Raw genomic sequence first — 56,799 nt, forward strand, 5'->3', positions numbered from 1 at the left:
ATCGCTGTGTGCCCGAGGCGTCCTCTTCGTGCGCTGTCGAGGTCAGCTCCGTACGACGGTGGGTGCGGTCAGCGGCGAGTCGGACTTCAGGACCCGGCGGCGGGCGGCGGCGACTCCGCCGTACGACTGCTCGATCGAGGTGAGGCGAGCCGCATAGTGGCTGATCGGGGTCTCGAAGGTCATTCCGATGCCGCCGTGCAGCTGCACGACCTCCTCGGCGACCACCCGTGCGGCGTGGGCGATGTAGACGAACGCGTCGTCGGCGGTCGCGTCGACGTCGGTGTCGTCGGTCTGCGCGTCCCGTTCGAGGCTCGCGGTGGCCCACAGCGCGACCGAGCGAGCGAGTTCGACCTCGGCGTAGAGATCGGCGGCGCGGTGCACCAGAGCCTGGAACGTCGACAGCGGCACCCCGAACTGCTTGCGCGACTTCAGGTAGTCGACCGTCACCTTGCTCGCGCGGTCCATCAGGCCTACGGCCTCGGCGAGCACCGCGATGCGGGCACGGGCGACCGCGGCGTCGAAGGTGCGACGCGCTTCGTCGCCGGAACTGCCCAGCAGGGTGGCGGGCGTCCCCTCGAAGGCGACCCGTGAGACCCGGGTCCAGTCGGCCGTGCGGCCGTCCGTGCGGGTGATGCCCTCGGCGTCGCCGTTCACCAGGTAGACGCCGAAGCCGGCGTCGCCGGACGCGGTGACGAGCAGCCACTTGGCCTGATCGGCGTGTGCCACAGCGGTCTTCGTGCCGGAGAGGGTGACCTTGTCGCCGTCGCCGTCGCCGGTCGCGGTGGTGGACGGCGCGGCGTCCCAGACCCGGCCGGGCTCGGAGTGCGCGACCGCGGCGATCGCCTCACCGGAGGCGAGAGCGGTAAGCACCTCGTCCGGCGCCGACCCGCTCGCGGCGAGCAGCCACGACGGCAGGTAGACCCCGTCGAGGAACGGCTCGATGGCGGCGTTCTGGCCGAGCGCGTAGAGCGCGGCGTAGACCTCGCCCGCGCCGGCGTCCAGGCCGTCGTGCTCCTCGTCGATGGTGAGCGCACTCGCGCCGATCTCTGCCAGGGTCGAGAAGAGCTTCTCGTCCCAGCCGACGTCGCTGGCGGCAGCTTTCCCGCGGAACTCCGCGGTGTACTTGCGTGCCAGGGCATCGTCGATGCTCTCGGCGAAGGCTTCCTGGTCTTCGTTCAGTGTCAGATCCATCAGATGCTCTCGTTCGTCGTGTCGAAGGGGGCTGCCGGGGTCCTGCGGGTCACAGACCCAGGACCGCCTTGGCGATGACGCCGCGCTGGATCTCGTTGGAACCACCGAAGATCGACAGCTTGCGCATGTTGAGGTACTGCAGGGCGGCCGTGCTCGCGGCGTGCTCGCTGCTCAGGCCGACCGGGGTGCCGTCGGTGCCCTCGGTGTCGCCGACGAGCACGGAGTCGGTGCCGCCGGCATCCAGCCGCAGGGCGGTGAGGCTCTGCAGCAGTCGGGTGCCCTCGAGCTTCAACAGCGAGGACGCCGGGTCGGGCTTGCCGTCCGCGGAGGCGCCCGCGACGCGCAGCTGGGTCGCCTCGAGCGCGAGCAGCCGCATCTTGGCGGTGTGCAGCTGCGCGCGGAAGTCCGGGTCCTCGGCGAGGGTGCCCTCTTCGACGTCGGTCTCCTTGGCGGCGTCGACCAGCTCGGCGAAGACCCGCTGGCTGGTGCCCACCTGGGCGATCCCGTTGCGCTCGTTGCCGAGCAGGAACTTGGCGTAGGTCCAGCCCTTGTTCTCCTCGCCGACCAGGTTCGAGACCGGCACGCGGACGTTGTCGAAGAAGAACTCGTTGACCTCGACGCTGCCGTCGATCAGCTTGATCGGGCGACGCTCGATGCCGGGGGTCTGCATGTCGACCAGGATGAACGAGATGCCCTGCTGCTTGCGCTCCGCGCCGGGGTTGGTGCGGGCGAGCAGGAACATCCAGTCGCCGTACTGGCCGAGGGTGGTCCAGGTCTTCTGTCCGTTGATGACGTACTCGTCACCGTCGCGGATCGCGGTGGTCTTGAGGCCAGCGAGGTCCGAGCCCGCCTCGGGCTCGGAGAATCCCTGCGACCACCAGATGTCGAGGTTGGCCGTGGCCGGGAGGAACTTCTCCTTCTGCTCCTGGCTGCCGAACTCGGCGATGATCGGTCCGACCATGCTCACGTTGAACGCCAGGGGAGTGGGGACGGCGGCACGCTGCAGTTCCGAGACGTAGATGTTCTGCTGGGTCGCGCTCCACTTCTTGCCGCCCCACTGCGTCGGCCAGTGCGGAACGGCCAGCCCGTGCTCGTGCAGGATCCGCTGGCTCGTCACGATGTCCTCGCGGCTGATCTGCCCTCGCACCACGCGCTCGCGGATCTCGGCGGGCACCTTCTCGTAGAAGACGGTGCGCAGTTCGTCGCGGAACTGCTGCTCCTCGGGTGTGTATTCCAGATCCATCGGGGTCCTTCCAGGGTTGATCCAGCGTGACGGTCTCTCCCCGCAGCATCTCACTTCCCGTACGCGCCGGTAGCATCACCCAGGGGCAGGACGGAGCGTCGGATGAACAGAGCACGCAGGGTTGCACCGGGACCAGGGCAGGAATCGGTGTGGGACTACCCGCGACCGCCGCGGGTCGAAGCCACCGACGAGCTGGTAGAGGTGGATCTGGGCGGGGCCACCATCGCGAGCAGTCGCGCCGCCGTACGCGTGCTCGAGACCAGTCACCCGCCCACCTACTACCTGCCCGCCACGGACTTCGCCGATGGCGCGCTGCACCCCACCGACGGCTCGTCGTTCTGTGAGTTCAAGGGTGTGGCCGCGTACTTCGACCTGGTCGGCGGGGGCTCCACGGCGCGCCGCGCCGGGTGGACCTACCCCGACCCCAGCCCGGGATTCGAAATGCTGCGCGGCTACGTCGCGGTCATGCCGGGTCTGGTGCAGGAATGCCGCGTCGACGGCGAGCGCGTCGACGCGCAGGCCGGGGGTTTCTACGGCGGCTGGATCACCGGCCGTGTCGTCGGCCCGTTCAAGGGCGAACCGGGGACGATGGGGTGGTGAACCCGGACCTGCGCATCGACCCGGAGGACGCGACCGCGCCGTACGAGCAGATCTGCCGGCAGATCGCCGCCGGGTCGAACGACGGCACCCTGCCCGTCGGCACCAAGCTGCCGACGGTGCGTGGGCTCGCCGAGCAACTCGGGGTGGCGCCGGGCACGGTCGCCAAGGCCTACACCCGGTTGGAGCAGTCCGGCCTGATCGAGACGCGCGGCCGGGCCGGCACCTTCGTCAGCTCCTCCGGCGATCGGTCGCAGGCGGAGACGGCCGCCGCCGCGGCGGAATTCGCGGAACGGACGCGCCACCTCGGCCTCGACCAGGACACGCTGCTGGCGGTCGTCCGCGCGGCCGTCAGCAACGTGCACTCCCGCTGAGCGCGACCTACTTCAGCTGGCTGGAGGACAGGCCGAGCAGCCGCCGGGCCACGATCAGCAGCTGGATCTGCTGGGTCCCCTCGAAGATGTCCAGGATCTTGGAGTCCCGCGCCCACTTCTCGAGCAACTCGGTCTCCGCGTAGCCGCTCGCGCCGGCGAGCTCGACGCACGCGAGCGCGACGTTGACGCAGGTGCGCCCGGCCTTCGCCTTGGCCATCGAGGCCTGCATCGAGTTGGGCTTGCCGTTGTCGGCCATCCACGCGGCGCGCAACGCCAGCAGGTACGCCGCCTCGTAGTCGGCCTCCATCTGGATCAGCCGGGTCGCGGCATACGGCTGGGCCGTGAGCGGCGCGTCGACGTCCGGTACGACGCCCTCCTTGGCGAGCAGCTCGGTCGTCAGGTCCAGGCAGGCCCGGGTCAGACCACAGGCCATCGCGGCGACCAGCGGACGGGTGTTGTCGAAGGTCTGCATGACCCCGCCGAAGCCGCCCTCGGTGCGGATCTCCGGGTCACCCAGCAGGTCGCGGGCCGGGACCCGGCAGTCCTGGAGCAGGAACGCCGCCGTGTCCGAGGCACGGATGCCGAGCTTGTGCTCCAGTCGCACCAGCTGCAGGCCGGGATTGCTGGTCTCGACCACGAAGGACTTGATGGCCTGCTTGCCGAGCGAGCGGTCCAGCGTTGCCCACACCACGACCAGGTCCGCACGGGATCCGGCGGTGACGTAGATCTTCTCGCCGTTGAGGACGTACTCGTCACCGTCCTTGATCGCGGTGGTGCGGATCGCGCCTGAGTCCGAACCGGCTTCCGGCTCGGTGATCGCCATCGCGGCCCAGCGGTTGCCGTACCGCTCCTTCTGCTCATCGCTGGCGACCGCTGCGATCGCCGCATTGCCGAGGCCCTGGCGGGGGATCGAGAGGGTGAGGCCGACGTCGCCGCGGCAGGTCTGCATGATCGACAGCACCGACGACAGGTTGGCGCCGTTCTTGTTGGGCTTGCCCAACCGATCGTTGCGACCGGACCCGACACCCGCGGGTGCCGTGTCGGTGTCCTTGACCTGGGCCGACCCGCGCGCGCCGGCGCCCTGAGTCGCACCGGAGTCGGACATCCCGTCCAGCAGCGCGGACAGCAGGTCGAGCTCGGTGGGGTACTCGTGCTCGGCCAGGTCGTACTTGCGGCTGATCGGGCGGAACATGTCGTCCGCCAGCGATGCCGCCTGGGTGAGCAGCGGCCGGAACTTCTTGGGGACTTCCAGATCAATCACGATCGATCTCCTGTCGTCGAGTCTCGGGCCGGGTCAGACCAGCAGGGTGCCCTCGAGCACCCCGGCACCGCGCAGGTCGCGGTACCAGCGTTCGTTGTCGTACTCCTTGACGAATCCGTGTCCGCCGAGCAGCTGCACGCCGTCTGACCCGACGCGGGTCAGGTAGGTGGAGGTGAGGGCGCGCGCGTGGGCGACGGACGCTCCGGCATCGCGGCCGGCATCCAACTGAGCGGCGGCCCGCCACACGACGAGCCGCAGCGCGTCGACCTCGATCGCGGCGTCGGCGACCGTGAACGCCACGGCCTGCCGCTGCGCGATCGGCTCGCCGAACGCGGTCCGCTCGACGGTGTACGTCGTCAGATGGTCGACCACGGCCTGCCCGGTGCCGACGGCTGCTGCCGCCCAGGCCAACCGGGCGCGGCGTACGGCGTCGACCACGTCGGCCGAGGTGCCGAGCAGGTTGCCCGCCGGGACGCGTACGCCGGCCAGGTGCAGTCGCCCGGTGGCCGCGGCGCGCAGACCCATTGCCGGATCGTCGGACGTGGTGAGGCCGTCGGTGCCGGGCTGCACCACGATCAGACGGGGTTCGTCGTCCAGCAGCGCGGACACGATGAACAGGTCCGCGCTCGCGGCGCCGACGACGAGCGACTTCTCTCCATCGATCACGAGGTCGTCGCCATCGGTGCGAGCGACCGTGCGCGGCTTCAGCGGGTCGAAGAGCGGCTGCGGCTCGGTCATCGCGAGGGCGCCGGAGGCCGGGTCGTCCTCATCGGTGAACGGCGGCAGGAAGGTGGCCTGCTGGGTGGAGCTCCCGTAGTTGACGAGGGCGTTGGCGACGGCGGCGGAGGACATGATGGCCACGGCCAGCCCCATGTCACCGCGCGCGAGCTCTTCGATGACCAGGGCGCTGGTGACCGCCGAGGCCTCCTCGGCGACGCCGCCCAGGTCGGTCGGGACGCCGACGAGCGTCAGGCCCATCGACGCGGCCTGCCGACGGACCTCGTCCGGCACCGCGCGGTCGGTGTCAGCCTGCCCGCCGGCGGGGCGGATGACCTCGTCGGCGAGTTCGCGGGCCGCCTCCTGGATCATCTCCTGGTCCTCGGACGGCGTGAGATCGAACTCGCGCCGCGGCGTGCGGTGCTCCGGACGGGTGGCCGCACCCGACCCCGGCTTGCGGGTGAATGCCTTGCCAGCGGCCGTCTGGGCCTTGAAGCCGTGCTGCGCACCCTTGTAGAGGATGCGCTCGACCTTCGAGCGCAGGGAGGGGTTCTTCATGGCCTCGAGACCGCCGGCGCGGGCGATCAGGCGCAACCCGAATGCCTGGCCCTTGTCGGCAAGGCTCGGTTTGGAGTGCGTACTCATGGCGCGACGCTCCTTCGGGACGAGTGGTCTTTAGTTTCCGGTGAGTAAAGTTAGCCTACTCGATAACTGGTACGCGCGGTACCGGAAACACGACGTACCGCGTAATTCCTCCGCCCGCACCAACGCGAGACCGCCCGACCAGGTGATGGTCGGGCGGCCTGCTCATGCGGTGAGGCGGACGGCGTCAGGGCATCCGCTCGTACGCCGGCAGGGTGAGGAAGTCGGCGTACTCATCGGCGACGGCGACCTGCAGGAAGGTCTCCTTGGCCGCCTCGTAGTCGGCCGGGTCGCCGGGCAGGCCGGCGATGACCTCGTCGACGATCTGTTGCACCCATTCCGCGGTGATGAGCGTGCCCGAGTCGGCCGTGGTGACGCCGTTCTTGATCTGCTGCCAGATCTGCGAACGGGAGATCTCCGCGGTCGCCGCATCCTCCATCAGGTTGTGGATGGCCACGGCGCCTCGACCGGTCAACCAGCTGCGCAGGTACTGCAGCGCGATGTCGATGTTGGAGCGCAACCCGGCCTCGGTGACGTCGCCGGGTGTGGAGCGCACGTCCAGCAGTGCCGCGGCGTCGACCGACACGTCCTCGCGGGTCTTGTCCAGCTGGTTGGGCTTGCCGCCCAGCACCTGCTCGAACACCTCGAAGCAGGTCTTGACCATCGCGGGGTGCGCCACCCACGACCCGTCGAAGCCGTCGTTCGCCTCGCGGGTCTTGTCGGCGGTGACCTTCTCGTACGCCGCGGTGTTGGTCTCCTCGTCCTTGCTCGGGATCTGCGCGGCCATGCCGCCCATCGCCGACGCGCCGCGCTTGTGGCAGGTACGCACCAGCAACTCGGTGTACGCGCGCATGAACGGCACGGTCATCGTCACGGTGTTGCGGTCCGGGACGATGTAGTCGGCGCCGCGGGTGCGATAGGTCTTGATGACCGAGAACAGGTAGTCCCACCGGCCGGCGTTCAGGCCGGAGGAGTGCTCGCGCAGCTCGTAGAGGATCTCCTCCATCTCGAACGCCGCGGGGAAGGTCTCGATCAGACAGGTGGCCCGGATGGTGCCCTGCGGGATGTCGAGGAAGTCCTGACCCAGCACGAAGGCCCGATTCCAAAGCCGCGCCTCCTTGTGGCTCTCCATCTTCGGCAGGTAGTAGTACGGCCCGTGCCCGCGGTCGATCTGCTTCTGGCCGCAGGCCGTCAGGTAGAGCGCGAAGTCGACCAGGGACCCGGAGGTCTGCTCTCCGTCGACCAGGATGTGCTTCTCCGGCAGGTGCCAGCCCCGCGGCCGCACGATGATGGTCGGCTGCTGCTCGAACGGCACGACCTTGTAGTCCTTGCCCTCGGCGCTGGTGAAGTCGAGGGTGCCGTCGATGGAATCCATCAGATTGAGCGGGCCCTGCACGACGTTGCCCCACATCGGGGTGTTGGCGTCCTCCTGGTCGGCCAGCCATGCGCGGGCGCCGGAGTTCAGCGCGTTGATGGTCATCTTTGCGTCGGTCGGACCGGTCATCTCGACCCGGCGGTCCTCCAGCCCCGGCGCGAGGGGCGCCACCTTCCAGCTGTCGTCCTCGCGCACGCTGCGGGTCTCGTCGAGGAAGCCCAGGTCGGTGCCGGCGGCCACCTGCGCGACCCGAGCGGTCCTCGCCTGCAACGCGGTGAGGCGGTCGGCGTTCAACTCACGGTGCAGTCGCGCGATCAGCTCCAGGGCCCGCGGGGACAGGATGACGTCGTAGCGCTCCTGCAACGGTCCCGTCACCTGCACGCCGTCGGGCAGCTGAAGAGTGGGTGCGTCGGACATCGATCCTCCTGGGAAGGCCATCGGGTCGGCGCTCGCGGCGTCGCGAACGTCGTCGGTCCGCCGAAGGTTACCAGCCAGTAACATTCGGCTGCGTCGGCTACGCCATTGTGCATGAACGCCGTGTGCCGCCACGTCCAGGACGAGGCGGCACACGATCGCAACGGCCGTGGGTCGAGAAGATCAGCCCTTCTTCGCCAGGTCGGCGATGGAGACCAGGTGGTACTTCTGGGCCGTCGCCTTGGTCACCATGACCGAGTCGTTGTCCTGCGCCTGCGCCGGAGTCAACGCCACGATGGAGGAGGGCAGCGCCTTCTTCAGCGCGGCCATCACCTCGGCAGTGCTGGAGGCGCTGGTCGAGTTGTCCAGGTAGCTCGCCAGGGCGCCGTTGTACTCCGGGAACATGTTGATCGATCCGGCCTTCAGTGCCGGGTAGTACTTCTCGCGGCTGCCGATGTTGAACTTGTCGGTCACCTTGGCTCCGGCGCTCGCCAGCGCTTGGGAGTAGAGGTTGCCGAGGACGACGCTCTCCGGGAAGTTCGAGGAACCGACGCTGAGCGAGACACCGCTGGCCTTGCCCGGCATGTTGATCGGGTTCTTCGCCAGGAAGGCCTTCGCGACCGCCGCCGGGTCCTCCTTGTCGGTGATGGCCTGGGAGACCATGTCGACCAACGCCTGCTGCGACAGCTTCGCCGACACCGCGTTGAGCACCGCCTCGACTCCCGGCGTCGCCTTGCTCTTGGTCACCAGCGGAGTGATGTTCTGCGCCGCGAAGTTGTTCTTCGGATCCTTCAGCGAGACGAACCCGTACTTCTTGATCGACGGGTCCGTGCTGAAGATGTCGGCCGCGTCGATCTGACCGTTCACCAGAGCGCCGACGGTGACGGGGCCGCCGGTGTCGGTGACGGTGTACTTGCCGAAGACAACGCCGTAGTTCTTCTTCAGCCCCGGGAGGCCGTTGGCGCGGGTCTTGAACTCGGCGGAGCCTCCCATGATGAGCTTCGAAGCGACGGTGCCGCTGCTGCCCGATGTGGCGCCGTTGCTGCTCCCGGTCTTCGAGCTGTCCTTGCCGCACGCGGCCAGGCCGAGGCCCAGCCCGACCACTACGACGATGCTGATGCTGCGTCTGATCATGGTCAGCCCTTCTTCGCAAGGTCCGCGATGGACACGAGCTTGTACTTGTCGGCGGTGGCCTTGGTCACCACGATCGCGTCGCTGTCCTGGGCCTCGGCGGGCTTGAGCGCGACGATGCTCGAGGGCAGGGCCTTGGCCAGGGCGGTGTCGACGGCGGCCGTGCTCGCCTCGGTGGCCCCCTGCTGCAGATAGCTGAGCACGGCGCCGTTGTACTCCGGGAAGACGTTGATCGACCCGGACTTGAGTGCCGGGAAGTACTTCTCGCGGCTGCCGATGTTCAGCTTCGTCGACACCTTGGCGCCCGCGCTCTTCAGCGCTTCCGCGTAGATCTCGGCGAGCACGACGTTCTCCGGGAAGTTGGCGGAGCCCACGGTGAGCGAGGCGCCGCTCGCCTTGCCCGACATATTGACCGGGTGCGCGGACAGGAAGCTCTTGGCGACGGCATCGGGGTCCTTCTTGTCCGTGACCGCCTGGGTGACCAGGTCACGCAGGGCCGCGGTGGACAGGCTGGCGGAGATCGCGTTCAGCACCGCCTGCACCCCGGGAGTCGCCTTGGACTTGCTCACGAGCGGGACGATGTTCTGCGCCGCGAAGTTGTGCTTGGGGTCGGTGAGCACCACGAAGTTGTTCGCCTTGATCGACGGGTCGGTCGTGAAGATGTCGGCCGCGTCGACCTGGCCGTTCTTCAGCGCGCCGATGGTCACCGGGCCACCGGTGTCGGTGACGGTGTACTTCCCGAAGGCGACGCCGTAGTTCTTCTTCAGCCCGGGGAGCCCGTCGGCCCGGGTCTGGAACTCGGCCGGACCGCCCATGATCAGCTTCGAGGCGATGGTGCCTGCCGCAGCACTGCCGCTGGCGCTGCCGCTACCAGTGCCGGTTTTCGAGCTGTCCTTGCCGCACGCGGCGAGGCCGAGGCCGAGGCCGGCGACCGCGACGATGCTGATGGTGCGCTTGATCATCTGTGCTCCTGTGGTGAAGTGCTTGCTGGTGAATTGATCTGTATCTCGACGGTGCCGGTCCGTGGACCCTCAGACAGTTACCCCCGCCTCGTCGACGGCGGCCACCCGGGAGTCGGCCTCGCCCGCGGCACCGCGGCGCCGGTCCGCGCGCTTGGAGAACCGTCCGCTCACCCCGGGCGAGACGAGGATGCGCTGGATGGCTGCCAGGAGCAGGTCGACCAGCAGGGCGAGCAGGGCGACGAGGACGCCACCGCCGATCATCTGCGGGAAGTCGCGCTGGGCGAGACCGTCGTAGATGAACCGGCCGAGTCCGCCGAGCGGCACGAAGGACGCGATGGTGGCCGTGGCGATGAGCTGGAGCGCGGCGGAGCGCACCCCGGAGATGACCAGGGGCAGGGAGTTGGGAAGTTCCACCTTGAGCAGCACCTGACCGCCCTTCATCCCCATCCCGTAGGCCGCGTCCCGCACGGCGGGATCGACGTTCTCCACACCCGCGTAGGTGCCGGCGAGGATGGGCGGGACTGCGAGCAGCATGAGGACGATCTCGGTCGGAATGATGAATCCCGCCTGGGTGCGGCCGTGGAAGTGCGGCGAGATGATCACCACCAGCAGGATCAGCAGTCCGATGCTCGGGATCGAGCGGATGGCGTTGGCGAGGGAGACGGCCGAACCGCCCCTGCCCGTGTGGCCGATGAGCAGGCCCAACGGGACGGCGATCAACATCGCGATGAGCAGCGCGATGCCGACGTAGGAGATGTGCCGTTCCAGCTGGGTGACGATGCCGTCGGTCGTCCCCGTTCCGCGCCAGTGCGACGGATCGTTGAGCCAGGTGATGACGTTGCCGATCATCCTCGGGCCGCCCGTCGCCATGGCGTGAGCCCTCGGCCGGCCAGGATCACCAGTGCATCCAGCGCCAGCGCGAGGATCACGCAGAGGACCAGGCCCAGCACGATGGGCGGGTAGTACGGACTCGTGCCGGAGGACAACTGGTAGCCCGTCGTGAAGAGGTTGCCGAGGTTCTGGAAGCCGATGGTGCCGGCGATCGCCACAATGCTGACGTTGGACACGACGGCCACCCGCAGGCCGGCGGTGATCACGGGCACGGCGATCGGCAGGTCGACCTTGAGGAGGCGGGCCAGCGGGGTGAAGCCGATAGCGGTGGCCGCCTGGCGGGTGTCCTCACTGACCGAGCCGAGCCCGTCGGCGACGACCCGCACCAGCAGCGCCACCGAATACACCGTGAGGGCGATCGGCACCTGCAGTTCCGAGAGCTGGTCGAGATGCAGCAGCGGCGGAATCAGCACGAAGAGTGCGATCGACGGGATGGTGTAGAGCAGCCCGGAGACGGTCATGATCGGCGGGTAGCTCCACGAGAACCGGTTCGAGAGCCACCCGAGCGGCAGCGCGATGACCAGGCCCAGGACGACCGGTACGACCGAAAGCCACGTGTGGGACCAGAGCAGCTGCAGGTCCGCGCTGCGGTGGTCCATGAAGTAGCTCCAGAAGCTGAGCGGCGAGGAGCTCACCTCATTCGCGAAGCCGCTCATGCCGGACCCTTCTGCAGGACGGCCGCGGTGGCGCCGGATGTGCCCTGGGTGCCGGTGCCGGTGCCGGTGTCGCCATCGGCACCTGCCGGGCCGGGCTCGCTCTTGATGAGCTGCACGACCTCGTCGAGCTGGGCACTGCCGAGCAGTCGGTGGTTCTCATCGACCACCACGCCCCGACCGGACGGCGAGGACAGACAGGCGTCCAGCGCCGCGCGCAGCGATCCACCCTGTGTCGCCAGCGTCCCGCCTCGGTAGAGCAACTCCTCGGTGACCTCGCGTCCGGCGGTCTGCTCGACGTTGATCCAGCCCTGCGGGTGCGCCTCCCCGTCGACCGCGAGCAGCCACTCGGCCGCCTCGGACGCTGCCGGGGCCGTCTCGCCCATCCGCACGGTGGGTTCCTCGTGGTGCGGCAGCTCGTGCCCCTCGCTGAATCCCAGGGCGCGGTAGCCGCGGTCGCGCCCGACGAACCCGGCGACGAACGCGTCGGCGGGTCGGGCGAGCAGGTCGGCCGGCGTCGCGAGTTGCGCCAGATGCCCACCGACCCGCAGGACGGCGATCCGGTCGCCGAGCTTGATGGCCTCGTCGATGTCGTGCGTGACGAAGACGATGGTCTTGCCCAGGTCGTCCTGCAGGCGCAGGAACTCGTCCTGCAACTGCTCGCGCACCACCGGGTCGACGGCCGAGAACGGCTCGTCCATCAGCATCACCGGCGGATCGGCCGCGAGTGCGCGGGCGACTCCGACGCGCTGCTGCTGTCCGCCGGACAGCTGTGCGGGGTAGCGCTTGGCGAAGCCGCGGTCCAGGCCGACCCGCTCCAGCAGGTCCATGGCGTCGCTACGCGCCTTCTTCCTGTCGGTGCCGAGCAGCAGCGGCACGGTCGCGACGTTGTCGACGATCGTGCGATGGGGGAAGAGACCGGCATGCTGGATGACGTACCCGATCCGGCGCCGCAACTCGTGGGTGGCGATCGTGGAGGTGTCGCGGTCGTCCAACCAGATGGAGCCCTGGGTGGGCTCGATCATCCGGTTGATCATCCGCAGGCTGGTGGTCTTGCCGCAGCCCGACGGGCCGACGAAGACGGTGATCTTGCCGGTCTCGGCGGTCAGGTCGAGAGAGTCCACGGCGACGGTCCCGTCGGGATATCGCTTGGTGACGTTGTCGAAGCGGATCATGCGCAATCTCTCCTAGGTGCCGAGCTGGACTTCGAGACGGTGCGCTGCTTCTGCAATCACAGCACCGCAGTGTGACAACGCGCTGTCGGTCAACCGGTAGGACGGACCGAGGATGGTGACGGCCGCGACGATCCTGTCCTGCGACCGGACCGGGGAGGACACCGCCGTGATGTCGGGCTCCAGCTGTCCGCGGGTGGCGAGGTAGCCCTCCGGCGTCGATTCGCCGGCGAGCGCGGCGCGGACGGCGTACGCGTCCAGCCCCACCTCCCGGCCGATCCACGAGCTGTGCCGAATGGGCCAGGTGCCCTCGTGCGCCGCGGCGTAGACCGCTGTCCTTCCGGGGCCGGGCAGCGCGAGGTAGGCGGATTCGCCGGTCGCGTCGACGACGCCCGCGAGCGCCGGACGGCTCAGCGCGACGAGGCGGTGGCTGCTGAGGGCACGCGTCCCGATCTGCACCATCCGGGGTCCCGCGCCGAAGCTTCCATCGGGGTCGCGAGTGACGAAGCCGGAGTTCTCGAGGGTGCGCAGGAGCCGCAGGGCGGTGCTGGCGGGCAGTGCCGTGCGTCGGGCGCACTCGGTGAGGGTCAGGGACGGCTCGCCGCACACCTCCGACAACAGCGCCATCGCTCGATCGACGGCGCGCGTCGATGACGCGGGCGCCACGGAGGCGGTCCGGCCGGCAGGGGACAACAGTTTCCATTCCATAGCAGCGCGTTTTCGTTAGGCGGTAGCCTGACACCTTTTCTTCCCGTGTGGGAGACCCTGCCGGACGCGCCGCCCGGCGGGGGACGGTGCGAGAGGCTGTGGGCGTGGAACTGACCTCTGCAGGGTTGCGCATCGGTGACATCGTGCGCATCGCGATGGATCACGAATCGTTTACTGTCACAAGAGAAGTCGGCGACCGAGTGGCCGCCGGTGCGGCCCTCGCAGAGCGGCTGGCCGCCCAGCGCCCGGTCTACGGCCGCTCGACCGGGGTCGGTGCCAACAGGTCCGTCCCTGTCCAGGATCCGGACGGCCAGCTGGCCCGGGTGCTGCGCTCGCACGCCACCTCGCTCGGCCCGCCCCGCGCCGCGGTGCGTGTGCGGGCGATGGTCGCCGTGCGGATCGGGCAGCTGGCGGCCGGTGGCAGCGGCCTCAGCCGGGTCGCGTTCGACGCCCTGCTGGACATGCTGAACGCGGACACCCTTCCTGCCGTGCTCGAGCGCGGCAGCATCGGTACCGGTGATCTGAGCGCCCTGGCCACGGTGGGTTTGTCGTTGCTGGACCACCCCGCGGGCCCCCGGGTCCGACCGGGCGACGCGCTCGCTCTGATCTCCAGCAACGCCGCGGCGATCGGGGACGCTGCGCTCGCGATCCACCGGCTCGAGATGCTCGCTCGAGCGGCGGTGCCGATCGCCTCACTCACCCTGCGGGCGGTGCACGGCAACGTCGAGCCGTTCGGGCCGGCCGTCGAACGGGCCACCCCGTTCCCGGGCGCCCGGCGGGTCTGCATCGCCATGCGGCAGGTGCTGGACGACGACGGGTACGCGGATCCGCCGGCCCGGATCCAGGACCCGTTCGGACTGCGGGCGATGCCACAGGGCCACGGCGCGTTGCTGGACGCGCTCGACCGTGCCGCCCACGTCGTCCAGGCGATGGCGAACGCGCCGAGCGAGAACCCGGTCTTCGACGAGCACACCGGGGTCACCCATCACGGAGCGTTCCACGCCGCGTACCTCGCGCAGGCGCTCGAGGGCCTGCTCGGTGCGCTGGTGCAGGCGGCCCAGCTGGGGCTCGGTCGGACGACGATCCTGGCGAGCCCCGGGCTCACCGGGGCCACGGCGTTCCTCGCCGACGGCACGCCCGGCGCGTCGGGCACGATGCTGGTGGAGTTGGTCGCGGCGTCGGCGCTCGCGCGGTTGCGCTCGTTCGCCGCTGCGGCAGCCGGCACTGGCACGGTCACCCTGTCGCGCGGGCTGGAGGACGACGCGAGCTTCGCCTCCGTCGTGGCGGTCGACGCGCTCGCCGCCGGGGACGCCTACCAGGACCTGCTCGCCGCCGAGCTGCTCACCGCCGCTCGCGCGCTCACCCTCACCGATCGGCTGCCGCCCTGGTCGCAGCTCCTGTCGATGCGGCCCGGTCTCGCTCAGCCGGAGGACCGTGACCTGACGGCGGATCTGCAGGCGGCGAGCCGTGTGGTGCCCGACCTGGTGCACCGCCTACGGAGCCGCTGAGTCAGGGGGCCGCGACGCCGAGGAGCCGCGCGGGATTGTCGTGACAGAACGCGCGCCGCTCGGCGTCGGTCAGCCGCGGGTCGGCGATCCGATCGAACGGCTCGGCGTACGGGCGGTCACTGCCCAGGACGATGGCACGTGGGCCGAGGGCCGCCCGGAGCGCATCCACGCCGAGTCGCCCGTAGGACGAGGTGTCCACGAAGAGATCGTCGTCGGCGCGGGCGGTGGCCCGGGCGCGCACCGCGAACCGCTCGATGGACAGCGGCGCGAGGCCCGCTCCGGCGACGAAGCAGATGCGCAGATCCGGCAGGAGCACGCGGCCGACCGCCTGCCATGCCCACCAGGCGGCCTGCTGCGCGGCCGGATACTGCACCACCGCGGGCCACCAACGCGGGCAGTCGGTTTCGGGCAGCGCCTGCACCGGGCCGGGATGCACGAGCACGGGGCGCCCGGCGAGCTCGGCGCGGCGCAGCAGTGGCGCCAGAGCCTCCAGGGCGGCGGGAGTGTCCATCGAGTGGGCGCCTACCTGCAGCCCCGCGATCCGCCTCATGCCGAGCAACCGGTCCACCTCGGCCAGGTCCGGCGCGTGGGTCGGGGCGGCGGCCCACCCGAGGAACGGGGCGCCGAGCTCCACGACCCCGGTGTGCCAGGCGCTGAGCAGGGGAGCGGCCTCGTCCGGGGGCAGCGCCTCCACACCGAGCGGGGTGGACATCGACAGCGCCACGACGGCGCGGTCGGAATCGGCCGCGCGCCGCACCTCGACGTCGTGTGCCGCGGGGTCGACCTCGTACGGCGCTTCGTACGACGTGTGCAACGTCCAGCCGCGCAGCATCGGCGCAGTGGAACGACGGCGCAGCTGCTCGATAAACTCCGGCGGCCACAGGTGCTGGTGGACGTCGATGCCCCCGGTGGGCCGTTGCGTCATGAGGACATCCTGCAGGTGGTGGCGAGCGATTTCGGCTGCGCCCTCGGGAGGAGCACCATGGTGACAGTGACCGACACCCTCCCCGCCTCCACCGCGAACGACGCGGTGTCGCCCTCGGACGGCGCTGCGTCGACGCCTGCCACCGGGACGCTGCACGGTTTCGCGCTGCACGCCGCCCTCGCGTCCATGGCGCTGGGCGGTTTCGCGATCGGCACCACCGAGTTCGTCACGATGGGGCTGCTCCCGCAGATCGCGCAGGGGGTCCACGTCGGCATCCCGCAGGCCGGACACGTGGTCTCGGCGTACGCGCTCGGCGTCGTGGTGGGGGCACCGACCATCGCGACCCTCGCGGCGAAGCTGCCGCGCAAGGGTCTGCTCATCGCTCTGATGATCGCGTTCGCCGTCTTCAACACGGCGTCCGCGCTCGCGCCGAACTTCGGCACGCTGCTCGTCGCGCGTTTCCTGTCCGGGGTGCCGCACGGAGCCTTCTTCGGCATCGCCTCCGTGCTGGCCGCCGGGCTGGTTGACAAGGAACGCCGCACCTGGGCCGTGGCGATGATCCTGTCCGGATTGACCGTCGCGAACATCATCGGGGTGCCCGCGTCCACCCTCATCGGCCAGGACCTCGGCTGGCAGTGGCCCTACGCCGGGGTCGGGGTGATCGCCGCTCTCACTGCGTTCGCCGTGTGGCGGTGGGTGCCACGCCAGCGCGCCGACGCGGGCGCGACCGCCGGGTCGGAGCTGGCAGCGCTCCGGCTGCCGCAGGTGTGGCTCGCGCTCGGGATCGGGACGGTGGGATTCGGTGGGATGTTCGCCACGTTCTCCTACATCGCGCCGACCCTGACCCACCTGACGGGGGTCCACGACAACGTCGTACCGCTCTTCCTGGTCTGTTACGGCGTGGGGATGACGACCGGCGCGTTCGCCAGCGGCCGGCTCGCCCGCATCGGACTGTTGCGCGGGATCCTGCTCTCGCTCGTCCTCATCACCGTGCTGCTCCTGGCCTTCGGACCGATGGTGCACACGGTGGCGGGCGCGGTGGCTGCGGTCTTCCTGCTCGGGTTCGTCGGGACGCTGCTGGTGCCGATGCTGCAGACCCGGCTGATGGACGTCGCGCATGACGGTCAGGCGCTCGCCGCGGCGCTCAACCACTCCACGCTCAACCTGGCCAACGCCCTCGGCGCCTGGGTCGGGGGACTGGTGCTGTCGCAGGGCCTCGGCTACGAGTGGCCGAGCCGGGTCGGGGCGTTCCTCGCGGTCGGCGGCATCGCCATCGCCGCGGTGTCGGCGGTCGCCGGGCGGCGTACGGCGCGCAACGCCGCAGCCGCAGCCGCCTGAATCCATCCTTCGGGGGTCGGATCGGTGCCGACGGACGTGTCCGCGGACCGTGGGAGAATGGACGTTCCGCCGCACTTCTCCGCTATCCCCTGAGGACCCCACACGTGTCACCCATGGCCCGCACCGCGCTGCAGCCTGCCGCGACGCCGCCGGACCTGATCCGCAACTTCTGCATCATCGCCCACATCGATCACGGCAAGTCAACCCTGGCCGACCGGATGCTCCAGATCACCGGTGTCGTCGACGACCGGGCGATGCGCGCGCAGTACCTGGACCGGATGGACATCGAGCGCGAGCGCGGGATCACCATCAAGAGCCAGGCCGTGCGGATGCCCTGGGAGGTGGACGGGACGGCGTACTGCCTGAACATGATCGACACCCCCGGCCACGTCGACTTTACGTACGAGGTGTCGCGGTCGCTGGCGGCGTGCGAGGGCGCGGTGCTGCTGGTGGACGCGGCGCAGGGCATCGAGGCGCAGACCCTGGCCAACCTCTACCTGGCCATGGAGAACGACCTCACGATCATCCCGGTGCTCAACAAGATCGACCTGCCGGCCGCACAGCCGGAGAAGTACGCAGAAGAGCTGGCCGGGCTGATCGGCTGCGAGCCCTCGGACTGCCTGCAGGTCTCCGGCAAGACCGGTGTCGGGGTCGAGCCGCTGCTGAACCAGATCGTCGGCCAGCTGCCGGCGCCGACCGGCAACGCCGACGGGCCGGCCCGGGCGATGATCTTCGACTCGGTCTACGACACCTACCGCGGCGTCGTCACCTACGTGCGGGTGGTCGACGGCAACCTGCGACCGCGCGAGCGCATCACGATGATGTCGACCAAGGCGACCCACGAGTTGCTCGAGATCGGTGTCATCTCACCGGAGCCGAAGCCCGCCCAGGGTCTCGGAGTGGGCGAGGTCGGCTACCTCATCACCGGGGTGAAGGACGTGCGCCAGTCGCGCGTCGGTGACACCGTGACCAGCTCGCGCAACGGCTCCGTGCAGGCGCTCGGTGGATACCGCGACCCCAAGCCGATGGTGTTCTCCGGGCTCTACCCCATCGACGGGTCGGACTACCCGATCCTGCGTGACGCGCTCGACCGGCTGAAGCTGAACGACGCCGCGCTCGTCTACGAGCCGGAGACGTCGGTGGCGCTCGGCTTCGGTTTCCGGATCGGCTTCCTCGGCATGCTGCACCTGGAGATAGTGCGGGAGCGCCTCGAGCGGGAGTTCGACCTCGACCTCATCTCGACCCTGCCGAGCGTGGTCTACGACGTGACCCTGGACGACGGGCGCGTCGAGGTCGTCACCAACCCGAGCGAGTTCCCGGAGGGCAAGGTCGCCTCGATCACCGAGCCCGTCGTGCGCGCCACGATCCTCGCGCCGAGCGAGTTCATCGGCGCGATCATGGAGCTGTGTCAGACCCGTCGCGGCACGCTGCGCGGGATGGACTACCTCTCACCCGAGCGGGTCGAGATGCGCTACACGCTGCCGCTGGCCGAGATCGTCTTCGACTTCTTCGACGCCCTGAAGTCCAAGACGCGCGGATACGCCTCGCTGGACTACGAACCCGACGGCGAGCAGGTGGCGGACCTCGTGAAGGTCGACGTGTTGCTGCAGGGCGACATGGTCGACGCGTTCAGCACGATCGTGCACCGCGACAAGGCGTACGCGTACGGCGTGATGATGGCCGGCAAGCTGAAGGACCTCATCCCACGCCAGCAGTTCGAGGTGCCGATCCAGGCCGCCATCGGCGCCCGGGTCATCGCGCGCGAGACCATCCGCGCCATCCGCAAGGACGTGCTCGCCAAGTGCTACGGCGGCGACATCAGCCGCAAGCGCAAGCTGCTGGAGAAGCAGAAGGAGGGCAAGAAGCGGATGAAGATGGTGGGCTCGGTGGAGGTGCCGCAGGAGGCCTTCATCGCCGCGCTCTCCCAGGATTCCTCTGCCACGGAGAAGGCGAAGAAGTAGGTGTCGCAAGGTAGTTCGCCGGAGACGGTCACCGACGACGATCGCAGGGTGGCGGCCACCAATCGGTCGTTCACCCGGCGCGGCGGTCGGATGCCGCCGCGGCACCATCGGGCGCTCGAGACGCACGGGCCGGCGTACCTGCTGTCCCCGCCGATCGAGGGCACCAGCGTGGCGGCCGGCTTCGTGCTCGATCTGCCGGCCGCGTTCGGGCGCACGGCGCCGCTGGTCGTCGAGATCGGATCGGGCTCCGGCGACTGCGTGGTGGCGGCCGCCGCCCAGCACCCGGAATGGGACTTCCTGGCGGTCGAGGTCTGGCGTCCTGGGATCGCCCAGACCCTCGCCAAGGCCGCCCAGGCCGACGTGACGAACCTGCGGGTGCTGCGCGCCGATGCCGCCGGCGTGGTCGCGACGGCGCTGCCGCCGGGGAGCGTGGACCAACTCTGGACGTTCTTCCCCGACCCGTGGCCGAAGGCCAAGCACCACAAGCGCCGGCTGGTCGACCCGATGTTCGCGGTCGACGCCGCGCGTGTGCTGCGGCCCGGTGGCCTGTGGCGACTCGCGACCGACTGGGAGGACTACGCCGAGCAGATGCGGGACGTGCTGGGTAAGGCTCCCGGGTTCGCGTCGGGTGCGGAGTACGGCGACCGGTTCGACGGGCGGGTGATGACCCGGTTCGAGCGCAAGGGACTCGAGGCCGGGCGCGCGGTGCGCGACATCGTCGTACGACGCGACTGAGGCGGCCCGCTGTGCCCAGTGCCCTGCCGGACGGCGAGCCCGTCCCCACCGACGGATCCCTGCCGGCGTCGGCCCTCGCCGACGTCGCGCGCCGGCAACTCGGCATCTACCTGCACGTGCCGTTCTGCCGGGTGCGCTGCGGCTACTGCGATTTCAACACCTACACCCTGACCGAGCTGGGAGCACCGGGGCAGGGAGCGGGGGTGAGTTCCTATGCCGACACGGCGTTGGCCGAGCTCGACCTCGCCGAGCGCGTTCTGCGCGCCGGTGGTGAGATCCCTGCGGTGACAACAGTGTTCGTCGGTGGGGGAACCCCCACGATGCTTGCCGCGGGCGATCTGGTGCGGATGGTCGACGGAGTGCGCGAACGCTTCGGACTCGCGCCGGACGCCGAGGTGACGACGGAGGCCAACCCCGACACCATCACCCCCGAGGTGGCGCGCACGCTCGCCGCGGGCGGTTTCACCAGGATCAGCCTGGGCATGCAGTCCGCGGTGCCGCACGTGCTGGCGACCCTGGACCGCACCCACGATCCGGCCAACGTCGAGCGGGCGGTGGCGTACGCGCGCGAGGCGGGGCTGCAGGTCAGCCTGGATCTGATCTACGGGACACCGGGGGAGTCGCTGCAGGACTGGCGACGCAGCCTCGACGCCGTGGTCGCGCTGACGCCGGACCACGTGAGCGCGTACGCCCTCGTGGTCGAACAGGGCACCAAGTTGGCGGCGCAGGTGCGGCGCGGCGTCGTGCAGATGCCGGCGGACGACGACGAGGCGCTCAAGTACGAGGTAGCTGACGAGGTCCTCGGCGCTGCCGGGTACGGGTGGTACGAGATCAGCAACTGGGCGGCTCGCCCGGACGCGCGCTGCCGGCACAACGAGAGCTACTGGCGCGGCGACGACTGGTGGGGCGTCGGTCCCGGCGCGCACAGCCACGTCGGCGGAGTGCGCTGGTGGAACGTCAAGCACCCCACGGCGTACGCCGGTCGGCTGGGCGACGGGGTCTCGCCGGGGGCGGGCCGCGAACTGCTCACCGACGAGCAGCGCTACGACGAGACGGTGTTGCTGGGTGTCCGCCTCGTCGACGGGCTTCCGTTGGATGCTCTTGCACCGCAGGGTCGCACGGCGGTGGCGGGGTTGATCTCCGACGGGCTGGTCGAGCCCGCGGCGGCGGTCCGACGGGCTGATCGGCGCGTCGTGCTCACCCTGCGGGGTCGCCTGCTCGCCGACACCGTCGTACGCCGCCTGCTCGGTTTCTGACCCGGTTGTCAGCGTCCTCGTGGTGGTGGCGCCACGAAAGCGCGGACAACCGCTCTACGCGGTGCGCAGGTCGAGCCCGAAGTCCAGCTCGGTGACGCTGTGCGTGAGGGCGCCGACCGAGATGACGTCGGGACCGGCCTCGGCCAACGCACGGACCGACTCCTCGGTCACCCCGCCGGAGACCTCGACCGTCACCGGGGCGGGATGGTCCCGGACCAGCGCGACTCCTTCGGCGATCCGGTCGGGGCCCATGTTGTCCAGCAGCACGGCGTGCACCACGGGTGCGTGACCCGATCGCAGGCGGTCGGCGTCGAAGGCCAGGACCTGACGCAGCTGGTCGAGATCGTCGACCTCGATCTCGACGCGCGTGAGATGGCCGGTGTGCTCGGCGAGCCGTGTCAGCACCTGTGAGAGGCCGCCGCCGAGCCCGATGTGGTTGTCCTTGACCAGGATCGCGTCGAAGAGCCCGAACCGGTGATTGACGCCGCCACCATCTCGCACCGCCTGCTTCTGAAGTGCCCTCAGACCGGGTGTCGTCTTGCGGGTGTCGGCGATCCGCGCTCCGGTGCCGTCGAGCAACCGCACCAGGCCTGCCGTGCGCGTGGCGATGCCACTGAGGTGGGACAGCAGATTCAGACCGACGCGCTCACCGGTCAGGATCGACCGCGCACTGCCGTGCACCGTGGCCACGACCTGCCCGGAATGCACGTCCGTGCCGTCCGGGGCGCTCCATTCGACCTCCAGTCGAGGGTCGACGAGGTCGAATGCCGTGTCGACGCAACCTGATCCGGACAGCACCCCGACCTGGCGCGCCACGACGTACGCCGTGCCGACGGCGTCCGGCGGGACCGTAGCCTGCGTAGTGATGTCGCCGACCCCTCCGAGATCCTCTTCAAGTGCGCGCCGGATCAGCTCGACGAGGGCGAGGTCGGTGCTCACGCAGCGCTCCCCGCGGCCCTCGTGTCGACCCGTCGGTGGGCGCCGATGCTGCGCGGATCGGCGAGTGCCGCACGGGCGATCAGCCACCCGACGTACGCCGCGTCATCGTGGGTCCATTCGTCCAGCACGTCGACGGCCGCGCGCAGGTCATGCGCGGTGCGCAGCACCCCGCAGCCGCGCTGCAGGATGTCCCGTACCTCCCGCAATGGAGGGGTGGGCCGGCCGGCGGCGGCGCGAAGCCCCGATCGATCGGCCTGGGGCACGTCGCCACCTGCTCGCCAGCTGTCTCCGGTCAGGTCGGCGGCCGCGGCCTCACCGCTCACGACCGCTTCGAGCAGCGAGTTGGAGGCCAGCCGGTTGCCACCGTGCAGGCCGGTGCGCGCCACCTCGCCGACGGCCCACAGGCCGGGCACGCTGGTGCGCGACCGGGCGTCCACGGTGACCCCACCCATCGCGTAGTGCACGGCGGGCGCGACCGGCAACCGATCGAGCGCGAGGTCCAGGCCCGCGGATTGCACCAGCGCGGCCACGGCCGGGAAGCGGGCGGCCACCTGGGGCACGTCGCGGGCGTCCAGCATCACGCGCCGGCCCGCCTGGGCCTGCTCCCAGACCGCGGCTGCGACGACGTCGCGGGGCTGCAGCTCGTCGACGAACCGGACACCGTCCGCGAGCAGCACGGCCCCGGCGCCGCGCAACGCCTCGGTCAGCAGCGGCATCGGGTCGAGGCCGACGTCGAGGGCGGTCGGGTGGAACTGCACGAAATGCAGGTCGTCGGTGCGGGCGCCGACCCGTGCCGCCATCGCGATGCCCTCGCCGAGCGCCGTCCGCGGGTTGGTGGTGTGCGCGAAGAGCCCGCCTAGTCCGCCGGTCGCGAGCACCACCCGGTCCGTGTCGATCCCCTCCTCGGTGCCGGAGGCGTCCCGCAGCACGAGGCCCGCGATCCGGCCGTCGGCGTCGAGGACGAGGCGGCGGGCGTTCAGGCCCGTGCGGACCTCGACGCTGTCCAGCGTGGCGACGTGCTCGGCGACCGTGCGGGTGATCGCGGCGCCGCTGCGGTCGCCGGCGTGCGCGATCCGCCGCCGCGAGTGGCCACCTTCGAGCGCAAGGTCGAGTGCCTGTCCGGCAGAGACGTCGAACGGCACCCCCAGCGCGTGCAGCCGGCGTACGACGTCGGGGGCGGCCGCCGTCATGCGCGCGATCGTGTCGGTGTCGCCGAGGTCGGCACCTGCCCGCCGGGTGTCGACGGCGTGCAGTTCGGGGGAGTCGTCGTCGCCGATCGCCGCGGCAATCCCGCCCTGTGCCCACATGCTGGCCGCGCCGCCGGTGAGGTCGTCGGGCGTGACCAGGATGCAGCGCTGCGGTGCGAGCGCCCGGGCCACGGTGAGACCGGCGAGCCCGGAGCCGACGACGACCGGGGTGCTCTTCGTCGGGTTGATCATCAGGAGACCGCCAGCATGCGCTCGATCGAGGTCGTGGCCGCCTCCGCCAGCGACGGGTCGACCGTGATCTCATGCCGGCCGTGCTCCAGGGACGCGCGGATGGCCGCGAGGGTGTTGCGCTTCATGTGCGGGCACAGGTTGCACGGGCGCACGAAGTCGATGTCCGGGTGCCCCGCCGCGACGTTGTCCGACATCGAACACTCAGTGATGAGAGCGACCTTCGGCGGCCGGTGCTGTTCGACGTACGCCTGCATGTCGGCGGTCGAACCGGCGTAGTCCGCGGCCTGCACGACCTCGGGAGGGCACTCGGGGTGGGCGAGGACGACGACGCCCTCGTTGCCCTGGCGGATCTCGGCGATGTCCAGCGGCGTGAACCGCTCGTGCACCTCGCAGGCTCCGGGGTGGGTGATGACCTCGACGCCGGTGCGAGCGGCGATGTTCCGCGCGAGGTACTGGTCCGGGATCATGATGACCTTCTTGACGCCGAGCGACTCGATGACCCGGACGGCGTTGCCCGAGGTGCAGCAGATGTCGCTCTCCGCCTTGATCGCGGCTGAGGTGTTGACGTAGGTGACCACCGGGACGCCGGGGTGCTCCGCGCGCAGCGCGCGAACCTGCTCGGGGGTGATGCTCTCGGCCAACGAGCAACCCGAGCGCAGGTCCGGCAGCAGCACCCGCTTGGCGGGGTTGAGCAGCTTGGCAGTCTCGGCCATGAAGTGCACACCCGCCAGCACGATGGTGCCCGCGCGCACGTGCTGCGCTTCGCGTGCCAGGGCGAGGGAGTCGCCGACGATGTCCGCGACGCCGTGGAAGATCTCGGGCGTCATGTAGTTGTGCGCCAGGATCACCGCGTCGTGCTCGACCTTGAGCCGCTCGATCGCCTCGATGTCGTCCTCGAACGTCGCCCACTCGACCTCGGGGATGACGTGCCGCACCTTCTCGTACGTCGCTGTGGTCATCTCGGTGCCTTTCGCAGTCACGATGCAGGGGTAATGCTCCCAGTGAGTAAATGCTGAGAGTGAGCATAACACTCGAGCTCGACAACCTGCGCTACGTGTCGGTCTAACGCCCGCGGGGGATGGGCAGCTTCGTGCCCACCTGCGCCCGCTCCGCGAAGACCTCGCGGCGGAAGCGGTAGCGCCGCGCCGGCCGGCCCCCGGTTCCGTGACTGAGATCGCCGGTGGGCTCCACCAGCTGGTGCTGCTGCTCGACCAGCCGACGGAAGTTCTGTTTGTGCACGTCCTGGCCGGCGATGGCCTCCACGACGTCCTGCAACTGCCCGAGGGTGAACGTCGGCGGCATCAACTCGAAGACCACGGGCCGGTACTGCAGCGCCGATCGCAGCCGGGACAACCCGGTCGCCACGATCCGTCGATGATCGTGCAGCATCACCGCACCGGACTCGGGGCGGACCGCCGACGCTCGGGGCGACTCGGCGACGATGCCCGCCTCCCACAGCAGTTCGTAGCGCTGCAGGGCGAGCTCGGGACGCCACGGCATCGAACCGATGCCGAAGAGGTGCTCGCGGCGTTCCTGGCGCGCCTCCCTCGCGGCGCCCCGGACTCCGCGCACCCACCGCGACAGATCGTCGATGAGCACCTGCTCGGTGCCGACCGACCTGCGGTCCTCCCACGGAAGGAGGGTGTACGCGCCCGCCCATTCCGGCGCGGTGGTGTCGGCGCGGGTCAGCCCGAGATAGGAGATCGAGATGACCCGCCCCGTGCCGTCGCCGCGCCCGAGGTCGGCGAAGGTGTAGAGCTGTTCGACATACCCCAACGTGTGCCCGGTCTGCTCGGCGGCGAACGCCCGCACACCCTCCTGGAGTGAGTCGTGATCAGCCCGCAGTTCACCGGCCGGCAGTTGCAGCGGGTCGCCTGAGGCGAGCACCGCCGGACCGTCCTCTCCCACGGACGCGACGACGGCGACCAGCTCCGCCCGGAACGCCCCGGGCTGACGGCCCGAGGTGCTCATGGCGACGGCACGGTGACGAAATCGATGAGTTCCTCGACGCGGCCGAGCAACTCCGGTTGCAGGTCGGCGTATGTGCGCACCGTGGCGAGGATCTGCTTCCACCCGCGGGCGACGTCGGCCTGGGACTCGTGAGCCCACCCCAGCTCGGCGAGGATCCCGTGCTTCCAGGACCGGCCACGCGGGATCACCGGCCACTGCTGCCACCCCAGTCGCTCGGGCCGCACCGACTGCCATACGTCGATGTAGGGGTGTCCGACCACGAGCACGTGCTCACCGGCGTACGGCGACGCCATCGCCTCCGCGACGATGCGGGCCTCCTTCGTGCCCGGCACCAGGTGGTCGACGAGCACGCCCATCCGGCGCTGCGCGTTCGGCTTGAAATCGCGGATCACCGACGTCAGGTCGTCGACGCCCTCCAGCAGTTCGACCACGACGCCCTCGATCCGCAGGTCGTCGCCCCACACCTTCTCTACCAGCTCGGCATCGTGGCGCCCTTCGACGAAGATGCGCGACCCGGCGGCGACGCGAGCCTGGGCACCCGTCACCGCGCGCGAGCCGCTGGCGGTCCTGGTAGCGGCCTTGCGGGCGGCATCGATCGCCGCGGTGTCCTTGACCGGGACCAGCTCCACGGGCGCGCCGTCGAGCAGGAACCCGGGGCCGAGCGGGAACGCCTTGCTGCGTCCGCGCCGGTCCTCCAGGTGGACGACGTACATCCCGCCGGCCTTCTCGACGCGGGTGATCGCGCCACACCACCCGGTCTCGACGTCCTCGACCACGATGCCGCGCTCGGCCTGGAGGGGCACCGAGCGCCCGCGCCGGGGCGCACGCCAGTCGCCGGAGAGCACGTCGGTGCCGTAGCGGTCGGGGGTCACGGCACGAGGGTAGGGGCCCCTCGCCGGGGCCGGGAGGGACGACACGCACTGCGCCGTCGAGCACGTAGACTTGGCACTCTACGAAGCGGAGTGCCAGCCGACACCGTCGCGGGAGGTGACATGAGCGAGGAACGGCGCCAGCACGTGCTGCGCGCGATCGTCCAGGATTACGTCGCGACGTCCGAACCCGTCGGTTCCAAGGCGTTGCTCGACCGTCACCGCCTCGGGGTGAGTGCCGCGACGGTCCGCAACGACATGGCCGTCCTGGAGGAGGAGGGGCTCATCACGGCCCCGCACACCTCGGCGGGCCGGGTGCCGACGGACGCCGGATACCGCGCGTTCGTCGATCGCCTCAACGAGATCAAGCCGATGTCCCGGGCCGAGCGCGCCGCGGTGCAGACCTTCCTGGCCCAGGCCGTCGATCTCGACGACGTCGTGGACCGCACGGTGCGGCTGATGTCCTCGCTGACCAACCAGGTCGCCGTGATGCAGTACCCCTCGCTCAACCCGGCGACGATCCGGCACACCGAGCTCGTCTCGCTCGACGGCGACCGCCTGATGGCCGTCGTCATCCTGTCCAACGGGCGGGTCGAGCAGCGGATCGTGCAGGTGGACGTCGACCTCGTCATGGACGCCGGCCAGCAATTGCTGCGGACCCTGCGCGACCGGGTCAACGAGGCCGTGGCGGGGGCGACCTGGTCCGACGGCATCGGCCTGCTGCCGGCGGTCATCGACCGCATCGCCCCGGAGCACCAGGAGACCGCCGGTCTGGTGATCGCCGTGCTCGCTGACGCCCTGGCCCAGCAGCGCGAGGAGCGGGTGGCGCTCGCGGGCACCGCGCACCTGGCCCGATCGGTCAGCGATTTCCCCATGACGATCGGTCCGGTGCTCGAGGCGCTGGAAGAACACGTGGTGCTGCTGCGTTTACTCGGACAGATGAGCCAGACCAGCAGCGCGTCCGGCGACTCGGTGGCGGTCCGGATCGGCGCCGAGAACACCGTCGACGGACTGCGCGGCGCATCGGTGGTCAGTTCGACCTACGGACTGAACTCCACCGCCGGACTCGGCGTGCTCGGCCCGACCCGGATGGACTACCCGACCACGATGGCCGCCGTACGAGCGGTCGCGCGCTACGTGTCCGAGATTCTCGACCAACGCTGACCGCCGGCTCGCTGCCGGCCATGTACTGCTCGAAGACGACCAGCTGACAAGGATTTTCGTGAACGACTACTACGCCGTCCTCGGCGTCTCACGGGACGCGAGCCCGGAAGAGATCAAGCGTGCCTACCGCCGCCTCGCCCGCAAGCTGCACCCGGACGTCAACCCCGGCGACGAGGCGTCCGAGGAGTTCAAGGCCGTCTCCCAGGCGTACGACGTGCTGTCGGACCCGACGAAGAAGTCGTCGTACGACATGGGCCAGGACCCGTACGGCGGCCAGGGTGCTGCCGGATTCGGGCAGGGTTTCTCCTTCAGCGACATCATGGACGCCTTCTTCGGCGGTACGGCGGCCGGTGGCGGCGGCCCGCGCTCACGCGCCCAGCGCGGCCAAGACGCGCTGATCCCGGTCGACGTCGAGCTGCGGACCGCGGTGTTCGGCAGCGAGGAGGACATCACCTTCGACACGGCGGCGACGTGTCACACCTGTGAGGGCAGTGGCGCCCGCGCCGGCACCGGGAAGCGCACCTGCGACGTGTGCCACGGGGCCGGGCAGGTGCAGCAGGTCCAGCGCTCGTTCCTGGGCCAGGTCATGACGACCCGCCCGTGCGCGGCGTGCCGCGGATTCGGCGAGGTCATCACCGACCCGTGCTTCGAGTGCTCCGGCGAGGGCCGGGTGCGCGACCGCCGCACCATCACGATCAAGGTCCCGGCCGGCGTCGACACGGGCACCCGCATCCAGCTCACGGGCGAGGGCGAGGTCGGTCCCGGCGGCGGCCCCGCGGGTGACCTCTACGTCGAGATCCGCGTCGAGCGGCACCCGACGTTCCAGCGGCAGGGGGATGACCTGCACTGCTCGGTGGAGCTGCCGATGACGGCGGCCGCGCTCGGCACCGAACTGCCTCTGGAGACGTTCGACGGGGTCCGCGAGGTGGGTATCCGCGTGGGCACCCAGCCGGGCGACGTCATCACGCTGAAGGGCCTCGGGGTCACCCGGTTGCGGTCCGGCGTCCGCGGCGATCTGCTCGTGCACGCCAACGTCCGCACGCCGACCCGGCTGGACACCCAGCAGGAGGAGTTGCTGCGGCTGCTGGCCAAGGAGCGCGGCGAGGAGTCGCCTGTAGCCAACTTCCAGCCGGTCGGTCAGGGGCTGCTCGGCAAGCTGCGCGACGCGTTCAAGCAGAAGTAGGACGCTCGTGACCGCGCCGATGTTCTACGCCGAACCGGGCTCCCTGGCGCAGGTGAGCGCGGGCGCGATCATCACCCTGGCCGGGTCCGAGGGGCGCCACGCCGTGCGGGTCCGTCGGATGGCGCCGGGGGAGCCGGTGCAGCTGTCCGACGGTTCGGGCGTGATCGCCGTGGGACGGGTCGACGCGGCGGAGGACGACGTGCTGTCGGTCCTCGTCGAGACCGTGGAACGCCCGGAGTCCCGCGGTCCGCGGTTCGTGCTGGTGCAGGCACTGGCCAAGGCCGGGCGGGACGAGCAGGCCATCGAGGCGGCCACCGAGCTGGGGGTGGACGCCGTGGTGCCGTGGGCCGCCGAACGCAGCGTCGTGCAGTGGCGGGGCGACCGCGCCGTACGCGCCCACCGCAAGTGGGAGAGCGTGGTGTCGGCCGCTGCCAAGCAGGCCCGCCGCGCGACCGTGCCGGTGGTCGAGCCCCTCGCCACCAGCGCCCAGTTGGCGGCACGCCTTTCGGGGATGCGGGTGGTGCTGTTGCACGAGGAGGCGACGACCTCGGTCGGCAAGCTGGAGCTCGGCGGGCTCGACGACGACGCCCGGGTGGCACTGGTGGTGGGCCCCGAAGGCGGGGTGAGCGACCAGGAGCGCGCCGATCTCGTCGCTGCCGGCGCGGACGTCGTACGCCTCGGGCCGTCCGTGCTGCGCAGCTCGACGGCGGGTCCGGCCGCCCTCGCCGTGCTGTCCGCGCGGTTGCGCTGGTGACCGATTCGGGTCGATCCGGGCCGGATCACGCCCGTAGAATGGCCATACGATGACAGAACAGGACCGCCCCGCCGAAGCCGTGACAGCCGGCCACACCGTGCAGATCCCGCCCGACGTGGCCATGGTCACCCTCCTCGGCCCGCGGGACGAGTTGCTGCGCACCATCGAGCGGTCCTTCCCGAAGCTGCTGATCCACGTGCGCGGCAACGAGTTCCACCTCGAGGGATTGCCGGCCGACATGGCCTTGGTCGAGGAGCTGATCGACGAGCTGCTGGTCATCATCGACTCCGGGCAACCGCTCAACCGGGACTCCGTCGAGCGCTCGATCGGCATGCTGCGCTCCAACGCGAACGAGCGGCCGGCCGATGTCCTGACGATGAACATCGTGAGCAACCGCGGCCGCACGATCCGGCCCAAGACCCTCGGGCAGAAGCAGTACGTCGACGCGATCGACACCAACACCATCGTGTTCGGGATCGGCCCGGCGGGCACCGGCAAGACCTACCTGGCGATGGCCAAGGCGGTCGCGGCACTGCAGGCCAAGGAGGTCAGCCGGATCATCCTGACCCGGCCCGCAGTGGAGGCCGGCGAGCGGCTCGGCTTCCTGCCGGGCACTCTGACGGACAAGATCGACCCCTATCTGCGCCCGCTCTACGACGCGCTGCACGACATGGTCGACCCCGACTCGATGGCTCGCTTGATGGCGTCCGGCACCATCGAGGTGGCACCGCTGGCGTACATGCGCGGACGCACCCTCAACGACGCGTTCATCATCCTGGACGAGGCCCAGAACACCTCGGCCGAGCAGATGAAGATGTTCCTCACCCGCCTCGGCTTCGGCTCCAAGATGGTCGTCACCGGCGACGTGACCCAGGTCGACCTGCCCGGCGGCACGAACTCGGGCCTGCGGGTGGTGCAGGGCATCCTCGACGGCGTCGACGACGTGCACTTCTCCTACCTGAACGCGCACGACGTCGTCCGGCACCGACTGGTCAGCGCGATCGTGCAGGCGTACGACGAGCACGACGCCCACCCCGGCGGCATCCGGCGATCGCCCGGCGGGTCCAAGGGTCGTCCGTGAGCATCGACCTGCTCAACGAGACCGAGAGCAACATCGACCTCGATGAGTTGCACGCCTGCGCGACGTACGTGATGGGCGAACTGGGCGTGCACCCGCAGGCCGACCTGTGCGTGCGGGTCGTCGACGAACAGGCCATGGAAGTGCTGCACGTGCAGTGGATGGACCTGCCGGGGCCGACCGACGTGATGAGCTTCCCGATGGACGAGCTGCGGCCGAACCGCGGAGCGGACGAACCGGTGGAGGGTGTGCTCGGCGACCTGGTGCTGTGTCCCACCGTGGCGGCCAAGCAGGCGGCCGAGGCCGGTCACACCACCGAGGAGGAGCTGCTGCTCCTCACCGTGCACGGGCTGCTCCACCTGCTCGGCTACGACCACGCGGAGCCGGACGAACGCCGCGAGATGTTCGAGCTGCAGCGGGTGCTGCTGCTGACCTTCCTCGCCTCGCGGGATCGTCCCGCGGCCAGCATCTCGCCGCCCTCGGGGGAGTGACCGCGCCGTGACGCTGCTGCTGGTCTGCGCGCTGCTCTCGGTGTCGGCGGGATTCCTGCTCGCCGCGACCGAGTCGGCCGTGAGCCGGATGGGGGTGCACCACGTCGAGGCGCTCGTCGAGGAGCGCCGCCGCGGCGCCCCCGCCCTGCTGGAGCTGGTCAAGGACAGCGGCGCCGTCGCGATGGTGCTCGCCCTGCTGCGGGTCCTCGCCGAGGCGACGGCCGCAGTGCTGGTGACGATCGCGGTGAGCGATGTCGTCAGCTCGCTGTGGGCGCGGTTGGTCGTCGCGATCGGCCTGATGGCCGTGATGTCGTTCGTGCTCGTCGGTGTGTCGCCGCGCACCCTGGGGCGTCAGCACGGTGAGGCGATCTCGCTGCTCGTCGCACCCGTCGTGCTGTGGCTGCGCACGGTGATGGGACCGATCGCCCACCTGCTCGTGTCACTCGGCAACGCCGTGACGCCCGGACGCGGTTTCCGCGACGGGCCGTTCGACTCCGAGGCCGAGCTGCGCGAATACGTCGATCTGGCGACGGATTCGGAGTTGATCGAAGCCGACGAACGCAAGATGATCCACTCGGTCTTCGAGCTGGGCGACACGCTGGCGCGCGAACTCATGGTGCCGCGTACGGACATGATCACCATCGACCGGACCAAGACCATGCGGCAGGCGATGTCCCTCTTCCAGCGGTCCGGATTCTCGCGGATCCCGGTGGTCGACGGGAGCCCCGACGAGATCGAGGGCGTCCTCTACTTCAAGGACGTCGCGGGACGCCTGGTCGACGGACGGGTCGACGGGCAGGCGCCGTGCGAGTCGGTGATGCGTCAGGTGGCTTTCGTCCCGGACAGCAAGCCGGTCGACGACCTGCTGCGCGAGATGCAGGTGGCCCGACGGCACTTCGCGATCGTCATCGACGAGTACGGCGGCACCGCCGGGCTGGTCACGCTCGAGGACATCGTGGAGGAGGTCGTCGGCGAGATCGACGACGAGTACGACCGCGCGACACCGGGACTGGAGACGTTGGAGGACGGTCGGGTCCGCGTGCCGGCGCGGATGTCGGTCGACGACTTCGCCGAGCACTTCGAGGTCACCATCGAGGAGGAGGACGTCGACACGGTCGGCGGTCTGCTCACCAAACTGGTCGGGCGGGTGCCGATCCCCGGTGCTACAGCCGACCTCGGCGACCTGCGGATGACCGCCGAACGGATGGCGGGTCGCCGTCATCAGTTGGCGACCCTGGTGGTGGAGCGTCTGGCCGAGTCCCGGCGTCACGATGCCGGTGCGGCACAATCGGCCGAGGGCGGGGCGCACCGAGTGGAAGAGAGAGCATCGTGACGGCATACCGGGCAGGATTCGCTGCCCTGGTGGGGCGGCCGAACGCGGGCAAATCCACCCTCACCAACGCACTGGTCGGCAGCAAGGTGGCGATCACCTCGAGCAAGCCGCAGACCACGCGGCACCCGATCCGGGGGATCGCGAACACCGAGTCGGCACAGTTGATCCTGGTCGACACCCCCGGGCTGCACAAGCCGCGCACGTTGCTCGGCAAACGCCTGAACGACGTGGTGCGCGAGACGCTGCACGACGTCGACGTGATCGGGTTCTGCCTGCCGGCGGACGAACGGATCGGCCCCGGCGACCAGTTCATCGCCCGGGAGCTGGCAGAGATCCGGCGTGGGCGCAACCGCCCGATGGTCGCCATCGCGACCAAGATCGACACCGTGGCCCGCGACAGGGTGGCGCAGCACCTGATGGAGATCGACGCTCTGGGGGAGTGGGACGACATCGTGCCCTGCTCGGCGACGAAGGGCGAACAGGTCGACGTGGTGCGCGAGGTGCTCATGAAGCACCTGCCGGAGTCCCCGCAGCTCTACCCCGACGACGTGATCACCGACGAGCCGCAACTGGTGATGGTCGCCGAGCTGGTGCGCGAAGCCGCCCTCGAGGGCGTGCGCGACGAGATGCCGCACAGCCTGGCGGTCGTGGTCGAGGAGATGGTGCCTCGCGAGGGACGCGCGCCCGGCAAGGAACTGCTGGACATCCGCGTCAACGTGTATGTCGAGCGGGACAGCCAGAAAGCCATCATCATCGGACGGGCCGGTGCCCGGTTGCGTGAGGTCGGCACGAACGCGCGCGTCGAGATCGAGCGCGTGCTCGGTCAGCGGGTCTATCTCGACCTGCACGTGAAGATCGCCAAGGACTGGCAGCGCGACCCCAACCAACTGTCGAAGCTGGGCTTCTGACCGGATGGCCGACGACGACAACGCTGCCTGGGCGGAGTTCGGTGACACCCTGCGACTCCCGATCGACGAGGAGGCGGACTACCTCTTCGGGATCCCATGGGAGCAGGCCGCCCTCCTCGGAGACCGCCCGCTGATCGACATCGGCTGCGGCAGCGGCCTCACCACGATCGCGTTGGCCGACCGCTTCCCGGGGGCGGAGATCCTGGCCGTCGAGCCGGACCCCCTGACCCGATCGCTGTTGATGTTGCGGGTGGCCGAGCGAGACGAGATGCGTTCGCGCACCACTGTGCTCGCCGAGTCGATCCTCGACGTCTGGCTGCCCCCGAACTGTGGCGGGGCGCTCCTCTTCAACGTCATCTACTTCCTCGGCGGACGGGCGCGCGACGCGTTCTGGACCCGGATGGCCGACGTGCTGGCACCCGGCGCGCCGATCCTGATGAGCCGCTCCTACGGCGGGGTGCCGGACAAGCCGGTCGAGCGGCACCTGGTGAAGTCGGCCACGATGGGCCACCACGAGTACCAACGGTTCTTCGAGGCGCACCCCGTCGGCGACGGGCGGGTGGAGATCACCAACACCTACGTGGTGCTCCGGGACGGCACGGAGGTGCGGTCGGTACGCACCAGCGTGACGGCGTTCGGGCTGGACGAGGAGCTGATCCTGTCCGAGATCCCGATCGGCAAGTTCTCGATCGAGGAGATCGACGAGAAGTACATTGCGGTCCGCCGCCAAGAGGACCTGCGCCGCATCAGGCGCTGACGTAGTAGTGCCCCTCGTCCAGGTCGGCGATCAGGCCCTGGTGGGTGGGTTCCCAGTCGAGCAGATCGCGGGTGATCCCCGACGAGGCGGGTGAATCCATCCCGAAGAGGGCACCGATCCAGCCGAAGTGCCCGGCGGCCTCCTCGGCGGAGATGGACCTGACCGGCAGGCCCAAGCCACGACCGATGGCCTCGGCGATCGCGCGGGTGGTCACGCCCTCCTCGCTCACGCCGTGCAGCGCCGAACCCGCGGGTGCGTTCTCGAGCGCGAGTCGGAAGAGCCGTGCGGCGTCGAATCGGTGAACGGCGGGCCATCGGTTGGCGCCCTCACCGGGGTAGGCGGAGAAGCCCCGGTCACGCGCGATCTGCACGAGGGTCGCTACGAATCCGTGGTCGCCGTCACCGTGCACGGTGGGCGAGAGGCGCACTGCGGAGCTGCGCACCCCCTCCGATGCAAGGCCCAGGGTCCAGCGTTCGGTGGCCAACCGCGGCGACGTGCTCTCATCCGGTGAGAAGTCCTCCGTCGCAACGGTTCCCGGCCGGAGCCCGAGTAGGCCGGACGCAATGACAAGCGGGCGGTCCGAGCCCTTCAGCGCGTCGCCGAGTGTCTGGACGGCGCGCTGGTCGGCGTCGGCTGCGCCCTGGAAGTCGCCGGAGAAGGCGATGTCGTGCTTGAACGCGGTGTGGACGACGCCGTCGGACTCGGCGGCCGCCGCGCGCAGAACGTCCAGGTCGTCGAGGCTGCCGCGGCGTACCTGCGCGCCGGCGGCAGTGACGGCGGCAGCGGACGCCTCCGACCTGGCCAACCCGACGACGTCGTGACCCGCGTCGCGCAGGTCGGTGACGAGGGCGGAGCCGATCCATCCGGACGCACCGGTGACGAAGACGCGCATGAGAGAACCTCCTGGTCGAGCCCGTGGACGGGTGCGCCCACGATTGATGTCAGTCGCTGTCATCGAGGCTAGCAAGAGATGTCAGAGACTGTCATCACTTATGATCTGCGGATGGGCCGATGGGAGCCGGATGCACGCGGGCGGCTCGAACAGGCTGCGATGGACCTCTATCTCGAGCACGGTTTCGAGCAGACGACCGTCGCCGAGATCGCGGCGCGCGCGGGGCTGACCGAGCGCACGTTCTTCCGCCACTTCGCCGACAAGCGCGAAGTGCTCTTCGCGGGCGCGGCCGAACTCCAGCAGTTGCTGGTCAGCACGCTGTCGGCAACTGCGACGTCCGCCTCGCCACTGGACGCCGTCGCCACCGCTCTGGCCGCGGTCGCGCCGTTCTTTCAAGAGCGCAGCGATTTCGGGCGGCGGCGCCAGCGCATCATCTCCTCGACCGCGGAGTTGCGCGAGCGCGAACTGATCAAACTCGCGTCGCTCGGGTCGGCCATGGCCGCGACCCTGCGTGAACGGGGAGTCGCCGATCCTGCCGCGAGTCTCGCGGCCGAGGCCGGGGTCGCGGTCTTCAAGATCGCGTTCGAGCGCTGGCAGGATGCCCCCGTCGGCACCGACTTCGCTCAGGTGATCCAACACTGTCTGAGCGAATTGAAGGTCGTGGCCGCCGGCGCCTGATGCGAGCTAGCCGCGATTCGACCTCCGCCGTGAGTCAATAAGTGGGTGAAGCGACTCAGCGACAACGCGGTGAGATCCCGGTCCGGCGCCCTGTGTCTGGCGGTGATCGCCGCAACGGCGATTGCCGCGTGCAGTTCGCAGTCGTCGCCCGCGAACGGCACGACGGCGCCGGCGAGCGCCTCGACCACGCGGCCGACCACGGCGACGGGCTCAGCGACGGGCTCAGGGACGACGTCCGCGACGCGGACGAGTTGGTTGAGTTATCACGCGACCGGGTCACGGCAGGGCGCGGTCGCCTACGGTGTCCCGCGGCGGGCTCCGCACAAGACCTGGTCCGCGGATCTCGGCGGCGCCGTCCGAGGACAAGCCCTGGTCTACGACGGGCGCGTGCTCGCGGCCACCGAGAAGAACAGGGTCGTCGCGCTGAATCCGTCGACGGGCGCGGTGCTGTGGTCGCGGACCGTCGGGCGACCGCTCACCAACGTCACGGAGCGCTCGGGATGCGGCAACGTCGACCCGCTCGGCATCACGAGCACGCCGGTGGTCGACCCCGCGACCGGCACGCTGTACGTCGTCGCCGAGATCGACGACGGCAACACGGTTCACCACCAACTCGTCGGACTCGACGCCACCAGCGGTGCGATCCGTGTCGACGTGCGCGTCGACCCGCCGCTCACCGGTGGCCAGCAGGCGATCCACCTGCTGCAGCGCGCCGCGCTGGCGTTCAGCGGCGGTCGCGTCATCGTCTCGTACGGCGGCAACTCCGGAGACTGCGGCAACTACCACGGGTGGGTGGTGTCCGTCGATGCGCGAAAGCCGACTGACCAGAAATCTTTCGAGGTCGCGGCCGACGGGGAGGGCGGGGCGATCTGGCAGTCCGGCGGTGCCCCGGCGATCGATGCGACCGGGAACATCTTCGTGACTTCCGGAAATGCCAACCCGGATCCGCCGCAGGGCGGCCCGGACCCGAAGAAGTACACCGAGAGCGTCATCGAGTTGGACGCCGCGCTCAAGCCCCTCGCGTCGTACAAGGACCGCGTGGCGGGCGGTGACGAGGACCTGTCGACGGCTAACCCGGTGCTCCTTCCAGGGGGTTTGGTGTTCGCGGTCGGAAAGACCGACATCGGTTTCCTGCTGCGCGCGAGTGACCTCGCGCAGGTCGCTCAGATTCCACACCTGTGCGGCAGCGATCCTGACGGTGGCCCGGCGTACGACGCGCACACCCAGAAGCTGTTCGTGCCGTGTCGCGGCGGTGGTGTCCAGGTCGTCGACGTCGCCCATCGCGTGCGGGGTCGGATGCTGTCCGGGGCGGACGGCTCGCCGGTCGTGCTAGCGGGGACGGTCTGGGCACTGGACTCCGGCAACGACACCGTGACCGGCTACGACCCCGCGACGGGGACGAAGGTCGGATCGGCCGCAGTCGGCTCCGACGTCCCGGTCTTCGAATCGCCGAGCGCCCTGCCGGGGATGATGCTGGTGCCGACGGCGACTGGCGTGACGGCGTTCGACTGAGCGCGTCCTTCACGACGGTGCACCTCGGGCCTGCGCCGCCGGCGTGATGTGAACGGCTCGTGCGGCCGGGCGACCGGCCGTGCGCTCACATCGCGTCTGGCGTCGAACTCGAGGATCGGATATCCGCGATGAATGCTTCGAGGGCGTTGGCCAGTGCTTCAGGCGCTTCCAGAGCCGGGTGGTGACCGACTGATTCGAGGTGGACGACGGTGACGTCGGTCGACACGGCTCGCTGCATCGTCTCGGCGGTGGACGGGTGGCTCATGGCGCCTACTGCCAGCACCGGGACTCGGAGAGAGTGGCTCTCGGCCAGGGCCTTGATGTCCTCGCCCTCGGCGAGCGCCGAGGCGTAGAGCCCGTGGGTGCCGCGCCAGGCATTGGGCCGCTCGTACGTGCGGGCGAATTCGTCGAGGTCGGAGTCGGTGACGGCGCCGGGCACCAGCGTGAGGTGCGGATACCAGAGCCGGGCGGCATAGTCACGGAATCGGCCGGTGAAGACGAATTCGGCGATGCCGGGGGTGGCCAGAGCCCCGACGTGCCAGGCGCCGCCGTGGGCGACGTCGGCGAAGCGTTCCCACCCGAAGCCGCTGAGTCCCGTCTCGATGGCGGTCAGACTGAGGACATCGTCGGGGTAGGTGGCCGCGAGACGGAAGACGGTGTTTCCGGCGATGTCCTGGCCGGTGAGATGCACCGGGCCCCAGCCGAGTTGAGCGATCAGCTCGTGCAGAGCCTTTGCCGCCAGCGCGCTTCCGAAGTCGGAGTCGTCGGCCGCGGAGTCGCCGACCCCCGGTAGGTCGACAGCGATGACGCGGTGATCGGTCGCCAGCAAGGGCAGCAGCTTGTGGAACGCCCACCACGTTTCCGGGAAGCCGTGCACGAGCAGAATCGGCTCGCCGTTGGTGCCGGCGGTGACGTAGTGAATCTCGGTTCCGGCGACGGCAGCCGTGTGGTGCTCGGTCCCGGCCAACGCGGGCGACAGGTTGTCGGTCATGGTGAGCCCTCCGTTGTGATGAGTCGCTTCATTCGTGTCAGCGCTTGTCAGAGCCGCAGATCCAGCCGCATCAGGAGTCGCCAGGATGCTCGCCCAGCACGCCCGCGTCAGCGTCTTGTCCAAACCGCCAAGAGCCGTGGCCGCATGAGCGAGTGCCAGGACGATCTGCGCGCTCAGCGACGTCTCACTCTTGTCTCGTTCAAACCCGCGGCTGGGGAGCCCGGCGGGTGGGACCACTTCGACAGATGCGCGGGGTTCGCATCATGCGGGCGGTTCGCCGTCTTCGCCGGTCCTCGATCCTTCCGCCCTCCGGATGCGGCGGTGGAAGCGGACTTGGTCCAGGTGGAGGATCTCGTTGGTGGGCCCGGTGTAGCGCGGTGGTTCCGGTTGATCGGGGGGTGTGATGCTGGGTGGGGGAGGTGCGGCGAGGGGTTCGATGGGGTGGCCGTGGCGGGTGGCGAATCGGAATCGTCCGGGTGCGCCCGCATCGGGGTGGATGGTGAAGTCGCCGGTGTGGTGGCGGTCGTGGTGGTGGGGGCACAGGCTGATCAGGTTGGTCATATCCGTGGGTCCGCCGTCGGCCCAATGTGTCACGTGGTGGCATTCCAGGTGGTGGATGGTCAGGCAGCCGGGGTAGGCGCAGCCGCGGTCGCGGTCTTCGATCAGGCGGCGGGTGCGGTGGGGCACGATGCGTTGGGCACGTCCCACGTTCACTGGGGACCCGTCGGTTTCCCAGACGGGCTGGAGCGTGCCGTCGCAGGTCCATTTGCGCAGCAGGTGCGGTGGTAGGGCGCCGCGTTTGGTGAGCCAGCCGTGTCCGGTGGTGTCCAGGTGCAGGTAGATCCGGAATTTGTCGCCGCGTCCGGCGATGTCGGTGGTGCCGATCTGCAGGGAGCGGGTGGCGAGTTGTTCCATGGCGTCGGCCATCCGCACCCGCCGCCCCTCGTCCTTGCTGCTGGCACCGGTGGTGGTGGCGAGGAAGAGGGCGTCTGTGGCTTCGGTGAGGGCTTGGTGGACCAGGGCGCCGATGTCGGCGGGTGCGGTGTAGGTCAGGTGGAACCGGTCGCGTTCGAACCACATCGCCAGTTCCGCGGGTTGCGCGGCGACACAGAACGCGTCCGGCGGCTCCGGTGGAGTGTCGGGGGTGTCGGGCTGCTGGGTGAAGTCGTATTTGACCAAGGCGCGGCGCAACTGCGGGACGGTCGCGTGCACCGCCAACTGCACCACTGACTCGTCGTACCCGGTCGGGGTGTGCGCGGCGACGACCGCGGCCTGCCCCAACGAGAGCCGCCCGGAGTGCACCTCCCGGGACAGCGCCGGCAACTCACCAGAGCGGGTGGCAATGCGGACCAGGTCCCGGGCCGTGGCGGGGGAGACGCCGGCGAAGCAGGTCAGCCAGTGTTCGGGGGACCGGATCCCGCTGATCGCCCACGAACCCTCCCGTACCAGGCGGGTCACCAGGTCGATCAGGTCGGCGTGCGCGGCGTTCAACCGACCACAGATCACCCCGACCTGGGTCAACGGATCCGTACGCGAATCACGATCACGCACAGGGCTGTCCGCGCTGTCACTGACAGCGACGAGACCCCGTGTCGAACTAATGTACCCATACAACCACCCACCACCGACAGCCCCTCGCGACCGGGCAGCACGAGCGACGGCCGGCGCTCAGACCCTGGCGGCAGCCTGGCAGGCGGCGGCGCCCTTGCATTTCTCCAGCGCGCTCAGAGCCGTTCGCAGGCTGGCGGGGACCGCCTTCGAGCCCAGGTTGTGCAGCTCGTACGGATCCTTCGTGGTGTCGTAGAACTCCTCCTCGCCGCTCGCGTACCGCACATAGAGCGCGTCCGGTGTCCGCACCGCCTCGTACGACGGTGGGTCGGCCGCCTTCTTTCCCTGCCGGTCGGGATCGCCGGGGGTGTTGTCCGGCCCGTGATGCTCGATGAGCACCGCCTGTGGCGCGTTGGCCGGGGGCTTGCCGTGCCACGCGTCGACCATGCTGACCCCGTCCACCGTGGACGGGACGGTCGCGCCGCCCAACGACTCGAACGTCGGGGCGAGGTCGACGTTGGACATCGGCTGGGTGACGGTGCGGTCGGCCGGCACCCCCGGACCCGACACGATCATCGGCACGTGGATGTCGGTGTCGAACGCCGTCTGTTTGCCTGCGGTTAAACGGTATTCGCCCATGTGGTAGCCGTTGTCGGAGCTGAAGACGATGTACGTGTTGTTGGCGATGCCCTTGGCCTGCAGCGTCTTCCGGAGGTTGCCGATCAGGTCGTTCACGGCGAGGTCGGCCTCGACACGTTTGCGGTAGCCGTTGAGAAGCTTCTTCTCCTGCCCCGCCTTCAGGGTCGGACGGCCCTTGAGCCAGGACGGTGGATTGCTCGGCAGTGCGTCGTACGCCGGAGTCTTCGGGTACGACATGCCCTGGGCGGCGGAGGCGTACCGCGGTGCTGGGGTGTACGGCGCATGCGGGGCGAAGGTCGCGACCTGGAGCATGAACGGCTTCCCGCTGCTCGCCGAGGTGCTGACGAACGAATCAGCCTTTCCCGACAGCACATCCACCATGTAGTCGTTGGCCGAGTGCCCGTACTTCACCTGCTTGCCGTTCTCGTTCAGCGTGTAATTGAACTCGGGGTATCCGTTTCCGGCGACGTCCCACTCGTCCCATCCCGCGGGCTTCGGATCAGTGGGCTGGTAGCCGTTCAGGTACTTGCCCATGAACCCGGTCGCGTACCCCGCTTTCTGCATCGACAGCGCATAGCTCTTCTGCGCGTCACCGTTCTTGTTGTACGCGTCGTACCCGCCGTCGCTCCCGGAGTTGGTGAACACCCCGTCGTTGTGCGGGTATTCGCCGGTGAAGATCGCCGACCGCGACGGGCAGCACAACGAATCGACGACCCGGTAGTTCGACATCGTCGTGCCGGCCTTCTGCAGAGCCTGCACCTGCGGCATGTGACTGATCAGGTTCATCGACAGATCGTCGGTGAGCACGAAGACGACGTTCGGCTTGCCCGAGGTCGAGCCCGAACCCGAGCCCGATGTCGAGCCGCTGGTCGCCGCCGTCGTCGTCGGTGCGCCGCCGGTGGAGCAGCACGCGAGCACGGTGGCGAATGCCACGGCCACCGCGCACGCCATCACTTGCCGGACCAGTCGTTGCCGCGTCATGTCGTCCTCTTCCCGCTGGAATATCCGCCTGTCGCGAACGTAGGAAGACACCCTGGGTGCAGGGAGCGATTTCCTGTGCCGTGCCTGTGCGCACGCCCGCAATGACGGGTGTGAGCGGAGCTCGACGGCGACGGGTCTTCACAGCCTGCGCCGCCACGCGTCCCGGAATGTGGACTCGATTCCCACCCTGTGGACGTCGTTGCGGAGCGGCGCCTACAGTGGCGGACGTGCGTGCGGCATACGGACTCCTTCTTCGCTGCCGCGGCGGGGCCTGACTTTCGGCCTTCCTCGCCGCGGAGGTCGTGCTGCCCGGGCCGAAGCCCAACCGCAACCAAAGGCGAGTCCATGATCCACCCCCAGCAGCCCTCGGGGATGCCGACGACCAAGTACGCACCCTTCGACCAGCAGATCGCCGTCGACCTGCCCGACCGCACCTGGCCGGACAAGACGATCACCAAGGCCCCGCGCTGGTGCGCGGTCGACCTGCGCGACGGCAATCAGGCGCTGATCGATCCTATGAACGCCGAGCGCAAGATGCGGATGTTCAAGCTCCTGGTGAAGATGGGCTACAAGGAGATCGAGGTCGGCTTCCCGAGCGCGAGCCAGACCGACTTCGACTTCGTCCGTGAGTTGATCGACGGCGGGCACATCCCGGACGATGTGACCATCCAGGTGCTGACGCAGTGCCGGGATGCGTTGGTGGAGCGCACCTTCGACGCCATCCGCGGATCCAAGACGGCCATCGTGCACTTCTACAACTCCACCTCCGTGCTGCAGCGACGGGTGGTCTTCGGGATGGACCAGGACGGCATCGTCGACATCGCGCTGCAGGGCGCGCGACTGTGCCGGAAGCTGGAGGAGACGGTCGCCGACACCGACGTCTACTACGAGTACTCCCCGGAGTCCTACACGGGCACCGAGCTGGAGTTCGCCCTGCGCATCTGCAACGAGGTCATCGACGTCATCGACCCGACGCCGGACCACAAGATGATCATCAACCTGCCGGCGACGGTGGAGATGGCCACGCCCAACGTGTACGCCGACTCGATCGAGTGGATGTCGCGTCGGATCAACCGCCGCGAGAGCGTGATGCTGTCGCTGCACCCGCACAACGACCGCGGTGAGGGCGTCGCGGCCGCCGAGCTGGGCTACCTGGCCGGTGCGGACCGCATCGAGGGCTGCCTCTTCGGCAACGGCGAGCGCACCGGCAACGTCTGCCTGGTGACGCTGGGCATGAACCTCTTCAGCCAGGGCGTCGACCCGCAGATCGACTTCTCCGACATGGACGACATCCGCCGCACCGTGGAGCACTGCAACCAGTTGGACGTCGACGAACGTCACCCCTGGGGCGGCGACCTCGTCTACACCGCCTTCTCCGGATCGCACCAGGACGCGATCAAGAAGGGCTTGGAGTTCATGGAGAAGGACGCCGCCGCGGCCGGCAAGGGGGTCGACGACATCATCTGGGGAGTGCCCTACCTGCCCATCGACCCGCACGACATCGGCCGCACGTACGAGGCCGTCGTACGTGTGAATTCCCAGTCGGGCAAGGGCGGTTCGGCATACATCCTCAAGGCCGAGCACGGTCTGGACCTGCCCAAGCGCCTGCAGATCGAGTTCAGCGGGGTGGTGCAGCGCCGCACGGACACCGAGGGCGGCGAGGTCAGCTCCGCACAGCTGTGGCAGCTCTTCAGCGACGAGTACCTGCCGGGCACCGGCGAGGGCGAGAGTGCGTGGGGTCGCTTCGCGCCGATCGGATATCAGGTGGACAGCGTCGGCGGGCAGGACCACGTCGTGGTGCAGCTGACCGACCGCTCCGAGCCGGTCACCGTCGAGGGCTGGGGCAACGGGCCGATCGCGGCGTTCGTCGACGCCTTGGCGAAGGTGGGCTCCGATGTCCGAGTCCTCGACTACGCCGAGCACGCGATGACCGCCGGCGGTGACGCGCGGGCCGCGGCGTACCTCGAGTGCGCCATCGGCGACCGGGTCATCTGGGGCGTCGGGGTGCACAGCTCGATCGTGCGCGCCTCGATGACCGCGATCCTGTCGGCGGTGAACCGCGCCGAGCGGGAGTCCGCGCTGGTCTGAGTCTTTTGGACATGCACGCCGGGGCGCCCACGCCCCGACGTGCATGTCCGAAATCGGGTGCAGGCTAGGTTCGTGCTCGCGCGGACACGCCGCGCCGGGACTTGTGGGGAGGCGTCGATGGGCGCGTTGTGGCATCCGTTCAGCGACATGGGTGCGGTCGAGCGCGACGGTGAGTTCGTCATCACCCGCGGTGAGGGCGCCTACGTCTTCGACGATTACGGGCAGCGCTATCTCGACGCCACCGCGGGCCTGTGGTTCGCCAACGTCGGGCACGGACGCACTGAGCTCGCGGATGCCGCTGCTGAGCAGATGCGCGCCATCGCGGCGTACTCGACCTTCGGCGACTTCACCACGGACGTCACGGTGCGGCTGGCCGAGCGACTGGCCGGGATCGCTCCCGTGCCCGGTTCAAAGGTCTTCTTCACCTCGGGAGGATCGGACTCGGTGGAGACCGCCGCCAAGATCGCCCGCCGCTACTGGGTCGAGCGGGGCGAGCCGACCCGCCGCATCCTCATCGGCCGCGAGAAGGCTTACCACGGCATGCATTACGCCGGTACGTCGCTCGCCGGCATTCCGGGCAACCACGACGGCTACGGGGAGTTGATCGCCGACCAGGCGCACGTCTCCTGGGACGACCCGGAGGACCTGCGTGCCACGATCGAGCGCCTCGGGCCGCAGAACGTCGCGGCGTTCTTCTGCGAGCCGGTGATGGGTGCGGGTGGGGTCTATCCGCCGCCCGAGGACTACCTGCTCGCGGTGCGCAAGATCTGCGGCGAGAACGACGTGCTCTTCGTGGCCGACGAGGTGGTGACCGGATTCGGTCGGATCGGCGGATCGTGGTTCGCCTCCTCGCGTTTCGGCCTCGAACCGGACTTCGTGACCACCGCCAAGGGCCTCACCTCCGGGTACGTCCCGATGGGCGCGGTCTTCGTGGCGCCGAAGGTCGCGGCACCCTTCTTCGAGACCGACGCGGGTCGCTGGCTGCGGCACGGCTACACCTACTCCGGGCACGCCGTCGCGGCCGCCGTCGCCCTGGTCAACCTCGACATCATCGAGCACGAAGGTCTGCTCGACGAGGCCCTGCGGCTCCAGGACACCCTCGCCGAGCAGTTGAGCCCGCTGGCGAAGCACGATGCTGTGGCCGAAGTGCGTTGCGGCACAGGCGCGCTGGCGGCGGTGCAGCTCGTGGACGTCTCGAAGGCGATGTCGCTGGCGAAGGCGCTGCGGCTGCGCGGGGTGTCGACCCGGGCGGTCGGTGCAGGCGGCATCCAGATCTCACCGGCGCTGATCATGACCGATGACCAGGTGACGGAGATGGCCGAAGCCATCGAGGCGGCGCTCGACGATTGAGCGGGCACGCGTAGGCAGCACGACGAGGCGGAGTGGTGGGCATGGCCGACACGACACAGCTGAAGCAGACCGTGAGATTCGCGACGAGCCTCTACGCCGACAAGGGAGCCCGCGCGTACCAAGCCTTCGTACGCCGGGAGCCCCTGTCCCAGCTCGCCTACGGCCGTCGGCTGCGCGACCCGTACCCCAACTACGAGGTGGTGCGGTCGCAAGGACCGTTCGTCCGTAACAGGTTCGGGCATCCCACGACCGTCGACCACGCCATCTGCAACGAGATCCTGCGCAGCCGCCGCTTCGGCCCCCGACCGGAGAGCGAGCCGTCCGCACCCGATGAGGAGGGCGATCTGTCGTTCCTCGGCTACAACCCGCCGGACCACACCCGGCTGCGGCGGCTGGTGGCTCCCGCGTTCGGGCCACGGCAGATGCGCGGATATCGCGGTCTCATCGAGCAGACGGTCGGCGACCTGCTGGACGACGTGGAGCGGCGGGGGAGTGTCGACCTGGTCTCCGGGTTCGCGTCGCCGCTGCCCATCGCGGTGATCAGCCGGATGATGGGCATCCCCGACGCGGAGACCGACGGCTTCGCGACGTACGGCGCGGCGATCGGCACGGCACTCTCCGGCGTGACGTCGCTGCGGCACGCTGCCCGGCTCATGGAGGCGAGCGCGGCGTTGTCGACTGTCTTCTCGCGACTCTTCGAGCTGCGTCGTCGTGAACCGCAGGACGATGTCATCTCCTACCTGGTGGCGGCGGAAGGTGAGTCGATCACCCCCGAGGAGATGGTGCCGCTGTGCACACTGCTGCTGGTGGCGGGCTTCGAGACCACCGTCAACGCGATCGGCAACGGGGTGCTGGCCCTCATGGAGCATCGGGAGCAGTGGGAGCGACTGGTCGCCGACCCCGGGCTCGCGGCGGCGGCGGTCGAGGAGGTGCTGCGCTACGACGCGCCGGTGCAGGGCACGTCACGCGTCTCGTTCGACGACACCGTCGTCCGTGACACCCCGATCGGACGGGACGAGCTGGTGCAGCTGCGGATCGGGGGAGCCAACCGCGATCCGAACGTGTTCGAGCGCCCGGACACCTTCGACATCACCCGGGCCAATGCCGCCGAGCACCTGGCGTTCTCCGGCGGCATCCACTACTGCCTGGGCGCGCCGCTGGCCCGCCTCGAGCTGGAGGTCGTCTTCGGCGCGCTCGCCCGTCGGCTCCCGCAGCTGCGACGCGCGGACAGCCCGGTGAAGTACCGCCGGTCGCTGGTCATCCACGGCCCGGCCGTCCTGCCGATGCGGGAGCGTTGAACCGGTGAGGTCAGCGGATGCCATGCGGGCGGAACTGGATGCTGATGCGCGGTCCGACGGGTACGGCGGTCTTGGGTACGGCGTGCTCCCAGGTGCGCTGGCACGAGCCGCCCATCACCAGCAGGTCCCCGTGGCCGAGCACATGCCGCACCGTCTGCCCCGCGCCGCCACCCACCGGGCGCAGCATCAGGGCCCGCGGCGCGCCGATCGACACGATGGCGACCATGGTGTCCTGGCTCGACGCGCGCCCTTCGCGGTCGCCATGCCAGGTGACCGAATCCCGGCCGTCCCGGTAGAGGCACATGCCGGCCGTGGTGAACGGCTCCCCGAGCTCGTCGCGATAGTGCGCGGACAGCATCGAACGTGCCTGCGGCAGTATCGGATCGGGCCACGACTCGCTCTCGCCGTAGAACCGCAACAGGCGGGGAGTGGCGACCTCCCGGTCCCACATCACGCGCCGTTCGCTGCGCCAGTCCACCCCGGCCGGACCACCGAGGCTGAGGCGCGCGAACAGCTCGTCGGCGCCCGTCAGCCACCCCGGCCGCACATCGATCCAGGCACCCCGCGACAGTGGCGTCCGGCGCACGCCGGCGCCGAGCGGGCGCAGCCCCACGTCGTCGACCTGGTCCAGCAGCGATCCTTGGAGCGCGAAGGTCATGATCACCACACTAGACGTATGTTCGATACGGCGCCAGGGGTGTGCAGAGTCACCCTTCGCGGGTTCGTCCTATCGCGAGAGCATAGTTAGGCTATAGAAATGTCCGAAGCACCTGAGTTCACCGCCCCTGCGACCCCGACCGGCGCCCACCCGGGACCCCTCGCCGGGGTGCGGGTGATCGACCTGTCGACCGTCGTGATGGGCCCGTACGCCTGCCAGATCCTCGGCGACCTGGGCGCCGACGTCATCAAGGTGGAGTCGCCGCACGGCGACCTCGCCCGCATCTCGGTGCCGAGCCGGCATCCGCAGATGGGCGCGCTCGCACTGAACGTCAACCGCAACAAGCGCAGCGTCGTCCTCGACCTCAAGTCCGACGAGGGCCAGGCCGCCCTGCATGCCCTGCTGCAGGACACCGATGTCCTGGTCACCAACATGCGCCCGGGCGCGCTGGCCCGGCTCGGATTCGACTACGCCGGCCTCGCGGAGCGCTATCCGGCGCTCATCTACTGCAGCGCCCAGGGCTTCCGCTCGGATTCGCCGCTGGCCGACCGGGCGGCGTACGACGAGATCGTGCAGGCCGCGAGCGGCCTCACCGACCTGATGCTGCGCGCGACCGGCACCGCCAACTACGTGCCGACGATCCTGGCCGACAAGGTGTGCGCCCTCACCATCGTCTACTCCGTGCTGGCGGCGGTCATCAGCCAACGTGCGACCGGTCTCGGGCAGCACGTGGACATCCCGATGACCGACACGATGCTGGCCTTCAACCTGGTCGAGCATCTGGGCGGGCACACGTTCGAGCCGCCGATCGGGCCGACCGGCTTCTACCGCTCTCTCGGCACGGGTCACGCAGCAGTCGAGACCAAGGACGGCTGGGCGTGCATCCTGCCGTACAGCGAGAAGAACGTCCGCGACTTCTTCGTCGCGTCGGGGCACGGCGACCTCAACGAGGACCCGCGCTTCGTCTCCTGGGCGAAGGTGCGCGAGGACATGTCCGTGCTGTACGCCGAGCTCGGACGCATCGCGCTGGAGCGCACCACGGCCGAGTGGGAGATCCTGTGCGCCGAGCACAGCATCCCCATGGCGCCGGTGCTGGAGATCGAGGACGCCACCGAGTCGGAGTACATCCGCGAGGGGCACCTGCTCGACGTCTCCGAGCACCCCACCGAGGGCCGCTACCGCTCGATCGGCATCCCGGTCCGTTTCAGCCGCACCCCGGCGGCCGTGACCCGGCCCGCACCCACCCTGGGACAGCACAACGAGGAGATCCTCGGCGGCACGCAGGGTTGGTCACGGTCCTGAGCGCCCCCGTCCGTCAAGCTGACGCCGCCGGGCACGAGGTCCGGCGATGTTGATCTACCAGGGAGACGACGCATGAGCGAGCACGAGCACGAGCCAGTCGGGCCGCTGCGTGAGGACTTCCTGGCGGCGGATCTCTACGGCTACCAGGGGTTGCTGACCGAGCGGGAGAACGACGTCGTACGCCGGGTGCGCACCTTCCTCGAGGCTGAGGTGCGCCCGCGCGCCAACGAGTTCTGGGAGGCTGCCGAGTCGCCGCGGCACCTGCTGCCCCGGCTCGCCGAGCTCGACATCGTGGGACTCGGCTACGACTTCGAGGACCGGCCCGCACTGAGCAAGGTGCTCACCGGGTGGCTCGGGATGGAGTTCGCGCGGGTCGACCCGTCCACCGGGACGATGTTCGGCGTACACAGCGGGCTGGCGATGGGCAGCATCTCCATCCTGGGCTCCGATGAGCAGAAGGCCCGGTGGCTGCCCGCGATGCGGCGGATGGAGAAGGTCGGCGCGTTCGCGCTGTCGGAGCCGCACGGTGGATCGGACGTGTCCGGTGGCCTCGAGACCACCGCGCGCCGCGACGGCGACGACTGGATCATCAACGGCGGCAAGCGCTGGATCGGCAACGGCACCTTCGCCGACGTGATCGTCGTCTACGCCAAGGACGAGGCCGACGATCAGGTCAAGGGTTTCCTGGTCGAGAAGGAGTTCGAGGGTTTCTCGGCGAGCAAGATCGAGGGCAAGTACGCCTTGCGCGCCGTGCAGAACGCGGATCTGACGTTCGAGGAGTGCCGGGTGCCGGCGGCCAACAAGCTCGAGCACGCCGACTCCTTCGCCGACACCGCCAAGGTGCTGCGGCTGACCCGCGGGGGAGTCGCGTGGAGCGCGGTCGGGCTGATGATGGGCGCCTTTGAGCGGGCCGTGGCCTACTCCCAGGAGCGAATCCAGTTCGGCAAGCCGATCGGCTCCTTCCAGCTCATCTCCGACCTGATCGCCCGGTCGGCGGCCGACATCACCGCCAGCCTCGGGATGGCCGTGCGGGTCGCGCAGCTGCAGGACGCGGGCGTCTTCCACGACGAGCAGGCCGCGATGTGCAAGTCGTTCACGACCACTCGCGCCCGCGAGGTCGTCGCCCGGTCGCGCGAGATCCTCGGCGGCAACGGGATCCTGCTGGAGAACGACGCGGTGCGCTACTTCGCCGACGCCGAGGCGCTCTACTCCTACGAGGGCACCAGTCAGATGAACAACCTCATCGTCGGCCGCGCGTGCACCGGTCTCTCGGCATTCGTCTAGACGCGCCCCGGGGTGAGTGCCGGCCTGTCCGGGCCGGGTGTGGACAACCCCGAATACTCCCACCTAGATGCGGGGGATGTGCACAACCATTGTCCGAATCATCAACATTCGCAGCAACTTTCACGCGTTATGCTCTAGTCAATTCTATCGAACAAGCGTATGATTCAGGGTAGAGGTAAGGCACCGATCCAACAGCCCTAGGAGGGGCCATGGGGCAGTCGACGACCGACACGCTTCGCCCCGCTGCGCCGGGTACGGGGTCCCGGCTGTTGGGTCTGCTGCGGGAGTTCGCGACGTGCTTGGACGACTGGCCGGGCGCGTTGTGTCAACTAGGCGAGGCGGACCTAGGGGAGGTCGTCGGGGGCATGTTGCGGGTCTCGTCGCGTGCGGAAAACGTGGCGGCGTTGGCGACCACGGACGCTCTGGGTCGCGGGACGGTGGCGAACTCCACCGCCACGGGTGCACCGGCGTGGGTGGCCCGGCAGGCGGCCGGGTCCGACCCGACCGTCGTACGCCGGGTGGGGTCGGTGGGGGGCGAGTGTGCTGACCCTCGCAACACCGTGGTGGTCGATGCGCTTGCCGCGGGTACGACGAGCGTGCCGGTTGCCGCCGTCGCGTTGCGGGAGGTGCCGAGGATCGGCCGCCAGTTGCCCACCGTGGACCGGGACGAACTGCTGGGGCGGTACCTGTCCCTGTCGGCGTACGGACCGCGGGCCTTACGGGAGTTGTCGACCAGGATCGTGGGCCAGTACGCCCCCGAGCAACTGGTCCGGGACGAAGAGATCCAGCAGGGGTGCGAATCGGTGCGTTGGTACGACCTACCGGGTGGGCTCACCCGGTTCGAGGCTGAGCTGTCCGCCGGGCACGCCACGATCGTCAAACACGCCCTGCAAGCCCTGTCCGCGCCCGCACCCGCACGACAGTCCGGTGGCGACGTTGCTTCCGCTGACCAGCCGTTCCTGGAAACCACCGGTTCGGACCCGGAGCGCGACACCCGCACCCCCGCCAAACGGCGCGCCGACGCTCTGGTGCGGCTGGTCGAGACCTCAGCTGGCGTCCTGGACGGCACCGCGCCGCGACCGGTCGGGGATTTCGGCGGCACCGCCAAGATCCTGGTCACCCTGGACTACCAGACCCTGCACGAAGGTCTCCGCGGCAAAGGCGTGATAGGCCAATCGAGTTCAGCCGAAACTGGATTGGCACCGACATATCTGCCGGGCATCGGACGCACCACCGACGGGGACCACCTCGACGCCGGCACCCTGCGCCGACTCGCCTGCGACGCGGACCTGATCCCAGCAGTCCTGGGGGGTGACTCCGAACCCTTGGATGTCGGGCGCGCCAAACGCCTCTTCACCGGAGGGTTGCGGACAGCGGTCGTCCACCGAGATCAGGGCTGCACCTTCCCCGGCTGCGACCGACCACCCGACTGGTGCGATGCCCACCACGTCATCCCGTGGTGGGCCGGTGGAAAGACAACGCTGACCAACGCCGCACTCCTTTGCGCCCGGCATCACACGATCGTGCACCGCGACCTGCTCACCGCCACCGTCACACCTGCCGGTGTCACATGGGACCTCACCCCCGGACTCATGCCCAACCAGCCCGGCCAGCATCCAGCAGCGTGACGTGCGGGGGTTAGCTCAGTCGGCGCGAGCCTCCAGAATCGCGCGGGCCGCGTGGTAGCCGCCGAGGCCGCTGACCCCTCCACCGCGGCGCGATCCGGCGCCGGCGAGCAGCACCCCGTCGTACGCCGACGTCACACCCCACCGGGCCGCGGCGCCCGTCAACGCCTCGTCGTCCTCCGCGAACGGCCACGACAGCGGTCCGTGGAAGATGTTGCCGCCGGGCATGGCCAGGGCGTCCTGCAGATCGCGGGTGGTCTTGGTCTCGATGCACGGCCGGCCGTCGGGCATCGTCAGCACGACGTCCTCGACCGGTTCGGCGAGCACGCTGGAGAGCGAATCGAGCACGGCCCGCTCGTACGTCGTGCGCGCGGTGTCGAGGTCGGCTCCGTCGAGCAGCCGGTCGGGGGTCTGCAGCGCGAAGACGGTGAGGGTGTGCGCTCCTGATTCCTGCAGCTGGGGCGACAGGATGCTCGGATCGGTGATCGAGTGGCAGTAGATCTCGGCCGGCACCGGTTGCGGCAGAGCACCCGAGAGCGCTGCGCGGTAGGCGGTTTCGAGCTGGGTGTAGGTCTCGTTGATGTGGAAGGTGCCGCCGAAGGCGGCGTCCGAGGGCACGGTCGCGTCCCGCAGCCGCGGCAGACGGGAGAGCAGTAGGTTCACCTTCACCTGGGCGCCCTCGGCGCGCTGCTCGGGCTCGTTGCCCATCACCCGGTCCAGCACTCCCGGTGCGGCCGCCCAGAGCACCTGGCGCGCGGCAGCCGAGGACTCGTCGCCGGCGGCATTGCGCCAGGTGACCGACCCGTCGCCCAGCGAGGTCACCTCGGAGTCTGTGCACAGCTGCGCGCCACCACGATGTGCGGCCTCCTCGAGCGCGCCGCTGACCGCGCCCATGCCACCGACGGGCACATCCCAGTCCCCGGTGCCGCCGCCGATTACGTGGTAGAGGAAGCAGACGTTCTGCTGCAGGTCCACGTCGTGGGCCGAGGCGTACGTCGAGATGAGACCGTCCGTGAGCACCACGCCCCGGACCAGGTCGTCGGCCACCGATGTCTCGATGACCTCACCGAGCGGTCGCTCCAGGAAGTCGCGGGTGATCGAGGAGTCGCCGACCAGCGCGTCGACGTCCCGCCGGCGGGGGAGCGGCCCGGTCACGGTCGGCCAGAGAGCCTGTGCGAGGCGGGAGGTGCGCGCATACAACCGGTCCCAGCCCTCGATGTCCGCGCCTGCGCCGAGCCCCTCGAACGACGCGCGGGTGGCCTGCGGGTCGCCGTGGTCGATCAGCAGGCCGCGCTCGGTGCCGGGCTGCGGTGTGTAGGAGGAGTACCGCCGGCGGCGCAGCGTGATCCGCAGCCCGAGGTCGTCGATGATCTGCCGGGGCAGCAGACTCACCAGGTAGGAGTAGCGGCTGAGCCGCGCGCCCATCCCCGGGAATGCCTCCGCGGACACCGACGCACCGCCCAGGTGACCCGATCGTTCGAGCAGCAGCACCGACAGGCCCGCCCGGGAGAGATAGGCGGCGGCGGTGAGCCCGTTGTGGCCACCACCGACGATCACGACGTCATAGGTCTGTTGCGGCATCCGCTCAGGGTAGGCGCGTGTCCACCGTCGCCTGACGGGGTCATCAGGGACAATGAAGTCACCATGCCCACCTACAAGGACGTCGCGATCGTCGTGCGCACCCACAAGCTGGGGGAGACCGACCGGATCGTGACGATGTTGACCCGCGGGCGGGGCAAGGTGCGCGCGGTGGCCAAGGGCGTGCGGCGTACCAAATCACGTTTCGGCGCCCGACTGGAGCCGGGCATGGTCGTGGAGCTGCAGTGCTACGAGGGGCGTTCGCTCGACACGGTCACGCAGGCCGAGATGATTGCGCCGTACGGCGACCACATCTCGCGCGACTATCCGGCATTCACGGCGGCGACCGCGATGCTGGAGACCGCCGACCGGTTGAGCGAGGAGCACGAGCCGGTGGTCCAGCAGTTCAACCTGCTCGCGGGCGGCCTCGCGGCCCTCGCCGGCCGCACGCACCCGATCGATCTCGTCCTCGACTCCTACCTTCTGCGCGCGGTCTCGATCGCCGGGTGGGCGCCCACCTTCGTCAACTGCGCGGGCTGCGGGGCCGCCGGGCCGCACCGGGCGTTCAACCTGGCCGCCGGTGGGGCCGTGTGTTATTCGTGCCGTACGCCGGGCTCGTCCGCGCCCGACCCGCGCACCTTCGAGCTGCTCGCCGCGCTGCTGTCGGGGGACTGGGAGCAGGCCGAGCGCTCCGATGAACGCGCCCGGCGCGAGGCGGACGGGCTGGTCGCGGCCTACCTGCAGTGGCACCTGGAGCGTGGGGTGCGCTCGCTGCGCCTGGTCGACCACCCGGTGTACGTCGCGTCGCCGGTGCCGCCTGCGGTCGGGGTCGCGCTGCCGTGACGACACCCGTCCCGCCCCCGCCACACGCGAGCGGCGCCCAACCGCCCGCGATCCCCAAGGGCCTTGTCCCGCAACACATCGCGATGGTGATGGACGGCAACGGCCGGTGGGCGAACGCCCGCGGGCTGCCGCGCACCAAGGGCCACGAGGCGGGGGAGGCGCAGCTGATCGACGTCATCGCCGGCGCCATCGAGGCGGGGGTGCCGAATCTGTCGGCGTACATGTTCAGCACCGAGAACTGGCGTCGTTCGCCGGACGAGGTGCGCTTCCTGATGGGCTTCAACCGGGACGTCATCCGTCGCCGGGTCGACCTGCTGCACTCATGGGGGGTCCGGTGCCGGTGGTCCGGTCAGCGGCCGCGACTGTGGCGCTCGGTGATCAAGGAGTTGCAGCGCGCGGAGGAGATGACCGCGGGCAACACCGTGATGACCCTGCAGATGTGCGTCAACTACGGCGGCCGCGCGGAGATCGCCGCGGCCACCCGGCGGATCGCGGAGCAGGTGCAGGCGGGGAAGTTGAAGGCGTCGAGCATCGACGAGCGCACCATCGCCCGCAACCTGGACTGGCCCGACATGCCGGACGTCGACCTCTTCGTGCGCTCCTCGGGCGAGCAGCGCACGAGCAACTTCCTGCTGTGGCAGTCGGCGTACGCCGAGTTGGTCTTCCTCGACACCCTCTGGCCGGACTTCGACCGGCTCGACCTGTGGCGTGCCATCCAGATCTTCGTCGACCGCGACCGGCGCTTCGGCGGGGCGGTCGACGCCGCGCGATGACCGGGCGGAGCGGGTCGCTCGGCGTGCGGATCCGCGCGGAACTTCCCGCCGACTTCGACGCGATCCACGAGGTGGTGCGAGCCGCGTTCGAGTCCGACATGCAGCCCGACCTGGTGCGCGCCATCCGGACCGACGCCTGCTATCGCCCAGGTCTGTCGTTCGTGGCGATCGAGGGTACGCAGGTCATCGGGCATGTGATGCTCGACGGCTGTTGGGTGCGCAGCGCCTCAGGACTCCGCCCGATCGTGATGCTCTCCCCGCTGGCTGTCGCTCCCGGCCACCAGCGTCGTGGCGTCGGGACGGCGCTCGTCGAGACCGCCGTCGCCGCCGCCGAGGCGGCACGCGAGCCGCTCATCGTCCTCGAGGGCGATCCGGCGTACTACGGGCGCAGGGGTTTCACCTTTGCTGGCGACCACGGACTGACTCTGCCGCTTCCCGGCTGGGCACCGGCGGAGGCCGCCCAGGTCCGCCTGCTCACGACGTACGACGCGCACGATCGGACTCTGCGCGGCAGCGTGATCTACCCCGCGCCTTTCTCCCACCTGACGTGAGGACCGCCGGCTCAGGCGGGGCAGTCGGCGCAGACGCCGACGATCTCCACCGTGTGCTCGATCTCGCGGAACCCGTTGTCGGCGCTCACTTTCGCGGCCCATCGCTCGACGGCAGGACCCTCGACCTCGACGGTGCGTCCGCACTCGCGGCATACGAGGTGGTGGTGATGACCGGTGGAGCAGCGTCGGTAGACCGACTCGCCGTCTTTGGTGCGCAGCACGTCGACCTCGGCGTCGGTGGTCATCGCCTGGAGGGTGCGGTAGACGGTGGCGAGCCCGATCCCGGCGCCCGCGTCACGCAGCTGCGCGTGCAGGTCCTGCGCCGAGACGAAGTCGTCCAGCCGGTCCAGGGCGCCCTCGACGGCAGCGCGCTGCGGTGTCACGCGGCGACCGGAGTTGGTGGTCGTCATGCCCGGGCCTCCTGCGGGAGTCGATGAGGATCGTTCTCAGGTAGCCATCGTACGGCGAGCTCACCGCACGGCGGAGATGAGGCACACCGCGGCGAGCGCGATGACCAGCATCAGCACGGCGAGGCGCATCTGGCGCTCCAGGCCGGACAGCCGTGGCCACGCGAGGTAGATGCCCCACCCGTGCGCCAGGGCGACGACGCCGAGGAGGATCGCGCCGACCCAGCCGCGGACGACCAGCCCGGCGACCAGCACGACCAGCAGCACGATGACGACCGTGTTGGACGGCAGACGTGAGAGCCGTTGCAGCACAGGGTCGCTGGCGTGCTCGATGCGGACGCGCAGCGAGGAGCTGCGGACGCTGGGACGCGGATCGGCGGAGGTGGGGGACACGGCCCACGAGGATACGGGGCCGCCGCGTGACAGTTGTCATGGCGCTCTCGTGACGGCGCCCCCATGGCCGAGACGGTCGCGGCGGACAGGCTGAACGCATGATGACGAGAACTCAGAAGGGGACCGACCGGACGCGGCTCGCAGGGGGAGCCGCGATCCGGTTGGACGGGGTGCACAAGTCCTTCGGCGACCTGCACGCCGTCCGTGGCATCGACCTGCAGGTCGAGCAGGGCGAGATCGTCGCGTTCCTCGGTCCCAACGGCGCCGGGAAGACCACCACCATCGACATGATCCTGGGGTTGGGCCGGCCGGACGAAGGGACCGTGCAGACGCTCGGGATGGCACCTCGTGACGCCGTCTCGCGCGGTCTGGTCGCGGCCGTCATGCAGACCGGGGGGCTGCTGAGGGATGTGAGTGTCGCGGAGACGGTCGAGCTCACGGCGAGCCTGTTCGTGCACACGCGTGACGTGCAGGAGTGTCTGGAGCGGGCCGGGATCTGGGGCATCCGGGACCAGCGGGTGGGCAAGTGCTCCGGCGGTGAGCAGCAGCGGCTGCGGTTCGCCATGGCGCTCGTGAGCGACCCGGCACTCCTGGTGCTCGATGAACCGACGACAGGGATGGACGTCACCGGGCGGCGTGACTTCTGGGCGGCCATCCGCAGCGATGCGCGGCGGGGGCGGACGGTGCTCTTCGCGACGCACTACCTGGAGGAGGCCGACCAGTACGCCGACCGCATCGTCCTCGTGCGGCACGGCGAGGTCGTGGCCGACGGCACGGGAGCGCAGATCAAGGCGCGCGCGAGCGGCCGCACGATCCGCGCGACGCTGGATCGTCCCGATCGCGCGGCATTGCTCGCGATCGAGGGCGTCGAGGCGCTGGACATCCGCGGCGAGAGCGTGACCATCGGCGCCCACAACAGCGATGCGGTCGCGCGGGCGCTGCTCAACACCATGGGCGCGCGCGACCTGGAGATCACCGCACAGGGGCTGGAGGAGGCGTTCATGACGCTGACCTCCGACGCGAACGAAGGAGCACGGGCATGAGCACGACCACCCCGGGATCTGCCGCCGGGACCATCTCACTCGATCGGTCGACGCCGGCGTACGGCGGTTTCAACCGCACGTTGCTGCGGATCGAGCTGATGCGCATCCTGCGGAACAAACGCACGATGTTCTTCACGGTCGTGCTCCCCGTCATCTTCTTCTTCGTCTTCCGTGCGAACAGCTTCAACTCCGGTTCGGGCAACGCGTCGGCCTGGCTGATGGTCTCGCTGGCGCTCTACGGCGCGTTCGTCGCCAATGCGTCGACGTCCGCCGGTGTGGCCGTGGAGCGGGCGCAGGGTTGGTCGCGGCAACTGCGACTCACCCCGCTGCGGGGACCGGCGTACATCCTCACCAAGGTGCTGGTCTCCTCCGCCGTCGCGGTCATCCCGCTCGTGGTCGTCTACGGACTGGGGCTGGCGTTCGGA

At 69.8% G+C, this 56,799-nt stretch carries 53 protein-coding genes (1 of these 53 only partly in view); 28 read left to right on the forward strand and 25 right to left on the reverse strand.

Translation table 11 applies throughout. The features are described 5' to 3' along the window. Positions 1–42 precede the first annotated feature (42 nt). Positions 43–1,191 (reverse strand): acyl-CoA dehydrogenase family protein, encoded by a 1,149-nt coding sequence (locus J4030_RS06145; RefSeq protein WP_208048340.1) that lies wholly within the window; start codon positions 1,189–1,191, stop codon positions 43–45. 49 nt (positions 1,192–1,240) lie between these two features. After that, positions 1,241–2,434, reverse strand: coding sequence for an acyl-CoA dehydrogenase family protein (locus tag J4030_RS06150; protein WP_208048341.1), 1,194 nt, complete (start codon positions 2,432–2,434; stop codon positions 1,241–1,243). A 102-nt stretch (positions 2,435–2,536) separates the two neighbouring features. On the opposite strand from J4030_RS06150, the gene J4030_RS06155 reads away from it, so the two are divergent. Both J4030_RS06155 and J4030_RS06160 read left to right on the forward strand, forming a co-directional pair. Then, positions 2,537–3,034, forward strand: coding sequence for a DUF427 domain-containing protein (locus J4030_RS06155; protein WP_208048342.1), 498 nt, complete (start codon positions 2,537–2,539; stop codon positions 3,032–3,034). Beyond that, positions 3,031–3,405, forward strand: a complete 375-nt coding sequence (locus J4030_RS06160; RefSeq protein ID WP_307864589.1) for a GntR family transcriptional regulator — start codon at positions 3,031–3,033, stop codon at positions 3,403–3,405. The genes J4030_RS06155 and J4030_RS06160 overlap by 4 nt, the downstream gene beginning before the upstream one ends. 7 nt (positions 3,406–3,412) lie before the next feature. On the opposite strand, the gene J4030_RS06165 is transcribed toward J4030_RS06160, so the two are convergent. From J4030_RS06165 to J4030_RS06205, 9 genes are all read right to left on the reverse strand, one after another. Next, on the reverse strand, positions 3,413–4,666 hold the full coding sequence (locus J4030_RS06165; protein ID WP_208048344.1) for an acyl-CoA dehydrogenase family protein: 1,254 nt from the start codon (positions 4,664–4,666) through the stop codon (positions 3,413–3,415). 33 nt (positions 4,667–4,699) lie between these two features. Continuing rightward, positions 4,700–6,028: an acyl-CoA dehydrogenase family protein gene (locus J4030_RS06170; protein ID WP_208048345.1), complete on the reverse strand. Its 1,329-nt coding sequence runs from the start codon at positions 6,026–6,028 to the stop codon at positions 4,700–4,702. 184 nt (positions 6,029–6,212) lie between these two features. After that, complete coding sequence (aceB, locus tag J4030_RS06175) at positions 6,213–7,817, reverse strand: malate synthase A (protein WP_208048346.1); 1,605 nt, start codon at positions 7,815–7,817, stop codon at positions 6,213–6,215. A gap of 180 nt (positions 7,818–7,997) precedes the next feature. Further along, complete coding sequence (locus tag J4030_RS18220; protein ID WP_208048347.1) at positions 7,998–8,948, reverse strand: glycine betaine ABC transporter substrate-binding protein; 951 nt, start codon at positions 8,946–8,948, stop codon at positions 7,998–8,000. Positions 8,949–8,950: 2 nt separating this feature from the next. After that, positions 8,951–9,907 (reverse strand): glycine betaine ABC transporter substrate-binding protein, encoded by a 957-nt coding sequence (locus J4030_RS18225; RefSeq protein WP_208048348.1) that lies wholly within the window; start codon positions 9,905–9,907, stop codon positions 8,951–8,953. Between the two features lie 69 nt (positions 9,908–9,976). Next, positions 9,977–10,777 (reverse strand): ABC transporter permease, encoded by an 801-nt coding sequence (locus J4030_RS06190; RefSeq protein WP_243762967.1) that lies wholly within the window; start codon positions 10,775–10,777, stop codon positions 9,977–9,979. Further along, the gene (locus J4030_RS06195) at positions 10,753–11,454 is read right to left on the reverse strand and encodes an ABC transporter permease (RefSeq protein ID WP_243762968.1); all 702 of its coding nucleotides are present in this window, start codon (positions 11,452–11,454) and stop codon (positions 10,753–10,755) included. The genes J4030_RS06190 and J4030_RS06195 overlap by 25 nt, the downstream gene beginning before the upstream one ends. Then, on the reverse strand, positions 11,451–12,626 hold the full coding sequence (locus J4030_RS06200) for an ABC transporter ATP-binding protein (RefSeq protein ID WP_208048349.1): 1,176 nt from the start codon (positions 12,624–12,626) through the stop codon (positions 11,451–11,453). The genes J4030_RS06195 and J4030_RS06200 overlap by 4 nt, the downstream gene beginning before the upstream one ends. 12 nt (positions 12,627–12,638) lie before the next feature. Further along, on the reverse strand, positions 12,639–13,331 hold the full coding sequence (locus J4030_RS06205; RefSeq protein ID WP_279538097.1) for an IclR family transcriptional regulator: 693 nt from the start codon (positions 13,329–13,331) through the stop codon (positions 12,639–12,641). 104 nt (positions 13,332–13,435) lie between these two features. Between J4030_RS06205 and J4030_RS06210 the strand changes: the two genes are divergently transcribed. Then, positions 13,436–14,839 (forward strand): aromatic amino acid lyase, encoded by a 1,404-nt coding sequence (locus tag J4030_RS06210; protein WP_208048351.1) that lies wholly within the window; start codon positions 13,436–13,438, stop codon positions 14,837–14,839. Position 14,840: 1 nt separating this feature from the next. Here J4030_RS06210 and J4030_RS06215 read toward each other — a convergent pair whose 3' ends face one another. After that, entirely contained in the window at positions 14,841–15,764 is a 924-nt protein-coding gene (locus J4030_RS06215; protein ID WP_208048352.1) for an amidohydrolase family protein, read from the reverse strand. A gap of 57 nt (positions 15,765–15,821) precedes the next feature. On the opposite strand from J4030_RS06215, the gene J4030_RS06220 reads away from it, so the two are divergent. The 4 genes from J4030_RS06220 (at position 15,822) to hemW (ending at position 21,054) form a co-directional block, all read left to right on the forward strand. Next, entirely contained in the window at positions 15,822–17,102 is a 1,281-nt protein-coding gene (locus tag J4030_RS06220) for an MFS transporter (RefSeq protein WP_208048353.1), read from the forward strand. Between the two features lie 113 nt (positions 17,103–17,215). Further along, positions 17,216–19,063, forward strand: a complete 1,848-nt coding sequence (gene lepA / locus J4030_RS06225) for a translation elongation factor 4 (RefSeq protein ID WP_208048354.1) — start codon at positions 17,216–17,218, stop codon at positions 19,061–19,063. Between the two features lie 48 nt (positions 19,064–19,111). Next, positions 19,112–19,798, forward strand: a complete 687-nt coding sequence (gene trmB, locus J4030_RS06230; protein WP_307864590.1) for a tRNA (guanosine(46)-N7)-methyltransferase TrmB — start codon at positions 19,112–19,114, stop codon at positions 19,796–19,798. A gap of 11 nt (positions 19,799–19,809) precedes the next feature. Next, positions 19,810–21,054 (forward strand): radical SAM family heme chaperone HemW, encoded by a 1,245-nt coding sequence (hemW, locus tag J4030_RS06235; protein WP_208048356.1) that lies wholly within the window; start codon positions 19,810–19,812, stop codon positions 21,052–21,054. A gap of 54 nt (positions 21,055–21,108) precedes the next feature. On the opposite strand, the gene nadC is transcribed toward hemW, so the two are convergent. The 5 genes from nadC to J4030_RS06260 form a co-directional block, all read right to left on the reverse strand. Then, positions 21,109–21,993, reverse strand: a complete 885-nt coding sequence (gene nadC / locus J4030_RS06240; protein ID WP_208048357.1) for a carboxylating nicotinate-nucleotide diphosphorylase — start codon at positions 21,991–21,993, stop codon at positions 21,109–21,111. Further along, positions 21,990–23,432, reverse strand: coding sequence for an L-aspartate oxidase (locus J4030_RS06245; RefSeq protein WP_208048358.1), 1,443 nt, complete (start codon positions 23,430–23,432; stop codon positions 21,990–21,992). Before J4030_RS06245 ends, nadC begins: the two co-directional genes overlap by 4 nt. After that, positions 23,432–24,412 (reverse strand): quinolinate synthase NadA, encoded by a 981-nt coding sequence (gene nadA / locus J4030_RS06250; RefSeq protein WP_307864591.1) that lies wholly within the window; start codon positions 24,410–24,412, stop codon positions 23,432–23,434. Before nadA ends, J4030_RS06245 begins: the two co-directional genes overlap by 1 nt. 82 nt (positions 24,413–24,494) lie before the next feature. Then, the gene (locus J4030_RS06255; protein WP_208048359.1) at positions 24,495–25,403 is read right to left on the reverse strand and encodes a hypothetical protein; all 909 of its coding nucleotides are present in this window, start codon (positions 25,401–25,403) and stop codon (positions 24,495–24,497) included. Further along, the gene (locus tag J4030_RS06260; RefSeq protein WP_208048360.1) at positions 25,400–26,275 is read right to left on the reverse strand and encodes a DUF3097 domain-containing protein; all 876 of its coding nucleotides are present in this window, start codon (positions 26,273–26,275) and stop codon (positions 25,400–25,402) included. Before J4030_RS06260 ends, J4030_RS06255 begins: the two co-directional genes overlap by 4 nt. 120 nt (positions 26,276–26,395) lie before the next feature. Between J4030_RS06260 and hrcA the strand changes: the two genes are divergently transcribed. The 8 genes from hrcA to J4030_RS06300 are packed head-to-tail and all read left to right on the forward strand — an operon-like array spanning position 26,396 to position 33,940. After that, a complete protein-coding gene (gene hrcA / locus J4030_RS06265) occupies positions 26,396–27,436 on the forward strand; it encodes a heat-inducible transcriptional repressor HrcA (RefSeq protein WP_208048361.1) in 1,041 nt (346 codons plus the stop codon). A gap of 58 nt (positions 27,437–27,494) precedes the next feature. Then, positions 27,495–28,619, forward strand: a complete 1,125-nt coding sequence (gene dnaJ, locus J4030_RS06270) for a molecular chaperone DnaJ (protein ID WP_208048362.1) — start codon at positions 27,495–27,497, stop codon at positions 28,617–28,619. Between the two features lie 7 nt (positions 28,620–28,626). After that, positions 28,627–29,373, forward strand: coding sequence for a 16S rRNA (uracil(1498)-N(3))-methyltransferase (locus J4030_RS06275; protein ID WP_208048363.1), 747 nt, complete (start codon positions 28,627–28,629; stop codon positions 29,371–29,373). Positions 29,374–29,422: 49 nt separating this feature from the next. After that, positions 29,423–30,454, forward strand: a complete 1,032-nt coding sequence (locus J4030_RS06280) for a PhoH family protein (protein ID WP_208048364.1) — start codon at positions 29,423–29,425, stop codon at positions 30,452–30,454. Further along, positions 30,451–30,942: an rRNA maturation RNase YbeY gene (gene ybeY, locus J4030_RS06285; protein ID WP_208048365.1), complete on the forward strand. Its 492-nt coding sequence runs from the start codon at positions 30,451–30,453 to the stop codon at positions 30,940–30,942. Before J4030_RS06280 ends, ybeY begins: the two co-directional genes overlap by 4 nt. Before the next feature lie 7 nt (positions 30,943–30,949). Further along, on the forward strand, positions 30,950–32,275 hold the full coding sequence (locus tag J4030_RS06290) for a hemolysin family protein (protein ID WP_208048366.1): 1,326 nt from the start codon (positions 30,950–30,952) through the stop codon (positions 32,273–32,275). After that, a complete protein-coding gene (era, locus tag J4030_RS06295; protein ID WP_208048367.1) occupies positions 32,272–33,183 on the forward strand; it encodes a GTPase Era in 912 nt (303 codons plus the stop codon). The genes J4030_RS06290 and era overlap by 4 nt, the downstream gene beginning before the upstream one ends. Before the next feature lie 4 nt (positions 33,184–33,187). Then, complete coding sequence (locus J4030_RS06300) at positions 33,188–33,940, forward strand: trans-aconitate 2-methyltransferase (RefSeq protein WP_208048368.1); 753 nt, start codon at positions 33,188–33,190, stop codon at positions 33,938–33,940. Here the strand turns inward: J4030_RS06300 and J4030_RS06305 are convergent. Next, on the reverse strand, positions 33,930–34,832 hold the full coding sequence (locus J4030_RS06305) for an SDR family oxidoreductase (RefSeq protein ID WP_208048369.1): 903 nt from the start codon (positions 34,830–34,832) through the stop codon (positions 33,930–33,932). The genes J4030_RS06300 and J4030_RS06305 overlap by 11 nt on opposite strands. Before the next feature lie 111 nt (positions 34,833–34,943). Between J4030_RS06305 and J4030_RS06310 the strand changes: the two genes are divergently transcribed. Next, positions 34,944–35,510: a TetR/AcrR family transcriptional regulator gene (locus J4030_RS06310; RefSeq protein ID WP_208048370.1), complete on the forward strand. Its 567-nt coding sequence runs from the start codon at positions 34,944–34,946 to the stop codon at positions 35,508–35,510. Positions 35,511–35,765: 255 nt separating this feature from the next. Further along, complete coding sequence (locus tag J4030_RS06315) at positions 35,766–37,022, forward strand: PQQ-binding-like beta-propeller repeat protein (RefSeq protein WP_208048371.1); 1,257 nt, start codon at positions 35,766–35,768, stop codon at positions 37,020–37,022. A gap of 85 nt (positions 37,023–37,107) precedes the next feature. On the opposite strand, the gene J4030_RS06320 is transcribed toward J4030_RS06315, so the two are convergent. The 3 genes from J4030_RS06320 to J4030_RS06330 all read right to left on the reverse strand — a co-directional run bounded on the left by J4030_RS06320 (position 37,108) and on the right by J4030_RS06330 (position 41,181). Further along, positions 37,108–38,013 (reverse strand): alpha/beta fold hydrolase, encoded by a 906-nt coding sequence (locus tag J4030_RS06320; RefSeq protein ID WP_208048372.1) that lies wholly within the window; start codon positions 38,011–38,013, stop codon positions 37,108–37,110. A gap of 261 nt (positions 38,014–38,274) precedes the next feature. Next, positions 38,275–39,564 carry an HNH endonuclease signature motif containing protein gene (locus J4030_RS06325; RefSeq protein WP_208048373.1) on the reverse strand — a complete coding sequence of 430 codons (1,290 nt, stop codon included), beginning with the start codon at positions 39,562–39,564 and terminating at the stop codon, positions 38,275–38,277. Between the two features lie 117 nt (positions 39,565–39,681). Continuing rightward, positions 39,682–41,181: a sulfatase gene (locus J4030_RS06330; RefSeq protein WP_208048374.1), complete on the reverse strand. Its 1,500-nt coding sequence runs from the start codon at positions 41,179–41,181 to the stop codon at positions 39,682–39,684. A 345-nt stretch (positions 41,182–41,526) separates the two neighbouring features. Here J4030_RS06330 and leuA point away from each other — a divergent pair, with 345 nt between their 5' ends. The 3 genes from leuA to J4030_RS06345 all read left to right on the forward strand — a co-directional run bounded on the left by leuA (position 41,527) and on the right by J4030_RS06345 (position 45,917). Beyond that, positions 41,527–43,269, forward strand: coding sequence for a 2-isopropylmalate synthase (gene leuA / locus J4030_RS06335; RefSeq protein WP_208048375.1), 1,743 nt, complete (start codon positions 41,527–41,529; stop codon positions 43,267–43,269). Between the two features lie 117 nt (positions 43,270–43,386). After that, on the forward strand, positions 43,387–44,619 hold the full coding sequence (locus J4030_RS06340; protein WP_208048376.1) for an aspartate aminotransferase family protein: 1,233 nt from the start codon (positions 43,387–43,389) through the stop codon (positions 44,617–44,619). A 41-nt stretch (positions 44,620–44,660) separates the two neighbouring features. Continuing rightward, positions 44,661–45,917: a cytochrome P450 gene (locus J4030_RS06345; protein WP_208048377.1), complete on the forward strand. Its 1,257-nt coding sequence runs from the start codon at positions 44,661–44,663 to the stop codon at positions 45,915–45,917. Positions 45,918–45,927: 10 nt separating this feature from the next. On the opposite strand, the gene J4030_RS06350 is transcribed toward J4030_RS06345, so the two are convergent. Next, a complete protein-coding gene (locus J4030_RS06350) occupies positions 45,928–46,575 on the reverse strand; it encodes an alpha-ketoglutarate-dependent dioxygenase AlkB (RefSeq protein ID WP_208048378.1) in 648 nt (215 codons plus the stop codon). A gap of 99 nt (positions 46,576–46,674) precedes the next feature. On the opposite strand from J4030_RS06350, the gene J4030_RS06355 reads away from it, so the two are divergent. From J4030_RS06355 to J4030_RS06365, 3 genes are all read left to right on the forward strand, one after another. Then, positions 46,675–47,877 carry a CaiB/BaiF CoA-transferase family protein gene (locus J4030_RS06355; protein WP_208048379.1) on the forward strand — a complete coding sequence of 401 codons (1,203 nt, stop codon included), beginning with the start codon at positions 46,675–46,677 and terminating at the stop codon, positions 47,875–47,877. A 72-nt stretch (positions 47,878–47,949) separates the two neighbouring features. Next, positions 47,950–49,161 (forward strand): acyl-CoA dehydrogenase family protein, encoded by a 1,212-nt coding sequence (locus tag J4030_RS06360; protein ID WP_208048380.1) that lies wholly within the window; start codon positions 47,950–47,952, stop codon positions 49,159–49,161. 209 nt (positions 49,162–49,370) lie between these two features. Then, positions 49,371–50,789, forward strand: a complete 1,419-nt coding sequence (locus J4030_RS06365; RefSeq protein ID WP_208048381.1) for an HNH endonuclease signature motif containing protein — start codon at positions 49,371–49,373, stop codon at positions 50,787–50,789. A gap of 15 nt (positions 50,790–50,804) precedes the next feature. Here J4030_RS06365 and J4030_RS06370 read toward each other — a convergent pair whose 3' ends face one another. Then, entirely contained in the window at positions 50,805–52,367 is a 1,563-nt protein-coding gene (locus tag J4030_RS06370) for an NAD(P)/FAD-dependent oxidoreductase (protein ID WP_208048382.1), read from the reverse strand. A gap of 63 nt (positions 52,368–52,430) precedes the next feature. Between J4030_RS06370 and recO the strand changes: the two genes are divergently transcribed. Genes recO through J4030_RS06385 form a run of 3 tightly spaced genes read left to right on the forward strand, consistent with a single transcriptional unit; the run spans position 52,431 to position 54,531 of the window. Continuing rightward, positions 52,431–53,207 (forward strand): DNA repair protein RecO, encoded by a 777-nt coding sequence (recO, locus tag J4030_RS06375; RefSeq protein ID WP_208048383.1) that lies wholly within the window; start codon positions 52,431–52,433, stop codon positions 53,205–53,207. After that, positions 53,204–53,980 carry an isoprenyl transferase gene (locus J4030_RS06380; protein WP_208048384.1) on the forward strand — a complete coding sequence of 259 codons (777 nt, stop codon included), beginning with the start codon at positions 53,204–53,206 and terminating at the stop codon, positions 53,978–53,980. Before recO ends, J4030_RS06380 begins: the two co-directional genes overlap by 4 nt. Next, positions 53,977–54,531 carry a GNAT family N-acetyltransferase gene (locus J4030_RS06385; RefSeq protein WP_208048385.1) on the forward strand — a complete coding sequence of 185 codons (555 nt, stop codon included), beginning with the start codon at positions 53,977–53,979 and terminating at the stop codon, positions 54,529–54,531. The genes J4030_RS06380 and J4030_RS06385 overlap by 4 nt, the downstream gene beginning before the upstream one ends. Positions 54,532–54,542: 11 nt before the next feature. Here J4030_RS06385 and J4030_RS06390 read toward each other — a convergent pair whose 3' ends face one another. Further along, positions 54,543–54,941, reverse strand: a complete 399-nt coding sequence (locus J4030_RS06390) for a Fur family transcriptional regulator (protein WP_208048386.1) — start codon at positions 54,939–54,941, stop codon at positions 54,543–54,545. 60 nt (positions 54,942–55,001) lie between these two features. Further along, a complete protein-coding gene (locus J4030_RS06395; RefSeq protein ID WP_208048387.1) occupies positions 55,002–55,331 on the reverse strand; it encodes a DUF6703 family protein in 330 nt (109 codons plus the stop codon). Positions 55,332–55,432: 101 nt separating this feature from the next. Between J4030_RS06395 and J4030_RS06400 the strand changes: the two genes are divergently transcribed. Both J4030_RS06400 and J4030_RS06405 read left to right on the forward strand, forming a co-directional pair. After that, positions 55,433–56,374: an ABC transporter ATP-binding protein gene (locus J4030_RS06400; protein ID WP_208048404.1), complete on the forward strand. Its 942-nt coding sequence runs from the start codon at positions 55,433–55,435 to the stop codon at positions 56,372–56,374. Then, positions 56,371–56,799 carry the 5' portion of an ABC transporter permease gene (locus J4030_RS06405; protein WP_208048388.1) on the forward strand. The gene runs 366 nt beyond the window's last position, so the window shows 429 of its 795 coding nt (coding positions 1–429); its start codon is at positions 56,371–56,373; its stop codon lies off the right edge, out of view. The genes J4030_RS06400 and J4030_RS06405 overlap by 4 nt, the downstream gene beginning before the upstream one ends.

The organism is Allobranchiibius sp. CTAmp26 (assembly GCF_017565405.1).
In the GTDB taxonomy this organism is placed as follows: domain Bacteria; phylum Actinomycetota; class Actinomycetes; order Actinomycetales; family Dermatophilaceae; genus Allobranchiibius.

Excerpts from the sequence above, each read along its gene's own strand:
- J4030_RS18220 (WP_208048347.1), bottom strand. The coding sequence starts at position 8,948 with ATGATCAGACGCAGCATCAGCATCGTCGTAGTGGTCGGGCTGGGCCTC.
- J4030_RS06355 (WP_208048379.1), top strand. The coding sequence starts at position 46,675 with ATGTCCGAAGCACCTGAGTTCACCGCCCCTGCGACCCCGACCGGCGCC.
- aceB (WP_208048346.1), bottom strand. The coding sequence starts at position 7,817 with ATGTCCGACGCACCCACTCTTCAGCTGCCCGACGGCGTGCAGGTGACG.
- hrcA (WP_208048361.1), top strand. The coding sequence starts at position 26,396 with ATGAGCGAGGAACGGCGCCAGCACGTGCTGCGCGCGATCGTCCAGGAT.
- J4030_RS06310 (WP_208048370.1), top strand. The coding sequence starts at position 34,944 with ATGGGCCGATGGGAGCCGGATGCACGCGGGCGGCTCGAACAGGCTGCG.
- J4030_RS06245 (WP_208048358.1), bottom strand. The coding sequence starts at position 23,432 with ATGATCAACCCGACGAAGAGCACCCCGGTCGTCGTCGGCTCCGGGCTC.
- J4030_RS06350 (WP_208048378.1), bottom strand. The coding sequence starts at position 46,575 with ATGACCTTCGCGCTCCAAGGATCGCTGCTGGACCAGGTCGACGACGTG.
- J4030_RS06390 (WP_208048386.1), bottom strand. The coding sequence starts at position 54,941 with ATGACGACCACCAACTCCGGTCGCCGCGTGACACCGCAGCGCGCTGCC.
- J4030_RS06215 (WP_208048352.1), bottom strand. The coding sequence starts at position 15,764 with ATGACGCAACGGCCCACCGGGGGCATCGACGTCCACCAGCACCTGTGG.
- J4030_RS06205 (WP_279538097.1), bottom strand. The coding sequence starts at position 13,331 with ATGGAATGGAAACTGTTGTCCCCTGCCGGCCGGACCGCCTCCGTGGCG.
- J4030_RS06330 (WP_208048374.1), bottom strand. The coding sequence starts at position 41,181 with ATGACGCGGCAACGACTGGTCCGGCAAGTGATGGCGTGCGCGGTGGCC.
- J4030_RS06400 (WP_208048404.1), top strand. The coding sequence starts at position 55,433 with ATGACGAGAACTCAGAAGGGGACCGACCGGACGCGGCTCGCAGGGGGA.
- lepA (WP_208048354.1), top strand. The coding sequence starts at position 17,216 with ATGGCCCGCACCGCGCTGCAGCCTGCCGCGACGCCGCCGGACCTGATC.
- J4030_RS06150 (WP_208048341.1), bottom strand. The coding sequence starts at position 2,434 with ATGGATCTGGAATACACACCCGAGGAGCAGCAGTTCCGCGACGAACTG.
- J4030_RS06365 (WP_208048381.1), top strand. The coding sequence starts at position 49,371 with ATGGGGCAGTCGACGACCGACACGCTTCGCCCCGCTGCGCCGGGTACG.
- J4030_RS06360 (WP_208048380.1), top strand. The coding sequence starts at position 47,950 with ATGAGCGAGCACGAGCACGAGCCAGTCGGGCCGCTGCGTGAGGACTTC.
- J4030_RS06200 (WP_208048349.1), bottom strand. The coding sequence starts at position 12,626 with ATGATCCGCTTCGACAACGTCACCAAGCGATATCCCGACGGGACCGTC.
- leuA (WP_208048375.1), top strand. The coding sequence starts at position 41,527 with ATGATCCACCCCCAGCAGCCCTCGGGGATGCCGACGACCAAGTACGCA.
- J4030_RS18225 (WP_208048348.1), bottom strand. The coding sequence starts at position 9,907 with ATGATCAAGCGCACCATCAGCATCGTCGCGGTCGCCGGCCTCGGCCTC.
- J4030_RS06385 (WP_208048385.1), top strand. The coding sequence starts at position 53,977 with ATGACCGGGCGGAGCGGGTCGCTCGGCGTGCGGATCCGCGCGGAACTT.
- J4030_RS06300 (WP_208048368.1), top strand. The coding sequence starts at position 33,188 with ATGGCCGACGACGACAACGCTGCCTGGGCGGAGTTCGGTGACACCCTG.
- J4030_RS06155 (WP_208048342.1), top strand. The coding sequence starts at position 2,537 with ATGAACAGAGCACGCAGGGTTGCACCGGGACCAGGGCAGGAATCGGTG.
- J4030_RS06190 (WP_243762967.1), bottom strand. The coding sequence starts at position 10,777 with ATGGCGACGGGCGGCCCGAGGATGATCGGCAACGTCATCACCTGGCTC.
- J4030_RS06340 (WP_208048376.1), top strand. The coding sequence starts at position 43,387 with ATGGGCGCGTTGTGGCATCCGTTCAGCGACATGGGTGCGGTCGAGCGC.
- J4030_RS06220 (WP_208048353.1), top strand. The coding sequence starts at position 15,822 with ATGGTGACAGTGACCGACACCCTCCCCGCCTCCACCGCGAACGACGCG.
- recO (WP_208048383.1), top strand. The coding sequence starts at position 52,431 with ATGCCCACCTACAAGGACGTCGCGATCGTCGTGCGCACCCACAAGCTG.
- J4030_RS06255 (WP_208048359.1), bottom strand. The coding sequence starts at position 25,403 with ATGAGCACCTCGGGCCGTCAGCCCGGGGCGTTCCGGGCGGAGCTGGTC.
- J4030_RS06370 (WP_208048382.1), bottom strand. The coding sequence starts at position 52,367 with ATGCCGCAACAGACCTATGACGTCGTGATCGTCGGTGGTGGCCACAAC.
- J4030_RS06280 (WP_208048364.1), top strand. The coding sequence starts at position 29,423 with ATGACAGAACAGGACCGCCCCGCCGAAGCCGTGACAGCCGGCCACACC.
- J4030_RS06195 (WP_243762968.1), bottom strand. The coding sequence starts at position 11,454 with ATGAGCGGCTTCGCGAATGAGGTGAGCTCCTCGCCGCTCAGCTTCTGG.
- J4030_RS06145 (WP_208048340.1), bottom strand. The coding sequence starts at position 1,191 with ATGGATCTGACACTGAACGAAGACCAGGAAGCCTTCGCCGAGAGCATC.
- J4030_RS06320 (WP_208048372.1), bottom strand. The coding sequence starts at position 38,013 with ATGACCGACAACCTGTCGCCCGCGTTGGCCGGGACCGAGCACCACACG.
- J4030_RS06170 (WP_208048345.1), bottom strand. The coding sequence starts at position 6,028 with ATGAGTACGCACTCCAAACCGAGCCTTGCCGACAAGGGCCAGGCATTC.
- J4030_RS06305 (WP_208048369.1), bottom strand. The coding sequence starts at position 34,832 with ATGCGCGTCTTCGTCACCGGTGCGTCCGGATGGATCGGCTCCGCCCTC.
- J4030_RS06345 (WP_208048377.1), top strand. The coding sequence starts at position 44,661 with ATGGCCGACACGACACAGCTGAAGCAGACCGTGAGATTCGCGACGAGC.